The organism is Enterococcus alcedinis, from assembly GCF_014635985.1.
In the GTDB taxonomy this organism is placed as follows: domain Bacteria; phylum Bacillota; class Bacilli; order Lactobacillales; family Enterococcaceae; genus Enterococcus_I; species Enterococcus_I alcedinis.
Genome location: NZ_BMDT01000001.1, coordinates 173014 through 230684, shown reverse-complemented (window position 1 = coordinate 230684; position 57671 = coordinate 173014). Strand labels below are relative to the sequence as shown.

At 36.9% G+C, this 57671-nt stretch carries 51 protein-coding genes, 1 tRNA gene and 1 riboswitch (2 of these 53 only partly in view); of the genes, 7 read left to right on the top strand and 45 right to left on the bottom strand.

The window, feature by feature from the left end; genetic code table 11:
- The 7 genes from purE to IEV09_RS01100 all read right to left on the bottom strand — a co-directional run.
- Window positions 1-457: the 5' portion of a 5-(carboxyamino)imidazole ribonucleotide mutase gene (gene purE / locus IEV09_RS01130; protein WP_188366419.1), read on the bottom strand. Its footprint begins 32 nt before the window's first position; 457 of the gene's 489 nt are visible here — the first part of the coding sequence; the start codon lies at window positions 455-457; its stop codon lies beyond the left edge, outside the window.
- 196 nt (window positions 458-653) lie between these two features.
- Window positions 654-1235 carry a xanthine phosphoribosyltransferase gene (locus tag IEV09_RS01125; RefSeq protein ID WP_188366418.1) on the bottom strand — a complete coding sequence of 194 codons (582 nt, stop codon included), beginning with the start codon at window positions 1233-1235 and terminating at the stop codon, window positions 654-656.
- A gap of 82 nt (window positions 1236-1317) precedes the next feature.
- Window positions 1318-1414, bottom strand: a riboswitch (purine riboswitch).
- 88 nt (window positions 1415-1502) lie between these two features.
- Complete coding sequence (locus tag IEV09_RS01120) at window positions 1503-2189, bottom strand: beta/alpha barrel domain-containing protein (RefSeq protein ID WP_188366417.1); 687 nt, start codon at window positions 2187-2189, stop codon at window positions 1503-1505.
- Between the two features lie 14 nt (window positions 2190-2203).
- The gene (locus IEV09_RS01115; protein ID WP_188366416.1) at window positions 2204-2815 is read right to left on the bottom strand and encodes a glycoside hydrolase family 73 protein; all 612 of its coding nucleotides are present in this window, start codon (window positions 2813-2815) and stop codon (window positions 2204-2206) included.
- A gap of 6 nt (window positions 2816-2821) precedes the next feature.
- Window positions 2822-3616, bottom strand: a complete 795-nt coding sequence (locus IEV09_RS01110) for a M15 family metallopeptidase (protein WP_229731637.1) — start codon at window positions 3614-3616, stop codon at window positions 2822-2824.
- Between the two features lie 31 nt (window positions 3617-3647).
- On the bottom strand, window positions 3648-4157 hold the full coding sequence (locus IEV09_RS01105) for a hypothetical protein (protein WP_188366415.1): 510 nt from the start codon (window positions 4155-4157) through the stop codon (window positions 3648-3650).
- 262 nt (window positions 4158-4419) lie between these two features.
- Window positions 4420-5367: an aromatic acid exporter family protein gene (locus IEV09_RS01100; RefSeq protein WP_188366414.1), complete on the bottom strand. Its 948-nt coding sequence runs from the start codon at window positions 5365-5367 to the stop codon at window positions 4420-4422.
- Window positions 5368-5464: 97 nt separating this feature from the next.
- Here IEV09_RS01100 and IEV09_RS01095 point away from each other — a divergent pair, with 97 nt between their 5' ends.
- Window positions 5465-5956, top strand: coding sequence for an FUSC family protein (locus tag IEV09_RS01095; protein ID WP_188366413.1), 492 nt, complete (start codon window positions 5465-5467; stop codon window positions 5954-5956).
- 44 nt (window positions 5957-6000) lie between these two features.
- Here IEV09_RS01095 and IEV09_RS01090 read toward each other — a convergent pair whose 3' ends face one another.
- The 4 genes from IEV09_RS01090 to IEV09_RS01075 all read right to left on the bottom strand — a co-directional run bounded on the left by IEV09_RS01090 (window position 6001) and on the right by IEV09_RS01075 (window position 12299).
- Entirely contained in the window at window positions 6001-9420 is a 3420-nt protein-coding gene (locus tag IEV09_RS01090; protein ID WP_188366412.1) for an FtsX-like permease family protein, read from the bottom strand.
- Between the two features lie 7 nt (window positions 9421-9427).
- Window positions 9428-10129, bottom strand: a complete 702-nt coding sequence (locus tag IEV09_RS01085) for an ABC transporter ATP-binding protein (protein WP_188366411.1) — start codon at window positions 10127-10129, stop codon at window positions 9428-9430.
- Between the two features lie 118 nt (window positions 10130-10247).
- Window positions 10248-11393, bottom strand: coding sequence for an N-acetylglucosamine-6-phosphate deacetylase (gene nagA / locus IEV09_RS01080; protein ID WP_188366410.1), 1146 nt, complete (start codon window positions 11391-11393; stop codon window positions 10248-10250).
- A 72-nt stretch (window positions 11394-11465) separates the two neighbouring features.
- Window positions 11466-12299: a helix-turn-helix domain-containing protein gene (locus IEV09_RS01075; protein WP_188366409.1), complete on the bottom strand. Its 834-nt coding sequence runs from the start codon at window positions 12297-12299 to the stop codon at window positions 11466-11468.
- Window positions 12300-12428: 129 nt separating this feature from the next.
- Between IEV09_RS01075 and IEV09_RS01070 the strand changes: the two genes are divergently transcribed.
- Complete coding sequence (locus tag IEV09_RS01070) at window positions 12429-12608, top strand: DUF2187 domain-containing protein (RefSeq protein WP_188366408.1); 180 nt, start codon at window positions 12429-12431, stop codon at window positions 12606-12608.
- 64 nt (window positions 12609-12672) lie between these two features.
- Here IEV09_RS01070 and IEV09_RS01065 read toward each other — a convergent pair.
- Window positions 12673-12753 (bottom strand) — tRNA-Leu (locus IEV09_RS01065).
- Window positions 12754-12949: 196 nt separating this feature from the next.
- Here IEV09_RS01065 and IEV09_RS01060 point away from each other — a divergent pair.
- Complete coding sequence (locus IEV09_RS01060; RefSeq protein ID WP_188366407.1) at window positions 12950-14167, top strand: pyridoxal phosphate-dependent aminotransferase; 1218 nt, start codon at window positions 12950-12952, stop codon at window positions 14165-14167.
- Window positions 14168-14222: 55 nt separating this feature from the next.
- Here IEV09_RS01060 and IEV09_RS01055 read toward each other — a convergent pair whose 3' ends face one another.
- The 13 genes from IEV09_RS01055 to parE all read right to left on the bottom strand — a co-directional run bounded on the left by IEV09_RS01055 (window position 14223) and on the right by parE (window position 34979).
- On the bottom strand, window positions 14223-14954 hold the full coding sequence (locus tag IEV09_RS01055) for a hypothetical protein (RefSeq protein ID WP_188366406.1): 732 nt from the start codon (window positions 14952-14954) through the stop codon (window positions 14223-14225).
- An 84-nt stretch (window positions 14955-15038) separates the two neighbouring features.
- A complete protein-coding gene (locus IEV09_RS01050) occupies window positions 15039-16841 on the bottom strand; it encodes a glycoside hydrolase family 13 protein (protein WP_188366405.1) in 1803 nt (600 codons plus the stop codon).
- 12 nt (window positions 16842-16853) lie between these two features.
- Entirely contained in the window at window positions 16854-19259 is a 2406-nt protein-coding gene (locus IEV09_RS01045; protein WP_373281467.1) for a glycogen/starch/alpha-glucan phosphorylase, read from the bottom strand.
- Window positions 19260-19342: 83 nt separating this feature from the next.
- Window positions 19343-20779, bottom strand: a complete 1437-nt coding sequence (glgA, locus tag IEV09_RS01040) for a glycogen synthase GlgA (RefSeq protein WP_188366403.1) — start codon at window positions 20777-20779, stop codon at window positions 19343-19345.
- Between the two features lie 4 nt (window positions 20780-20783).
- Entirely contained in the window at window positions 20784-21923 is a 1140-nt protein-coding gene (gene glgD, locus IEV09_RS01035; protein WP_188366402.1) for a glucose-1-phosphate adenylyltransferase subunit GlgD, read from the bottom strand.
- Complete coding sequence (locus tag IEV09_RS01030; RefSeq protein WP_188366401.1) at window positions 21910-23055, bottom strand: glucose-1-phosphate adenylyltransferase; 1146 nt, start codon at window positions 23053-23055, stop codon at window positions 21910-21912. The genes glgD and IEV09_RS01030 overlap by 14 nt, the downstream gene beginning before the upstream one ends.
- A 45-nt stretch (window positions 23056-23100) precedes the next feature.
- Complete coding sequence (gene glgB / locus IEV09_RS01025) at window positions 23101-25014, bottom strand: 1,4-alpha-glucan branching protein GlgB (protein WP_229731636.1); 1914 nt, start codon at window positions 25012-25014, stop codon at window positions 23101-23103.
- Window positions 25015-25147: 133 nt separating this feature from the next.
- A complete protein-coding gene (locus IEV09_RS01020; RefSeq protein ID WP_188366400.1) occupies window positions 25148-25990 on the bottom strand; it encodes a DUF1803 domain-containing protein in 843 nt (280 codons plus the stop codon).
- A gap of 85 nt (window positions 25991-26075) precedes the next feature.
- A complete protein-coding gene (locus IEV09_RS01015) occupies window positions 26076-27002 on the bottom strand; it encodes a manganese-dependent inorganic pyrophosphatase (RefSeq protein WP_188366399.1) in 927 nt (308 codons plus the stop codon).
- Window positions 27003-27116: 114 nt separating this feature from the next.
- Window positions 27117-27884, bottom strand: coding sequence for a pyruvate formate-lyase-activating protein (gene pflA, locus IEV09_RS01010; protein WP_188366398.1), 768 nt, complete (start codon window positions 27882-27884; stop codon window positions 27117-27119).
- A gap of 70 nt (window positions 27885-27954) precedes the next feature.
- On the bottom strand, window positions 27955-30234 hold the full coding sequence (gene pflB, locus IEV09_RS01005; protein WP_188366397.1) for a formate C-acetyltransferase: 2280 nt from the start codon (window positions 30232-30234) through the stop codon (window positions 27955-27957).
- Window positions 30235-30512: 278 nt separating this feature from the next.
- Window positions 30513-32969 (bottom strand): DNA topoisomerase IV subunit A, encoded by a 2457-nt coding sequence (gene parC, locus IEV09_RS01000; RefSeq protein ID WP_188366396.1) that lies wholly within the window; start codon window positions 32967-32969, stop codon window positions 30513-30515.
- A gap of 12 nt (window positions 32970-32981) precedes the next feature.
- Entirely contained in the window at window positions 32982-34979 is a 1998-nt protein-coding gene (parE, locus tag IEV09_RS00995; RefSeq protein WP_306450156.1) for a DNA topoisomerase IV subunit B, read from the bottom strand.
- 180 nt (window positions 34980-35159) lie between these two features.
- Between parE and plsY the strand changes: the two genes are divergently transcribed.
- Entirely contained in the window at window positions 35160-35792 is a 633-nt protein-coding gene (plsY, locus tag IEV09_RS00990; protein WP_188366394.1) for a glycerol-3-phosphate 1-O-acyltransferase PlsY, read from the top strand.
- A 49-nt stretch (window positions 35793-35841) separates the two neighbouring features.
- On the opposite strand, the gene IEV09_RS00985 is transcribed toward plsY, so the two are convergent.
- From IEV09_RS00985 to fakB, 19 genes are all read right to left on the bottom strand, one after another.
- Window positions 35842-36717: an aldose 1-epimerase family protein gene (locus IEV09_RS00985; protein WP_188366393.1), complete on the bottom strand. Its 876-nt coding sequence runs from the start codon at window positions 36715-36717 to the stop codon at window positions 35842-35844.
- Between the two features lie 22 nt (window positions 36718-36739).
- Window positions 36740-37525 carry a GTP-sensing pleiotropic transcriptional regulator CodY gene (gene codY, locus IEV09_RS00980; protein ID WP_188366392.1) on the bottom strand — a complete coding sequence of 262 codons (786 nt, stop codon included), beginning with the start codon at window positions 37523-37525 and terminating at the stop codon, window positions 36740-36742.
- A gap of 16 nt (window positions 37526-37541) precedes the next feature.
- Window positions 37542-38936 carry an ATP-dependent protease ATPase subunit HslU gene (gene hslU / locus IEV09_RS00975; protein WP_188366748.1) on the bottom strand — a complete coding sequence of 465 codons (1395 nt, stop codon included), beginning with the start codon at window positions 38934-38936 and terminating at the stop codon, window positions 37542-37544.
- 5 nt (window positions 38937-38941) lie between these two features.
- Window positions 38942-39487: an ATP-dependent protease subunit HslV gene (gene hslV, locus IEV09_RS00970; protein WP_188366391.1), complete on the bottom strand. Its 546-nt coding sequence runs from the start codon at window positions 39485-39487 to the stop codon at window positions 38942-38944.
- A 39-nt stretch (window positions 39488-39526) separates the two neighbouring features.
- Window positions 39527-40429, bottom strand: coding sequence for a tyrosine recombinase XerC (gene xerC, locus IEV09_RS00965; RefSeq protein ID WP_188366390.1), 903 nt, complete (start codon window positions 40427-40429; stop codon window positions 39527-39529).
- Window positions 40430-40691: 262 nt separating this feature from the next.
- Complete coding sequence (locus IEV09_RS00960) at window positions 40692-42092, bottom strand: flotillin family protein (RefSeq protein WP_188366389.1); 1401 nt, start codon at window positions 42090-42092, stop codon at window positions 40692-40694.
- 15 nt (window positions 42093-42107) lie between these two features.
- Window positions 42108-42524, bottom strand: a complete 417-nt coding sequence (locus tag IEV09_RS00955; RefSeq protein ID WP_188366388.1) for a hypothetical protein — start codon at window positions 42522-42524, stop codon at window positions 42108-42110.
- A gap of 121 nt (window positions 42525-42645) precedes the next feature.
- Window positions 42646-44031, bottom strand: coding sequence for an FADH(2)-oxidizing methylenetetrahydrofolate--tRNA-(uracil(54)-C(5))-methyltransferase TrmFO (gene trmFO / locus IEV09_RS00950; protein ID WP_188366747.1), 1386 nt, complete (start codon window positions 44029-44031; stop codon window positions 42646-42648).
- Complete coding sequence (topA, locus tag IEV09_RS00945; RefSeq protein WP_188366387.1) at window positions 44000-46078, bottom strand: type I DNA topoisomerase; 2079 nt, start codon at window positions 46076-46078, stop codon at window positions 44000-44002. Before topA ends, trmFO begins: the two co-directional genes overlap by 32 nt.
- A 137-nt stretch (window positions 46079-46215) precedes the next feature.
- Window positions 46216-47070 (bottom strand): DNA-processing protein DprA, encoded by an 855-nt coding sequence (gene dprA / locus IEV09_RS00940; protein WP_188366746.1) that lies wholly within the window; start codon window positions 47068-47070, stop codon window positions 46216-46218.
- 85 nt (window positions 47071-47155) lie between these two features.
- Window positions 47156-47926 (bottom strand): ribonuclease HII, encoded by a 771-nt coding sequence (gene rnhB, locus IEV09_RS00935; RefSeq protein ID WP_188366386.1) that lies wholly within the window; start codon window positions 47924-47926, stop codon window positions 47156-47158.
- Entirely contained in the window at window positions 47913-48776 is an 864-nt protein-coding gene (ylqF, locus tag IEV09_RS00930) for a ribosome biogenesis GTPase YlqF (protein WP_188366385.1), read from the bottom strand. The genes rnhB and ylqF overlap by 14 nt, the downstream gene beginning before the upstream one ends.
- A 149-nt stretch (window positions 48777-48925) precedes the next feature.
- On the bottom strand, window positions 48926-49471 hold the full coding sequence (gene lepB, locus IEV09_RS00925; protein WP_373281465.1) for a signal peptidase I: 546 nt from the start codon (window positions 49469-49471) through the stop codon (window positions 48926-48928).
- Between the two features lie 18 nt (window positions 49472-49489).
- Window positions 49490-50917 (bottom strand): S41 family peptidase, encoded by a 1428-nt coding sequence (locus tag IEV09_RS00920; RefSeq protein WP_188366383.1) that lies wholly within the window; start codon window positions 50915-50917, stop codon window positions 49490-49492.
- Between the two features lie 26 nt (window positions 50918-50943).
- Window positions 50944-51165 carry a YozE family protein gene (locus tag IEV09_RS00915; protein WP_188366382.1) on the bottom strand — a complete coding sequence of 74 codons (222 nt, stop codon included), beginning with the start codon at window positions 51163-51165 and terminating at the stop codon, window positions 50944-50946.
- 3 nt (window positions 51166-51168) lie between these two features.
- Window positions 51169-51675, bottom strand: a complete 507-nt coding sequence (gene msrA, locus IEV09_RS00910) for a peptide-methionine (S)-S-oxide reductase MsrA (protein WP_188366381.1) — start codon at window positions 51673-51675, stop codon at window positions 51169-51171.
- Window positions 51676-51681: 6 nt separating this feature from the next.
- The gene (locus IEV09_RS00905; RefSeq protein ID WP_188366380.1) at window positions 51682-52350 is read right to left on the bottom strand and encodes a YpmS family protein; all 669 of its coding nucleotides are present in this window, start codon (window positions 52348-52350) and stop codon (window positions 51682-51684) included.
- On the bottom strand, window positions 52343-53224 hold the full coding sequence (locus IEV09_RS00900; protein WP_188366379.1) for an SGNH/GDSL hydrolase family protein: 882 nt from the start codon (window positions 53222-53224) through the stop codon (window positions 52343-52345). Before IEV09_RS00900 ends, IEV09_RS00905 begins: the two co-directional genes overlap by 8 nt.
- Before the next feature lie 151 nt (window positions 53225-53375).
- Window positions 53376-54218, bottom strand: a complete 843-nt coding sequence (fakB, locus tag IEV09_RS00895; RefSeq protein WP_188366378.1) for a DegV family protein — start codon at window positions 54216-54218, stop codon at window positions 53376-53378.
- A gap of 124 nt (window positions 54219-54342) precedes the next feature.
- Between fakB and trhA the strand changes: the two genes are divergently transcribed.
- The gene (gene trhA / locus IEV09_RS00890) at window positions 54343-54996 is read left to right on the top strand and encodes a PAQR family membrane homeostasis protein TrhA (RefSeq protein WP_188366377.1); all 654 of its coding nucleotides are present in this window, start codon (window positions 54343-54345) and stop codon (window positions 54994-54996) included.
- A gap of 319 nt (window positions 54997-55315) precedes the next feature.
- On the opposite strand, the gene IEV09_RS00885 is transcribed toward trhA, so the two are convergent.
- Entirely contained in the window at window positions 55316-55867 is a 552-nt protein-coding gene (locus IEV09_RS00885) for a GtrA family protein (RefSeq protein WP_188366376.1), read from the bottom strand.
- Between the two features lie 122 nt (window positions 55868-55989).
- Between IEV09_RS00885 and IEV09_RS00880 the strand changes: the two genes are divergently transcribed.
- Both IEV09_RS00880 and IEV09_RS00875 read left to right on the top strand, forming a co-directional pair.
- Window positions 55990-57408 carry a hypothetical protein gene (locus IEV09_RS00880; protein WP_188366375.1) on the top strand — a complete coding sequence of 473 codons (1419 nt, stop codon included), beginning with the start codon at window positions 55990-55992 and terminating at the stop codon, window positions 57406-57408.
- A gap of 18 nt (window positions 57409-57426) precedes the next feature.
- Window positions 57427-57671, top strand: partial view of a glycosyltransferase family 2 protein gene (locus IEV09_RS00875; RefSeq protein WP_188366374.1) — the start only. It continues 706 nt past the right edge of the window; only the first 245 of its 951 coding nucleotides appear in the window; its start codon is at window positions 57427-57429; its stop codon lies off the right edge, out of view.

Below are 57671 nucleotides of genomic sequence, written 5' to 3'. Positions count from 1 at the left end.
TTTCTTCCATTTCATTCCGTCGATCTGAAAGTTTTTTTGCTATAGCTAAATCATACATCGAAAGCATTTGAACTGCAAGAATCCCTGCATTACTTGCGCCAGCTTTTCCGATGGCTGTCGTTGCAACTGGAACACCTGCCGGCATTTGAACAATCGATAGCAACGAATCCCAACCACTCAAAGCGCGTGATTGAACAGGAACGCCTATGACTGGTAATGTTGTTTTGGCTGCTACCATACCTGGTAGGTGCGCTGCGCCTCCAGCCCCTGCAATAATCACTTTAATTCCTCTTTCACGCGCTTCTTCTGCATATTTAAACATCAAATCCGGTGTACGATGAGCCGATACAACTTTTTTTTCATATTCAATTCCATAAAAATCTAATTGTAAACAAGCTTCTTGCATCGTTTCCCAATCTGAAATACTTCCCATAATTACCGCAACTTGTGGTTTCATTTATTTGACCCCTTTAATTTATTCGATAATCGTATTTTAACAAGTCAAAAGCATGAAGTCAAAATTATTCGTACAATTTTCAATCACAATATATTATCGTTCGGTTTAAAGTCATTTAAATTTCAATAAACTTTAATAAAAACAAAAAAACAACTTAAAAGGCAAACCTCTCAAGTTGCTTGAATCAGTTATTTTATTAGGCGTCCGCCTCGATAAATGTCACTTCACCATCTTTTAATGATTGGATACGAGCTAATGATACGACATCTAAACCCATTCCTTCTAATAGTTGGCGACCGTCTTGGAAGGATTTCTCAATTAGAATACCAATTCCTTCAACTGAAGCTCCGGCTTGCTGGCAAAGTTCAATTAATCCCTTGGCCGCTTGCCCATTTGCTAAGAAGTCATCAATAATTAATACATTATCAGACTCATTTAAAAACTTACGTGAAATTGAAATCGTGCTTGTTACTTGTTTCGTAAATGAATAGACAGAAGCCGTTAACAGTTCTTCGTTCATTGTTAAGCTTTTTGATTTACGAGCAAAAATCATCGGGACTCCTAACTCTAGTGCACAAAAAACGGCTGGTGCGATACCAGATGATTCAATCGTGACAACTTTCGTTACTTTTCTTTCAGCAAAAACTTTCGCAAAAAGTTCTCCCATATTCTTCATCAACTGAGGATCGACTTGATGGTTGATTAGACTGTCAACTTTTAATACACCATCTCCTAAAACATCGCCATCTTGTTGAATACGTTTAATTAACTCTTCCATCGCAAACTAACTCCTTTTTTTATCTCAATCTAAATTAAAAAGACACCTTTTTTGCACACAGCAAAAAAGGTGTCTTATTTAATAAAACACTTTTTTCACTTATAGTCCGGTATTTACGGTACCAGGTAGAAACTGCCGACCGATTACGGCAATATATAAGGAAGACTAATTATGAAAAACACAAGCTTAATTATGCCTTGAACCACATAAAAAAACAAGAGAAAAAACCAAAATCATTTGGCTTCTCTCCATTTTTTCATCAAATTTTTATTCTTCAAATGAAACACGCTCAATTTCACGATAATTCTCCATTTTCTTACTGAAAAGTTGACCATTTGAAGGAGGTGTGTACGTGATGGCATTTGCCCCCGCTTCAATCGTCCCACGTATGCTTTCCTCAGTTGGACCACCTGTGGCAATAATTGGTAAGTCGGGATATTGCTCTCTAAAATGACGTACGACCTCTTCTGTTTTCCGACCAGCACTAATATTAATAATTTTAACCCCAGCTTCTAGCTTATCCCCAATAGGTGTATAACGACTAGTTACCGTGCTAACGACTGGAATATCAACAACAGCACAAACATCGACGACCGTTTCAAGTGGCGTTGGACTATTTAAAACAACACCTATCGAACCTTGTGCTTCCGCAAAGAGGCTCATATAACTCGCACGTGATCCTTGCGTTAATCCACCCCCAACACCAGAAAACACTGGAATGTCCGCCGCTTCAATAATACTTTTCGTAATCGCTGGATGTGGAGTAAAAGGATAAACAGCAATTACCGCATGGGCATTTGTGTTGCGGATGATAGCTATATCCGTTGTAAAAATAATCGATTTAATTAACTTACCAAAAATCATAATCCCACTACATTCGTTAATAATTTCTGGTACACGAACGATGTCTTTTCTTAGTGCCGTTGTAATATTCGGAATAAATTTATCAGTCATCATCTCACTCCTTATTAATCATATTGTGCTAAATCATACGCTTCAATAACTTGTATCACTTTTTCTGCATAAGTCGGGTCCGTAGCATAACCTGCTTCTTGTAATGCTATAGCCGCTTCTTTATAACTAGGTGCGGTTAAAACGGCTTCGTATTTTTGCGGACTCCAATCAACGCCGTTCACAAAAAGCATCGTGTGATCATCCATCGATTCTTCCCATGTTTGATAGACACGGAAATCTCCCTGAATCGTAATCCATTGACCATTCACGTATTCCTGCGTATCTAACGTCACAAAATCAGAGTGTCCGAAAGACTTAATACCGAATAAATTATTATATTTACTCGATAACTCACTTTTCCCCCAATTTGATTCTAAAATCGCTTGACCAATGATAATACTTGGTAAAATACCATAGCCTCTTTGTAATGTTTGCGCATGTGGCACTAATCGTTCGATAAATGCTTCATTGGACAGTTGTTGATTTTCTTGTTGCTGTTCAAATCGTGGTGCTTCATCAACTAACCCTTTCAATGAAAATACAAACGATAAAACAATTAAAAAGAGGCCTGCTAAAATCATTGGGAACCGTAAAGGAGAATTTTTTCGTCTTTTATTTTTTTTCATGCGCCGTTATTTCTCCTTTAATAAATCCAAATACTCTTCTAGTGTCAATTGATGTTCTTCGATATACTTTGCATGTTCGACACCAACGTATCGATAATGCCAAGGTTCAAAAGTAATCTCTGTAATCGCTTGTTTATCTTTAGGGTAGCGCAAAATAAATCCATATTCACGTGCGTGAGTCGCTAGCCACTTCCCACCATCTGTTTCTGCATACTCTACACTTAAAATGTTATCAATATAATGATTCGACCAATTTTGGTCCACAATATCTAGTGCCAATCCTGTATGGTGTTCACTATACCCTGGTTGCGTCGATGTTTCTTTCACAGTTTTTTCCGCAGCTTCCTGTGTCTCGCCTTGCCAAACCAAATTATTTACGTTCTCATTAAAAATTTGCTCTTGGTAAGAAATCGAGCGATAAGCGGAAACAAGCATCAAATCAAGCCCAACTTCCTGAGCCGCTATTGTCATCTGACTGTAAGGATCCAACACGCGGTGATCCAGCATCATACCATTATCAAGAGTCGTCAATGTCTCAACCTGTTCTGTTTTTAATTGATGGCTCGGTCCAACTAAAATTAAATTCCAATCGGAAAGTTTCCCAGTCGGTAATACCGGTTGATCGGTTGTTTTTTTCTCTGATTTTTCTTCTACTTCATTTAGCGTATTTATTTTAGCAGCAATCGCTTCTTTTGTGCCTTTCGGAATGTATTCTCTCGTGACAAAACGATTAATACCATAAATGAGTCCGATACTACACACACTCATTACCATTAAGGCCATGATTTTTTTCAATTTCAATGTTATTCCTCAATCCGTTTTTTATTAATTTTTAGACATAAGCGTCTTCTAGTTCCTGATTAACCCAATCAAGAAGCGCTACTTCACGTCGAACAATTTGGTTTTGAATCGCGGCTGGTAGGCGAAAATTCAAGACATCATCAAATCCCCACTCCCCGTATTGTAGACTAACTCTTAAATCAATCAACGATTCTTTCTTTTCTCCCTCTTTTACTTGCTGGAATTCAACGACGCCACTATTTGTATTTAACCATTGTTGTGCAATTTTAATTTTTAATTTTTTATATTCTGCAACGGCAATATGACGTTTTTCTGGGTAAATAATTGTTTGACGCAAGATTTTTTGCAACAACATCCATTCATAGTCACTAAAAATATTTTTTATTTTTTGATTTTCTTCTGGTGAAAGGCTCATCTTTCCTTGCTTCCACTTCTCCCAACGCTCTAACGAAATTCCTAATTGATTTTGATAAAACTCTTCTTCAGAATAATAATTTTCATAGATACCACTTAAAATAAGGTTAATATAAATCTCATGCATATTATTTCCTCCTATTCATTATTCTACTGATTTCACTTTATGAATGATAGCGCTGCTTCACAATATTGAGTAAAATTTATCATTTTCACCTAAAGCCATTTCATTCTTCATTATAACCTATCGTGCGTACTTTTGGTGAAATATCTAATCTAGCAAATAAGGGTGCGCCATCGATCCACAACTCCTTGTACTACACGAATATTTATCGTAAAAAAGATCTTTCCTTCGTTTGTGAGAAAGAATCTTTGTCCTTTCATCTCACTTATTGTTGCATCGTAAATTCTGCTTTCAATTCAATAAAATTCTTAAATATTTGTAGACATTGAAACAAACGTGCACGATTTTCAAACTCTTCACGATTTTTCGGTAACGGTTTTAAACGATAACTCTCCATTACTAAATCAATATTTCGTAACATTTGTACGCCATCATTTCCTTCAGATAAGGTTTCTCCTGCTGTTGTTAATAAAATCCGCAAATCAGCAACCCATGCCTCTTCAATTTGAATTTGTTTTAAAATCAAGATCATTTCACGCAACGAACGGACTTGTGCTCGACGCATAATAAAATACTTTTCGTAATACCAATTTTCCTCAAACCATTGATTTTCTTGATGCATTCGAGCTTGACGTTGTCCATAATCAATTGATTCCAGTAGAATATCACACGAATCGACTAAATCTTCTTTATCTGTTCGTGTTAGATCGTCTGCCATATCAAGTAATAATTGCCGGACGTGGACTTCGATGGTTTCTTGCTCCTGTTTAATTTTTTTCTCCAAATTAGGCATGTAAAGGTTTGATAACAAAGCCACCCCTACACCTATTGCCATCAGTAAAATTTCATTTAAGATGAGTTCCCAACCAAAATTTTGTTCCAACAAGTAGTGCGTGACTAAAACAGAGGTCACTACAATACTATCGGTCAGTGAGAATCGAACAGTTAACGGAATGAAAACAACTAAATACAAAGTGAATCCGAGCGGCGTGTAACCGACTAAATTGAATATCACTGCTGCTAGAGCAGTCGCAATTGCCAACGATACAAAACGAGAAATACCGGTATTTAAAGAGCTTTTTTTCGTATTCCCCACGCTTAAAATCGCAATAATTCCTGCCGCGGTATAATAGAGTAACTCCAGTTGTTGCGCAATAATTAATGCAAAAAAACAGGCAACAACGGTTTTGATGGTTCGTAATCCAATTTTCATACCATTCCCCCTCTTCCTTATTTTATATGAAAGTATAAGAAATATCACTAGCCTTTTAAATCGTTTTTCGCTAAACTATTTAAAAGAGGTGATTCGAATGAAACTTGGACGATTCCGAATTGGTATGCGAACAATAAAATCTTCATTAGCTGTCATGATTTGTATATTACTTTTCCATTTCTTTAATCGGGGAGAAGCAATGATTGCTGCTTTGGCAGCCGTTTTTAGCTTAAGACAAGATATGCCAACAACCCTTAGCTTCGCACGTTCTCGTGTTCTAGGTAATATTATTGGTGGGGTTGCCGCCTTACTTTATTTATTTATCCAAAATCTTATGCCTCAATCTTTTCTTGTCGAGCTGTTGTTCGTCCCTCTGACTGTAGCTCTCGTCATTGTTTTATCCGATGGCATTAACAATCATGCCGGTATTATTTCTGCTATTGCCACTTTATTATTAATTTCGCTCAACCCTTTAGGCGACAGATCATTCGCCTTTGCTTTCCAACGTATTTTAGACACCTTTATCGGAACGCTCGTCGCTGTTAGCCTGAACTATTTCATTCCTTTAACGACTAATAAAAATGAGTAAGACGCTATGTTGATTATTATAGCCTCTTACTCATTTTTATTTTTTTATTCATTCGATTTTAACGCTTCAATCATATCCACTTTTTTTAATTTTTGATACATCACAAAGCCAACAACCACGGTAAAGAAAACGGTTATCAAACTTGCAAAAACGTAACTAAGGTTATGGATTTTCGGCGAAAACATCAGCATGTCTAATTCAACAGTTGTTAAAACATAGCCATGTAAAATTTTACCAAAGATCAGACCGATACCGACCCCAAAAATCGTTAAGAAGATATTTTCTCGATAGATATACATCGTTACTTCCTTATCATAAAAACCTAAAACTTTAATCGTCGAAAGTTCACGAATCCGCTCGGATATATTAATATTATTTAAGTTATATAAAACGATAAACGCTAATAATCCTGCTGAAATAATCAAAATCCAGACAACCAGATTTAAAATCTCCGTCGTATCATCGAGGGCAGTTGAAGAATCCGAAAGGAACGACACATTGATTACACGATCTAACGACATGAGTTGACTAGCAATACTCTTTTCTTCCTCTTTCGTTAACGATTCATTAAACAGTAATAATTCGCTATTAAATGCCGGTTTTTTTTCAAAAACTTTCTCATAATATTTTGGTGACAAGTAAGCAAAATGACCGACATAATTTTCAACAATCCCTGAGATTTTGATTTCAAACGTTTGATTATCCGCATTTTTCAACTCTAAAGTATCACCGACCTCAAGAGCAAATAACTTCGCTAATTTCTCATTGATAATTGCACCTTGATCATCAAGAGTTGATACCTCTTTTGTCTGACGATTTTGAAATGAAACAAATGCGGGAACATCTTGTACTCTTGCTGGCACATAGACCGTTAAATCTTGCCGGTTCTCTCCTGTCTTTTCAGTGGTTAAGTTTTCAGCTGCCATCGCAAGCGATGTTTTTAAATTGGTTAGTTGGCTACGTTCTTTTTCATAAGCTTTTTTCTCTGCGCTATTTGAATCTTGCTTAAAACTAACAATCCCTTGATAGTGCCAGATTTGATTAAATTGAATCGGAACAATATCACCAATTGAGTTTTTCAATCCAAAGCCCGTCACAATCATCGCTGTACAGCCGGCAATCCCGAAAATCGTCATTAATGCACGCGATTTGTAGCGGAATAAATTACGCATAGTGACTTTTTGGTTAAAATTCAATCGTTTCCATAACGGTTGTATTCGTTCAATTAAAATTTTCTTACCAGGCTTTGGCGCTTTCGGTCGGAGCAATGTTGCTGCTGTACTTAGTAAATCGACTCGTAAGACAATTAATGAAATACCGACTGTACAAAACAGACCGACTGCCAATCCAATCAATGAATACGAAGCATACCATGGGGTTGAAAATTCCTTAATACTATAGAGCTGACCGTAAGCTTGAATAATAATCGTTGGGAATAAATAAAAGCCTACGATTAAACCGAGTAGCGTTCCTGTTAAACCCGCAGCTAAAGAATAAATCAGGAATTTTTGTGCGACTTCACTATTTTTATACCCTAATGCCTTATATGTTCCAATTTCCATTCTTTTTTCTTCAATCATACGCCCCATTGTCGTTAAACTAACCAGCGCAGCAATTAAAAAGAAAATCGTTGGAAAAACAGTCGCGATGGAAGAAATACGATTGGCATTTTGTTCATATTCCAAATAGCCCGGATTGCTTTCTCGTAAGATCAACGTAAAGGACGCTTCTTCTAAGTCATCCAATTTCGCTTTTTCTTTCGTTAATGTTGTTTGCGCTTTTTCCAGTTCTGGAATTTTCTCTTTTTTTAACTTTTCAAACGCTTTAAACTCTTTATCAAACGTTGCCCGCGCGGCTTTTAATTCTTTTTCTGTGGCGTCTAGTTTTTGCTGTCCGCGTTCTCTTTCAATTAAGAATGCTTCTCGCCCACTAGTTAATTGCTTGCGACCTTCACGTAATTGTTGCTGCGCTGCACCTAAATCCTGTCTACCTTCATCTAATTGACGTTGTCCCGCTTCAATCGCCTGTAGGCCAGCTTCTAATTCCGCTCGTTGCTGTTCAAGACCTTGTAATTGCTGTTCAATTTCTTGTCTTTGACTCGAAAGAAGTGTTTGCAATGTCTTCATTTCATCATTAATCGTAGCGATATTCTCTAACGTTAATCCCTCAATCATGACATCAATTAACCCTTGTAATTCAGACGCATTCGGCAATTGCTTCGCTAATAATTGTAGCAAGCTTTTCAAATCTTCTAATGCCTCGAGTTGCTCTGATTCCTCTAAGTACTCAAGCTGATTCAATAGTCCTTCAAATTCTTTAAAAATACCGTCCGCTTCATCTAACTGAGCCAGTGCCAATTCAATTTCATCCATTTGATTGAACACCTGCGTCAATTGTTCTTGATAAGCCGTTAATTTCCCTTTATTTTGGTCCAATTCCCGTTGTTGACGATTTAAAAAATCCGTTTGTTGATCTACTTCGACTTGAGCCGCTTCTAATTGTTGTTCCTGGCTTTCAATTTCCGTGCGTGCTTTTGTGATTTCGGTTTGAAATGTTTCTTTTCCTTCACGAAAAGCTCGCTCTCCAGCTTCAAGTTCTTTCTTTCCACTCTGTAACTCTTTTTCGCCTGTTTCTAATTGTTTTTTAGCATTCGTTAATTCTTCTTGGTTTTGATTGATTTCTTTTAAAGCCGTTGCTCGAATCTCTTCCAGACGTTCTTTTTTTCTTGGCTCGAGTAATTTTGTTAAGTGCGCCTTATTTTCTTTCATCTTCTGTTCATAATTTTCAGAATAGGCCGTTTCATTTATCACATTTTTAAAAGAGACAAGCATTCTACCATAAGCTTCCATCTCAAACACTTCTGGTAAAACAAAGGCGAAGGCATCAATTGCACCATTCCCAACATTTGTGTTTCCTCGCTTGGCATTATCAATGATTTCTGGACTTTTCACAAAACCGACAATTTCAAATGAATGTTCTTTTAATTGATTGTTTGGATCATCCTCTTTAGCAATTGTAAATGTCTCACCAATTTTATAATTGGCATTTCCTTGTAAAATATGATCCAAAACAATTTCATTTGCTTTTTTTGGATAACGCCCTTTGACTACTTCTAATTGATTAATCGAATCTTCTTGATCTGCACTCAAGAAACGAAAGACTTGATTGCTTTTACTGGAATGAATATCAAGTAAGTATTGCATTGACACTTTGTTGATTAATTGGTCTTTTTCAACGGTTGCTTGATCTTCCTTGGAAAAACCAAGCGAAGAGTAGACGCTCACATCTGCTAATTGATACTTTTTGAAGTAATCATCTCCGGAACGAATCATATCTGGTCCCGTCGCACCGATACCGACAAAAAAAGCGACACCTAAAAAGATAATCCCCAAAATCGATAAAAACCGAGCTGGTGAATTCGTAATTTCTCTTAAACTGGTTTTTAATAAAGCTGTTTTTTTCATCAATCTTCTACCACTCAATCTCTGAAATTGGTGTTGGTTGTTCATTCACTTCAATGCTGCGAACTTTGGCATCGTTAATTCGAATAACGCGATTCGCCATTGGAGCAATTTGTGAATTATGCGTGATGATAATCACGGTTGTTCCTGTTTTGCGTGCAGCATCTTCTAATATTTGTAAAATTTGTTTTCCCGTTTCATAATCAAGTGCTCCTGTCGGTTCATCACATAATAATAATTTAGGTCGTTTCGCTAAGGCACGAGCAATCGTTACACGTTGTTGTTCACCACCCGACAATTGTGCGGGAAAATTGTTCATTCGATGCCCTAAACCAACTTGTTGTAAAACTTCCGCCGGATCAAGTGCATCTCGCACAATTTGAGAAGCCAACTCGACATTTTCCATCGCTGTTAAATTCGGGACTAAATTGTAAAACTGGAAAACAAAACCAACGTCACTACGACGATAATTCGTCAATTCTTTGTCTGAAAAATGAGCAATATCAATGCCATCGATAATAACCTCACCACTATCACAACTATCCATGCCACCTAAAATATTTAATACCGTTGATTTACCCGCGCCACTTGGCCCTAAAATCACTGCGACTTCACCTTTTTCGACGTTAAAAGTTACCCCGTCGTTTGCAAAAATCTCAGTATCGCCCATTTGATATTTTTTGACTTCATTAATTACTTCAATATAACTCATCTACACGTCTCCTCGATTCTTTTCAAGGTCTATTGTATCATAATCATTGTTTTCTTCCATTGATTTAAAAGGAGAACAAAAAAAAGAGAGGATTCATCCCCTCTTTTTAAATATTTTATTAAGCGTTGTATCGTTTTACACCATCTAAATAAGTTGCAGCTAATGTCATGTCAGGATTTAAAACAATAAAATCAGCATCACGGCCAGCTTTAATCATGCCACAAGTATCGGCAATGTTACAGCTAAGTGCCGGTACGTAACTTCCCATTAATACCGCTTCTTCAGGTTTCGCTAATTCCCAATCAACGACGTTTTTAATCGCTTCTTTCAGTTTTAAAATACTACCCGCAAGATTACCTTCCGGCATACGAACAGTCCCATCTTTAACAACCACCGGGAATTCACCTAAAATATAGTCCCCATCTGGCATCCCACCAGCCATCATACAGTCGGTAATCAAAGCAATATGTTCATGTCCCACTTTATCAATTAAGACTTCAGCGGCCTGTGGATGAACATGATGCCCATCACAAATCAACTCGGAGAAAACTTTTTCTAATGTCATTAAGGCGCCGACCATCCCTGGTTCGCGATGATTCAATCCGCGCATACCATTAAAAGCATGGACAAAAACGCTAGCACCAGCATCTACAATCTCAGTCGCTTCTTCTAATGTTGCATTACTATGGCCTAAAGCAACAACAACGCCTTCTTTTGTTACCGTCTCTACGAAGTCTCTTGTTCCTTTACGCTCAGGTGCTAATGCAATTTTTTTAATGATGCCGCCCGATGCTTCTTGCCATTCATTAAAAATTTCTAAATCTGGATCTCCAAAATACGAAGGGTTTTGCGCCCCTTTGTACTCTTCGGTAAAGAATGGACCTTCAAAGTAAATCCCTTGAATCTTAGCTCCTGTCACTTCACTTTTAACTTCACCAAGCGTTCTAGCAACTTTCGTCAGTAATTCACGGCTAGAAGTTAAGGTTGTCGGTAAGAAAGAAGTCACTCCACAAGCTAATAACGCCTCTGACATCACTTTGATTCCTTCTGCATCGTTATCCATCACATCATGATTCATATAACCATGAATATGAGTGTCAACTAAGCCTGGCGCAATCCATTGACCGCTATGATCAATGATGTTTGCTTCCTCAGGTAATTCTTTGAAATGTTGGCCAAATTTCCCATCAATAATCTCTAAATAACCTTTTGTTTTTGTTGTTGAATGATAAAAAAACTTGTCTGCTTTGATAAACGTTCTCATTAAGCTCGCCCCTTATTTGATTACTATAGTTAAAGTACTCCTATTTTTTTTTAATGTCAAGCTCAGCACGCATTAGTCTTGGACAATTCGCTGAACCATTTTTGCTAAAAAGAAATATTCTGTTGCTTCTGCGATTTGCTGCGTTTCTTGTAGCAGCTGTCCATTTAGCATGAATAACTCTTCTAAATAATAATAGCTACAAAATTGCTGCGCTAAGGCCATTCCTTCTTGGACAATTTCGAAAGATTCTTCATAATGCTCTAACTCAAATAACACATCACCATAATAATAATAGACTTTATTTAGTTCAAATGTCCTTCTTTCCTCTGGCAAACCATCTACCAACTGATAGACTTTTCTTAATTCAACTAATGCTAATTCCAGTTGACCTTTTTGATGGTACATTCGCCCTAGATCACTCATCATTTGAATTTCAATCGTTGAAAGATTCAGACTCTCTCGGTTATGTGTCGATGAGATAGCTTTTTTTAAAAGCTCTAAGGCTTTAATTGGTTTCTTATCAACATGAAAGGCGCAAATACTCAAATAGTAATCGTATCTTTGAAAATCGGCTTCTAAATAAAGAGTACTTAGCAGACTCTCATCCTTTAATAATTGTGCAAGTTTCAAATAATTTTTCTGAATAAAATGATGATGAATTTTATTGAATCGGTCATTTCTTCCATGGATTTCTTCTGATTCAAATTGCATTAATTGATCCAATGTGACATCTAGTCGCTGACAAATTTGTTGTAAAATGACAACATTTGGTAATTCTTCATTATTTTCTACTCGACTAATTAAACTTTGCGCACAAATACCTTCTGCTAACATTTTTTGTGTCATTCGATGCGCTTTCCGCAAATTTTTTAACGTTTCACCAAGTGATTCTTGTTTATTTGACATCCCTTCACCCCTCATCTTCAAAATATGCGAATTTGCATTTTAAATTTACCATATTTTGTAACATAATACAAAAATAGAAACTATTTTAAAAATGTGCATCATACTAGACAATCGATTGGAGTGTTGGTCATGGAAACGCAAACAAACGTAACATTCAAGTGGGAAAATGCCACTTTATTAGGTCTTATTGAGAAGGAGTACGAAAATTCATTTTTAATTGAAGTTAAAGAACCTTCTGAAGAAATCATTGAAAAATACAATGGCAGAATGGTTGTTAGTAAAAAGATTTGTCAAAAATTAACTGACTAAAATAAAGAAATAAAAAAACCTATGTATTCACAACTTTTCGTGAATACATAGGTTTATTTAATTATGCGGTCGATGGGATTTGAACCCACACGAGTTTCCTCACACGGCCCTCAACCGTGACTGTCTGCCGTTCCAGCACGACCGCAATCTTCATCATTTAATAATGACAATAACAAAATAGTACCGATAAATAACAGGATTGTCAATATGAATTGAATGTTTTTCTGTTTTTTTCTAAAAACTCTTAAAATAACCGATTGATTTAACAAAAAAAATGGTATGTTTGACAATATCTTTGTTATAATAGAAATCATTTAATGGGATTGAAAAGAGGGAAATCAATGAGAAAATTTGAAAAGTCAACAAAGCTTAATGGGGTAAGTTATGATGTTCGAGGACCGGTTTTAGAAGAAGCCGATCGTATGCAAGATGAAGGGATCAGTATTTTAAAATTAAATACAGGAAATCCCGCGACTTTCGGATTTGAAGCGCCTAATGAAATTGTGCGTGATTTGATTTTAAATGTTAGAGAATCTGAAGGCTATTCAGATTCTAAAGGGATTTTTTCTGCCCGCAAAGCGGTCGAGCAATACTACCAAGTCAAAAAATTCCCCAATTTAACGATTCACGACATTTATACTGGTAACGGTGTGAGTGAACTCATTACCATGTCGATGCAAGGTTTGTGTAATAATGGGGATGAAATTCTCGTACCTATGCCTGACTATCCACTTTGGACAGCCTCTATTTCATTAGCTGGAGGCAAAGCCGTTCATTATATTTGCGATGAGCAAAGTGAATGGAATCCAGATGTCGCTGATATCCGCTCAAAAATAACATCGAAGACCAAAGCGATTGTTTTAATTAATCCAAATAATCCAACAGGCGCCGTGTATCCAAAGGAAATTTTAGAAGAAATTGTTAAAATTGCTCGCGAATTTGATTTGATTATTTTTTCAGATGAAATTTATGACCGCTTATTAATGGACGGACATGAACACATTCATATTGCAGCTTTAGCACCTGATAGACCTGTCATAACTTTTAGCGGCTTATCAAAATCGCATCGAGTGGCTGGTTTCCGCGTTGGATGGATGGCAATTAGTGGCGATAAATCGAATATAAAAGGATATATCGAGGGCCTCAATATGTTGTCTTCTATGCGTCTTTGCTCAAATGTTCTTTCTCAACAAATCGTTCAAACTGCTCTAGGTGGGCACCAAAGTGCAGATGAACTTATGCTGCCTGGCGGGCGAATTTATGAACAAAGAGAATTTATTTATAATGCTATTAACGACATCCCTGGACTTTCAGCAGTCAAACCTAAAGCCGCTTTTTATCTTTTTCCAAAAATTGATACGAAACGCTTTAATATTTATGATGATGAAAAATTTGTTTTAGATTTTCTACATGAACATAAAGTTCTTCTCGTTCATGGCGGTGGTTTTAACTGGCATACACCTGATCATTTTCGGATTGTATACCTCCCAAATATGGACCAACTGGAATCAATGACAAAACGTATGCGCCAATTCTTAGAAACATATAAACAAAAATAAAAATAGACAAAAGAGCATGCCTTTTTTCAATAAAAGGTTCTCTTTTGTCTATTTTTTACTTAAAATATTTTCCTTCTGTTAAATCATCACGCTCTTGCTCAATCATACCTTCTAGCGAGCGTTCTAGTCGCATTCTCTTTTTCTGTGTTTTTTCAGTTGCTTCTCGTATTTCTTTTTCAGTACCAAATTTACGCACGCTAGGATCGCCATCTTTACGTTCTTGATAAGGTGTCAAATCGGTATCGAATAATAAATAGCTCTCAGTCGCTTTTTCCATCGAATCCAGTAATTGATTCTCAGTGATTGTCGTATCTTGTTCTTCTGGAATAATTGATGCTGGGATATATTTAGGTACAAAGTAAGAACGACCCGAATATTGACGTTTGACTGATGGGACACTCTCTGCTGCTTTTTCTTTAACTAAATAAGAAGCCTGCTTCGGTGCGTCACCAAAAAATTGTCGTTTCCCTGTCTTCGTCACTTCCATCTCAACTCTTTTTGAGTAATCCGGTAAATTCGAACGATGGCGTTTCAACTCTTCTTTTTGACGAATTGAGTGACCGGCTTTACTAGCAACACTTCGGTTTGAGCGACGTAAATCTTTCAATCCTCCTTTATTATTCTCTTTTTTAGAGTAAAAAGGTGTTTCGCTTTCCTCGGTTAAAATCCAGTTCTCATCACTTGAAAAAGGCGTTCGTTTTTCTTCTCTTTTAATTTTGACTCCTGTTTCATCTGAATAAGCTGGGAAACAAGTGTGTTTTCGTTTAATTTCTTGCTCTTCTCTCATCGTTTCTCATCCTTTAAAAAAGATTTCCTTTATCTTACCATACTTTCTTGTTAAGGAAACAGTATTTTAAGAAAGATTCTTGACTTACTTCACCAAACGGAGACAATCAAATGCCGCAATCGTCGCCCCTTGTAACTTTTCTTGAATATGAATCCCAACAATAGCTGGCTCTGTCATAAACACCAGGGCTTCCGAGATACTCTGGGCTTGACTCGTTGGATTCACAATCAAAGCTTCATAATCGTTTCCTTTCACTCGTAAAACACCAAATAAATTAGATGTATAAAAAAGATCAATCGTTCCTTCAATTAAAATAGGATTCTCTTTTCGAACAGCAATCCATTTTTTACAAATAGCTAAAGTAACTAGATTACTTTGCTTCCATGGGAAGAATTGACGATTTTCGGGATCTTTATGCCCCGTTAGTCCAGCCTCATCACCATAATAAACACAAGGGACTCCGATAAAATAAAACAAGATAGCAAAAGCTAGATTCAATTTCTTTAAATCTTGATCTAACATCGTCAAAATCCGTTCCGTATCATGAGTTCCTAAGCTATTCAAATTATTATACAGTACTGCATTCGGATAGTTTTCAATAAGAGTTGTCAACATTCGTGCAATTTGTTCTGTAGTGTTCGTTTGATTCAACAAAGCCAAAATCGCACTCCGTAATGGATAGTTCATAACACCTTGTAAATGTTCACCTAGCAAATACTGGCGTCGTTGTTGATAAGAAATCTTATTCGAAGCATCTTCCCAAACTTCGCCGATCAACACTTTTTCCGAATATTGATTGAGTCTTTCACGAATTCCCTGGATGAATAAATCAGGAAGCTCATCTGCAACATCGAGACGCCAAGCGTCGACACCACGTTTTGTCCAGTAATCAATTACACTATGGTCGCTACCGTAAATCATTTGTTGGAAATCTGTATTCCATTTATCAATCGTCGGTAAATCCTCAATCCCCCACCATGATTGATACTGATCAGGATATTTTATAAATTGAAACCATGAGAAATAGGGACTTTTCGGATTATGATAGGCGCCAACCCCCAGACCATAAGACCCATCACGATTAAAATAACGACTATTTTGTCCGACATGGCTAAAGACACCATCTAACATCACTCGGATACCATTCACTTGCAACGCTTCAATTAACGCTTCAAAATCCTCTAACGTACCTAAAATAGGATCAATCATAAAGTAATCTGATGTATCGTAACGATGATTACTATTTGCTTCAAAAATGGGGTTTAGATATATAGCCGTAATTCCTAACTCCTTCAAATATGGAATTTTTGCTTGAATCCCTTTTAAATTTCCCCCAAAAAAATCCCATCTTAGAATTTCACCGGCCGGATTTTTAATATACATTGGTTGGTCTTCCGGCGTCGCATAAAGAAACGTATTCGCTTTCGGTTGATTGATTATTTGATTCGGATTCCCATTAAAAAATCGATCTGGAAAAATTTGATAGAAAACCGCCTCTCGATACCAAGTAGCGGAGATCTCTTGTGTCTGATAACAGGTTATTTGAAATTCCCAAAGATTTTTTCGATTACTTTCGATCCGTCCCTCTCCTCCTTGATAGGCACCATAGAACAAGGGCATCGCTTGATCCTTTACTTGAATTTCAAAATGATAAAAATAAAGTCCTTTCCCTTGATTTAAGCAATATTCGCCAGAATAAAAACTATCTTGCCCTGCTGTTAACAACAGATGCATTGTCTCACCAAAATCTTTATGAATCACTAAATAAACGTTTGTCACCTGCGGTTCGGTAACACGAATTTGAAATTGAATAACTTGGTCACAAATAGACGCACCAAAAGGTTTTTTATATAACGTCTTCCAAGGATTAAAATAGATTGTGCTCATAAAAGCTCCTTCCTACTTCGATTGATGAGCAAAGAGCGGTTCAATATGCCATATATCATCGGCATACTGCTGAACAGTATGATCAGCAGAAAAGGTACCTGCATTAGCAATATTAATCAAACACTGTCGTTGCCATTGTTCTTTCTCTTGATACATTCGCTCGATTTTATTTTGAGCCGCACAATAAGAATCGAAATCTCTTAATAAGAAATATTCATCATTATAGACTAACAATGAATCATAAATTTCACGACCTTCTTGTTCAATGTTGGGAATTTCACCATCAATCAAAGCATTTAAAACCCGTTGAATCGTCGGATTATTTTCATAAATTTCTCTAGCTGAGTAGGATTGGTTCTCGTAATAGGCATAGACTTGTGCTTCTGATAGTCCAAAAATAACAATATTGTCATCCCCGACTGCATCGCGAATCTCTATATTTGCACCATCCAGTGTCGCCAAAGTAATCGCCCCATTTAACATGAGTTTCATATTACTTGTTCCCGAAGCTTCTTTTGAGGCAAGTGAAATTTGTTCACTCACATCTGCCGCCGGAATAATTTTTTCAGCTAAAGACACATTATAGTTCGGCAAGAAGACAATTTTAATTTGATCATTGATTGTTGCATCATTATTAATTAATTCCGCTACTGCATTAATCGTTTTAATAATTGATTTGGCATAATGATAACTTGGTGCAGCCTTTGCTCCAAAAATATAAACTCTCGGATGAATTTTTTTATTTGGTTGATCTTTTAACTCAAAATATTGTTTTAAAATATGCAATAAGTTCAGCAACTGACGTTTATAAGCATGTAGCCGTTTTATTTGAACATCAAAAATCGCATCTGAATTGATTAAAATCCCTGTTGTTTCTTCAATGTAAGTCGCAAGTTGGATCTTTTTACTGGCTTTTGCCTGACCAATTTTTTCTAAAACAGTCGTATCATTTTGATAATTCAATAACAACCTTAAATCATTTGGATTTTTACGCCATGTCTGACCAATCGTTTCATCAAGCACTTGACTTAACGGCTCATTGGCTAGTTGCAGCCAACGTCGTTGAGCAATCCCATTGGTTTTATTATTGAAGCGATCAGGGTAAATCAAGTAAAAATCATGTAACACAACCGATTTCAAAAGATCAGAATGTAGTTTTGCTACACCGTTCGTACTGTGACTACCAATAATCGCAAGGTGCGCCATATGAATCGTTTGACCTTGGATAATCCGCGTCCGTTGAACGAGTGCTTCTGGATGAATCGTCGCCATTGAAAGCACGTAACGGCGATCAATCTCCTCAATAATTTGATACATACGAGGCACCACTTGTTTCATTAGTTTGACCGGCCATTTCTCCAAAGCTTCAGCTAAAATCGTATGATTCGTATAACTCATGACTTTCCCAGTTAAATCCCACGCTTGCTCCCAACTAAGCTCCCATTCATCCAACAAAATCCGCATGAATTCGGGAATACATAAAGCTGGATGAGTATCATTGATATGAATCGCTATCTTCTCGCTCAGAACACTTGCCGGTAAATCCAAACGTTGGTAGTAACGTAAAATGCTTTGAATTCCCGCTGAAACAAAGAAATACTCTTGCGCTAAACGAATAAAGCGCCCACGTTCATTCGAGTCATCTGGATATAGTACAGCTGTTAAATCTTCGAATACACGGCGTTCTTCAATGCTGCGGTACTTCCCTTCTTCCGCATAAGGAATCTCAATACCCCATAAACGCATCGTATTTACAATCCCATTTTGATAACCAACCATGCCGGTATCATAAGGCACCGCTCTTAAAATACGTTGATTTTCAGCGACAACAGCTAAATGCCCATTGGTTTTCTTCGTAAAAGAAATATCGCCTCCATAATGAACGTTTACAGCTTTACTGTCACGACGAATCTCCCAAACATTCCCTTTTTTCAACCAATCATCAGGCAATTCGACTTGATAGCCATCAACAAATTGTTGTTTGAACAAACCATAATCGTAACGAATACCATTTCCATTTCCCGGTAATCCTTTTGACGCGATCGCATCCATAAAGCAAGATGCCAGTCGTCCTAACCCTCCATTGCCGAGCGCCATATCTTTTTCTTGCTCGACAATCTCTTCTAAATCAATCGCTAAATCAGCCAATGTTTCTTTAACCAAATCATATAAGCCTAAGTTCAATAAATTACTCTTTAATAATTTTCCTGGTAAAAATTCAATAGAAAAATAATAGACTTGCTTTTGTTGTTCCTTCAAATAATTTTTCCACGTTTTTTGCCACTGTTCATTTGAGATCCCTTTGATTGTACTTCCCAAACTAAAAAAGATTTCTTCAGATGTTGCATCTTCTAATTCAATGGCGTAATCTTCTTGTAAGTTTTTTCTTAATTCACGGACTAGTGCTTTCTTCGTCAACATCAAATCCCCCCCTCATACTTTCGATAAAAAAAGACAGCCAAAACGAAGACTTAGAGTCGTTCTAGCTGTCTGTAGTTCTTTTATTTAGATAACAGCCGATTATATAAATCAATATAACTTTGGCAACTTGTATCCCAACTAAAATCTGTTGTCATTGCTTGTCGTTGAATTTTTTTCCAAACATTTGGCGATTTTTGATAAAGTTCTAGCGCCTGTTTTACGCTTTGCGTTAGATAAAACCCTGTGAATTCTTCAAAACCAAAACCCGTCCCAGCCCCTGTCACTGGATTAAATGGGTGCACAGAATCTTTTAGCCCCCCAATCTCATGGACAACGGGCAATGTACCATAACGCATCGCAATCATTTGCGATAATCCACATGGCTCAAAAGACGAAGGCATTAAGAATAGATCCGCACCTGCATAGATTTTTTGCGCAAGGGTCACATCAAACGTGATTTTCGCGACACTTTTTTCCGGATATCGAGCCGTAATTTGACGGAATGCGGCTTCAAATCGTGGATCACCTGTTCCTAATAACACAAATTGTAAATCAAATTGTAAAAGATGCTCTAACTCTTCAAGCAATAGGTGGAAGCCTTTTTGATAAGTTAAGCGACTAACGACGGCAACGATTGGAACATCCGATTTTTCTGGCAATCCCATGATTCGTTGCAACTCGGCTTTATTCAACCCCTTGCCCGTTAAATCATCGACTTCAAAATGAGCGACAAGTGATGGATCGGTTGTTGGATCATTCGTTTCGTAATCAATTCCATTTAAGATACCGGATAACTTCTGATGTTCCATCTGTAAGATAATTTCTAATCCAGCACCAAACTCGGATGTTTTAATTTCTTCAGCGTATGACGGACTGACTGTGTTCACGTGATTGGCATACGCAATACCGGCCTTCATGAAGTTCAATTGGTTGTGCCAACGTATCACGCCTTCATTATAACGTCGTTGACCGACACCAAATAAATCACCTAATATTTCAGACGAATATTGCCCTTGAAACTCAATATTATGAATCGTCAAAACGGTACGAATCGCTTGATATTCTTCAACCCAATGATATTTTTCTTTTAATAAAAAAGGAATCATCGCCGTATGATAATCATTGACGTGCAGCACATCAGGAATATAATCAATCCGATTCATTAATTCAATAACAGCTAATTGAAAAAAAGCAAAGCGTTCAACATCATCATCGTAACCGTAAATTTCAGCGCGATCAAAATAATACAAATTATCGATAAAATAATAACGAATACCTTGGAAATCTAGCTGTTTAATGCCACAATACTGTTGACGCCAGCCAACCTCTAAAGTAAAATTCGCCACATCTTGACATTCGTCCTTAAAGCGATCTGGTATAAAAGAGAAGTAAGGTAAGACAACAATTGTCTCGATACCTTTTTTATGCAATGCTTTTGGCAAAGCACCCGCAACATCTCCTAGTCCACCGGTTTTGAAAAACGGCGCACATTCAAATGCTGTATATAATACTTTCATCCCTTCACCCTCCAATAATATCCGTCGTGACATGTTGTCCTTTTGGTACAACGACTGGTTTATTTGCGGTCCCAATTATTCGAACATGTGGATCCACTATCACATTTTTGTCTAAGATTGCATACGAAACTTGAGCATTTGAATGGATCGTGTTACCTGAAAAGATAATGGAATGCTCTACATGTGCGTCTTCAAAGACATGCGTGCCTCGACTAATGAGGGAATGCTCAACTTCTCCTTCAATTGTACAACCGGTAGCTAAGAGGCTGTCACTCGTATCTGATGTTCGACTATAATAAGTCGGTACTTCATCCTTCATTTTCGTATAAACCTTTTGACTTGAATACAATAACGAATTGAATTTTTTGACATCTAACATGTCCATGTTGGATTGGTAATAGGAAGAAATGTCATAAATATTCGTCAAATAACCTGTGTATTCATAAGCAGATGTATTTTGACCAATCGACTCTCGCAATAAATTTTCTAGGCTTCCAACGACTCCCGCCGCTTGACGTTTTCTAAGCAATTCAATTAATCGTTCTGTCTTTATAATATAAATATCTGTACATAGATTGACTAATTCCGCAGGTTCCACTGCACTAGCTGAAGCTTTTTCCACGACAATATTTTCCGCATCCATTTTGAGTAAAATATCCGAGGGATGTACTCGTTCTTTTTCTACTCGTTTATAAACAACCGTCAGGTCAGATTTTTTTTGTCTATGAATGGCTTGAATCGCCCGTAAATCGATATTACATAAGAATTTACTACCCATATACACCGCATATTCTGCTTTTGATTTTAGTAAATAGTCAATAATTAATTCATAGTAACTACGGTTATTGTCTGCTTTTCTCGTATAGTCTTGATAGATGTGAATGAAGAAACGGTTTTTGACACCATCTAAACTCCATTCTCGCCCACCACCAATATGATCGAAAACGGAACGGGTCTCACCTTCATTAAATACCATAAACACTGATGGTATATTCGCATTCGCAACATTCGATAAATTGAAATCCAATAAACGATATTTACTAGCAAAAGGCAAGGTTGCAATCGGACGGTTTTCAATCAATGGTAATAGTTCATCGTAACGATGAATGTTTCCAATTAACGCACACATTTTATTCGCCTTCATTTTTCGTCACTCCAATCACTTCAGAATAGCCCACGACAGCGATTTCCTCACTACCATCAATCGTTGCATTGTTGCCAATAATCGCATCTTCACCGACAATCACACGATTCAAAGTAACATTTTTACCAATCGTTGCACCGGACATGATTACGCAATCAGTGATGACCGATCCTTCTTTGATTTGCACATCTTCTGATAAAATACTATGGTTAATTTCCCCAGAAATGTAACAACCATCTGAAATTAAGGCATCTTTAACCGAACCGGTGCTTGTTACAAAGTGAGGTGGTGAGATACGGTTTTTAGAATAGACACGCCAATTTTTATCACGGATATTGAGTGACATATCTAAATCCAAAAACTCCATATTCGCTTCCCATAACGAATCAATTGTCCCTACGTCTTTCCAGTAACCATCAAAGCGATACGCAAATACATTTGCCCCACTGGCTAAATAAGCCGGGATTACATCTTTTCCAAAGTCTTCCATTTTGTTATCCATGGCGTAATTACTCAGTAACATTTCGCGTAATCGACCCCAGTTAAAAATATAAATACCCATCGACGCTAAATTACTTTTCGGTTGTTTCGGTTTTTCGTCGAATTCAATAATCCGATCGTATTCATCAGTGTTCATGATTCCAAAACGCGATGCTTCTTTCATCGGTACTCCAATAACTGCAACTGACAGCGATGCATTGTTGGCTTTGTGATTGTCTAACATCTCTTCATAGTCCATTTTATAAATATGATCACCCGATAGAATCAAAACGTATTGTGGATTTAATTCATCAATATAATCAATGTTTTGATAAATCGCATGTGCGGTCCCTTCAAACCATTTACTTCCTTCTGCACTAGAATAAGGTTGTAAAATTGTCACTCCTGAGTTGATACCATTTAGTCCCCAGTTTACACCATTTCCAATATGAGAATTTAATGCCAAAGGCTGATATTGTGTAACGACGCCCACATGATTAATGCCTGAATTTGCACAATTACTCAGAGTAAAATCAATAATTCGATAACGCCCACCAAATGGAACAGCTGGTTTTGCAATATGTTTCGTTAATTTACCTAATCGTGTTCCCTGACCTCCTGCTAAGATCATTCCAATCATTTCATTTTTCATGGTCATAAGCTGTAATTAAAATCGTTCGAACTTCCTCCCGTTAAATTACAGCTCTTTCCCCCCTTTCACTTCGGTTTTTCGTATTTGAATTTTTTTTGGTCGCAAATACAGCACGCCTAACGCTGGAATGGTCGGTGTAATTTGATAGGAAAAAGCATTCATTGTTTGCTCAGTTGTCTCACAAACAGGGTTTCCTTCTTCCCATGTGCCTCCAAACGTGGCGCGTTCGGTATTTAAAATTTCTTCATACTCCCCTTCATAAGGGACTGCAATTGGATAATTTACGCGTTCAACAGGAACTAAATTCACAATGATAATTAGAAAATCTTTTTTTCGATGCCCTTGCCGAATAAATGCTAAAATGGAATCTTCTGGACTGTCATCAATCCAACGAATCGTAGTCGACGAGTCCTCCATTTCCCACAACGCACGTTGTTCTTTGTACAAGTGATTCAAATGCTTCGTATAGATTTGCATCTGGTAATTAAAGGAATCCTGTAGATCTACCCACTCTAACCCCTGATCATGTTTCCATTCGAGAAACTGCCCCCATTCCCCTCCCATAAATAATAATTTTTTCCCGGGATGGGCATACATAAAGGCATATAAGTTACGTAACTGTGAAAATTGTTTGTAGCGATCGCCCCACATTTTATGCATTAAACTTTTCTTCCCGTGGACAACTTCATCATGTGACAATGCTAATAAATAATTTTCATTGAACGCATACATAAATGAAAAGGTTACTAAATGAAAATGGTGTTTACGCTCAATCGGATCCATCTGATAAAAACGCAAAATATCATTCATCCAACCCATATTCCATTTATAATCAAATCCCAATGCACCTGTTGTAATCGGTCCGGTAATTTGGGTCTGTGACGTACTCTCCTCTGCAATCAGCAAGATGTTCGGATGTTTTTGTTTCAACACAGAAGATAGTTTTTGCAAAAAGTAATAGCCTTCAAAATTACGATTTCCACCTTCATGATTGGGCGTCCATGGCCCTTCGTCATAGTCTAAGTACAACATATTCGAAACAGCATCCACGCGAATACCATCAAGATGAAAGGTATCAATCCAATACAAGGCACTTGAAATCAAAAAACTCTGCACTTGTGGTTTTCCCAAATCAAAATTATGAACACCCCAACGGCGATTTTTCGCACGATTGGAATCCGCATATTCAAAAGTTGGTGTGCCATCATAATAAGGCAACGTGTCTTCATTGGCACAAAAATGACCTGGAACCCAATCCACAATTACGCCAATGTTGGCTAAATGACATGCCTCAACAAACTCCTGAAAATCTTCTGGTGTACCATAGTAAGAAGCTAGTGCAAAAAAACCCGTTAGTTGATATCCCCATGAAGCACCCAAAGGATGTTCCATCAACGGCATAAATTCAACATGGGTATACTGCATTTTTTTAACGTAAGGAATCAAATGATCTTTTAATTCATGAAAAGTATAAGGTTCCCCTGTTTCTTTTTGACGCCAAGAACTCGCATGTACTTCATAAATATTTATCGGTCTTTTTAAGTGATTACTGCGCTTTTGACGCCCGCGCCAGAGTCCGTCACGCCATTTTTTATCCCCCATTGATTGGATGACTGCGGCTGTTCCAGGTCGTGTTTCAAATCGAGTAGCGAAAGGATCAAGCTTCATGATTTGTGTCCCATCTGTACGTTGCACATTGAATTTATATAAGTCACCTTGCTTTGGCAACGTCGTTTCAATCAACCAAACCCCAGAGTCTCTATCTTGCTCCATTAAAAGCGTATTTTCCCAATCGTTAAAGTCGCCAACAAGCCAGACTTTTTGTGCATTTGGTGCCCAAACACGAAAAACATACTTGCCATCCTCTTCATGAAGACCTAGAATTTGCTGCACATAGAAATTCTCACCTGTCAAAAAACCATGCAGCTCTTGTTGCTCATCTATCTTTTGCTTTCCCATCACAACCTCCTCCATTTTCCCATTTATACTTTTCATAATACTAATTACATTATAACATAAATCTAATCAAAATCTTATTCATCACTAACCATAATGTTAGTTATTTTTGCAAAAAAAGAAGGAAATGCCTCGACTAGGAAGCATTCCCTTCTTTTTTTATAACAAAAACGGTCTGATTAACTAAGTTCAATGACTCAACAACCATTAGTAACAGACTCTTTTGTTGTATTGGATTCAATTGTTTGTAGGCTGATGGCAATTCGTTTAGATTGACTTCCTCTTTTAACCCGATCACTGGGACCGTCAGTGAAATATTCTCTTTTCGTTGCAAAATCCCACATATTTCTAAGGATTTTAAAAAGATACTTTCTCTCACTTTTTGACCCTCAGTCATCTTCTCAACTAAAACAAAGACTTGATCTAAATAATAACTTGGGTTTACATCCCCAATTAAGGCTGTCATTGCTTCAAATTCAGTTTTTATTGTTGGCATTCGTTGCGCTTGAAAATAGTTCGGTAAATTAAAGGCCCATCGCTCCTTTTCAAAAGAGAGAACTTTTAGCAAGTCTGTTTCAATCGAATTAAGTATCAACATCGGATATTCTTCTGCTATTTCGATTGGTGGGTGTTGACCGATTCTTTGATAGAGCGCCTCGATGTACAATATTTGTTGTTCTTTACTATAATTCCCTAAGTTTTCAATCAATTCTTGAGCAATCGATGCGAGTAAGTCTTCGTCATCATCTTTGATTGTCGGTATGGTCAAAAAATACCGTTTATTAACTCTCGAAATAATCTTTTCTTTGATAAAATAATCAAGTGTTTTCTCCACTTTAGGTTCATCCACGGATGCTTTAATTTGACGTAACGTCGGCGCTTCCGAGCTGGTGCTCAACAATAAATACAATTGTTGAAAAAAGGCCCCTTCCAGCATCTTTATTAATTTTGGATTCCTTTCATCGACTAAAACTCTCATTTTCTTTCCTTCTTTCTAAAACAAAAACACTTATTGCTTCAGCGTATAAAACAACTCGCTTTTAAAACAATAAGTGTTCATTTTTTTAGTTAAAACTTTCAGTTAATTGAGGAACGACTTGTTTTTTACGAGAGACAACGCCTGGTAAAAACGCACGGTTATTCGTTAAAGTTGTTCCAAATGCTTTTTCAACATTCGCAACAGGTTCACCAATCACTAATAATTCAGAATCACTTGCTAAAATATCCGTTGCAATTAATAGGAATAAATCATAGTTATTTGCTTGATTTTCTTTCGCCATTACTGCTTCTAGATCTGCTTGACGATCAAATACTTCATTGAGGTCAACGGTATTTACTTGAGCCACTCGAACGACTTTATCGCCCATTGTAAAGCTTTTTGCATCTAAATCAATCAACGTTTCAACAGATTTATCGCTTAAGTTTGTACCGGCTTTTAGCATTGCTAGACCGTAGACTTCAAGTTCTACTTGTGCAATTGCTGCTAATTCGTTGGCTGCAGTAACGTCTTCTGGCGTGCATGTTGGTGATTTAAATAGTAACGTATCTGAAACAATCGCAGATAACATCATACCCGCAATGGCTTGAGGTACTTCAATGCCAGCTTCTTTATACAATTTAAAGATAATCGTACTTGTACAACCAACTGGTTCACAGCGATAGTATAATGGATTCGCTGTTTCAAAGTTGGCAATTCGGTGATGATCGACTACGGCTAAGATATTTAACTCCGCAATATCAGACACACTTTGTTGGAATTCATTATGATCCACTAACATAACGTCAGTTGTTTCTTCTTTGACTGAAGAGATGACTCTTGGAGCTGCTAATTTAAAATAATCCAATGCGTACTGTGTTTCTTCACTTGGCGTACCTAAAGCAACAGCCTCAGCATCTTTTCCTAAAGCTTTTTGTAAGTTCGCATAAGCGATTGCTGCCCCAATTGCATCCGTATCCGGATTTTGGTGACCAAAGATTAAAATTTTTGACATGATTTTCGCTCCATTCTTTGCAATTCAACACTAATAATAGCAAATTATCTTACATAATTCTAGCTGATTCCATAAAAATACAGCCTTTTCTTTAACGGAAAAGGCTGTATTAATCTAACGTGTTAGATACCCTTGGTAATCCTCAACGTGTAGTAGCTTTTTAGCATTTTCAACACGTGGGTTGGTTGGTGGTTCAATCCCCTCTAAAGGATACTTCAAACCTAGTTCAGCCCATTTATAACGTCCCATTGTGTGATAAGGTAAAACTTCTACTTTATCAACATTATCCAATGTTTTAATAAAACTATCTAAGCGAATTAAAAATTCATCATAATCAGTCTTTGTTGGAACTAATACGTGGCGAATCCAAACTGGTTGCTTAATTTCAGATAGATATTGTGCCATCTCTAAAATATTTTCATTCGTCTGAGTCGTTAGTTCCTTATGTCCTTCATTATCGATGTGTTTAATATCAAATAAGAAAAGGTCCGTATAAGACATTAACTCTGCAAATTTTGAGAAAAATGGTTCTTCTCGAGTAAATGGTTTTCCACAAGTATCAATGGTTGTATGAATTCCTAATGCTTTAGCCTTCTTGAATAAATCGATCAAAAAGTCCATTTGCAGTAAAGGTTCACCACCACTTACTGTTATCCCCCCATTTTTCCCCCAGTATGGACGGTATTTCAATGCTTCTTCTAAAACATCGTCTGCCGATCGTACGGAAGCTTTTGGATCATTAATTTTCCAAGTATCTGGATTATGGCAAAATTGGCAACGCATACGACAACCTTGCGTAAACACAATAAAACGTACGCCAGGTCCATCAACGGTACCGAAACTTTCAGTCGAATGAATACTTCCCATAATTGGAGTTGTCAAAGTAATCTCTTCCCTTCTCTTTCAAAAAAGGGTGAGCAGCTGAGGCTGTCACCCTTCATAAGTATAACAATTATAGTTTGTCGTGTGAAGTTCTTGAAATAACGTCTGCTTGTTGCTCAGGAGTTAAGTCACGGAATTTCACAGCGTAACCTGAAACGCGAATCGTTAAGTTTGGATATTTTTCAGGATGTTTTTGCGCATCCAATAGTAATTCGTTCGTAAACACGTTCACGTTTAAGTGGAAACCACCATTATCAAAGTAACCATCCATCACGTTACGTAAGTTCGCAATACGTGTATCTTCATCTTTACCTAAACCATTTGGATTAATCGTTTGTGTATTTGAAATACCGTCTAATGCGTGTGTATATTCTAGACGTGCTGTTGAGTTTAATGACGCTAATAAGCCATTTTTCTCACCTAAGAATTTACCGTCTTGGTAACTTGGGTTTGCACCTGGTGCTAATGGTTTACCTGCACGACGACCGTCTGGTGTGTTACCAGTTGCTTTACCGTATACAACGTTCGAAGTGATTGTTAATAATGACGTTGTTGGTGTTGAATTACGGTAAGTATGTTGACGTTTAATTTGCGTCATGAAGTAATCTAAAATCCAGTTCGCCATTGCATCGGCTTCTTGGTTGTCATTTCCGTATGTTGGGAATTCGTTTTGTGGTACATAATCAATGGCCATACCATCTTCATCACGAATTACTTTTACGTTACCATGTTTAATCGCCATCACACTATCAGCAGCATGAGAGATTCCCGCAATACCTGTTGCGAAAGTGCGTTTTAAATCACTATCCATTAAGGCTAATTGTGCTGCTTCATATGCATATTTATCATGCATGTAGTGAATCACGTTTAATGTATTGACATATAACTCTGCTAACCAATCCATGATATCTTTGAAACGTTCCATGAATTCGTTGTAATCTAATGTGTCACCTTCCATTGGGCGGAATTTTGGTGAAACTTGCATTTTTGTCTTCTCATCGACACCACCGTTAATTGCGTATAATACCGCTTTGGCAAGGTTCGCACGAGCACCAAAGAATTGCATATCTTTACCCATTACTGTTGCAGATACACAACAAGCAATTGCACAGTCATCTGATCCCCAGTTTGAACGTAATAAATCATCGTTTTCAAATTGAATTGAAGAACTTTCTTTCGCAATTTTAGCTGCAAAAGTTCTGAATCCTTCTGGCAAATGAGATGAATATAAAACAGTTAAGTTTGGTTCTGGAGATGGTCCCATATTTGTTAATGTGTGTAAAATACGGAAATCATTTTTCGTAACCAATGAACGACCGTCTAATCCCATTCCTGCAATTGATAATGTTGCCCAAATTGGATAACCTGAGAATAATTGGTTGTATTCTGGTGTACGTGCAAATTTAACCATACGTAACTTCATAATTAAATGATCGATTAATTCTTGCGCTTCAAATTCAGTAATCACACCGTTATCTAAATCACGTTGGATATAAATATCTAAGAACGCTGAAATACGACCGATTGACATTGCCGCACCATTTTGTGCTTTAATAGCACCTAAGTAACCAAAGTATAACCATTGAACCGCTTCTTGTGCATTTTCAGCTGGACGTGAAATATCAAATCCATACGATGCTGCCATTTTCTTTAAGTCATTTAATGCACGATATTGCTCAGAAATCTCTTCACGTAAGCGAATGACGTCATCAGTCATGACTTTATTCCCTGTGTTATCGTGGTCTTTTTTCTTTTGTTCCATTAAGAAATCAATACCGTATAGTGCCACACGACGGTAATCACCGATAATACGGCCACGTCCATAAGCATCTGGTAACCCAGTAATGATTTTTGTTTTACGCGCTAAACGCATTTCAGGCGTGTAAGCATCAAAAACACCTTGGTTATGTGTTTTACGGTAATCGGTAAAGATTTTTGTCATTTCTTCATCAACTTCATAGCCATTCGAAACTAATGCACCGTTAGCCATGTTGATTCCACCAAATGGTTGGAATGCTTGTTTCAATGGTACTTCTGTTTGTAATCCGACAATTTTTTCTTCTTCTTTAATTAAGTAACCTGGTCCATGAGAAGTTAGTGTCGCTGGATTGTTTGTATCCATGTCATAGACACCATTGCGCTCATGTTGAACATCAAATAATTCTTGTAACTTGGTCCAAAGCTTATCTGTGCTTGGTGCGATTCCTTCTAAAAAGCTATCGTCGCCACGGTATTCAGTGTAGTTCGCTTGAATAAATCCACGTGTATCGACTTCTGACTCCCAACGTCCGCCTTTAAATCCGTTCCATGCTTTGTTTAATTTTTCTACATTTTTCACTTCAGATGACATATTGATGGTCCTCCTTATATTCTGCTCTCTTATGTAACAGCTCTACGTGAATAGTATAACACAACGGACACCTTTTGCAAGTCATTCAATATCTTTTTTTGAACAACTTTACTGTTTTTTCGAAAAATATACATGTAAACATTGATATAAAAGCTTTTCTAATTGTGATTCATTTAGACAAATCATTTTAAAACACAAAGTAATGATTGAACAATGCAAAAAAACAGGTCTATCTGTATTGATACAGATAGACCTGTTTGAGTTTAAAACTAAGACAGTTAATTATTTTCAAGTGATTCAAAAACATCGGCTTGACGTACTTCACTGATTTCTCCGCCTTGTTTTTCATCTAAGATAAAGCTGCCATTTGATGTCCGATCGGCAACTGGGAAGTCTTCTGTCTTAAAGACTTTTTCTTCCCCTTTTTGATTATGAACAATATAACTACGCTTTTCTCCTACTCCCATGAAAACAATGCGGTGTGGATTGCTTTTTAATTCTCTTAGAATCAGCTGACCACGTTTCGCCCGTCCCATTTGCGGTACTTCTTGCGCTAACATGCGTTTCACTGCTCCACGCTGGCTAATAATCACAATTGGAGAATCACCCTCAGAATAGACGACTAATGCATTAACAATGAAATCATTTTCCTTTAGATTCATCGACTTGACGCCTGCCGCCCGAGCGCCGACAGTTGGGATTTCATCAATGGCATAACGTAAACCATAAGATTGATTGCTGGCCAAGAAGATATCGAGAGAATCGGTCGGATTGACTAAAAAGACATCAACAACAGCATCTGTCGCTGTTTTTAAAGTCATAATTACTTGCGAACGACTACGATACGTACGCCACGGCGCAACATCTGAACATTTCGTTTGTTTAATCCAACCTTCACGACTAACAAGTAAGAAATTCGATTCTTCTGGTAAATCTTTAAAATCAAAAACAGCAAGAACTTCTTCATTTGTTAAATACGTCGTAATCGTTTGCGAAAGGTGTTCACCTAACTCTTTCCAGCGTACTTCTGGCAATTCATGAACAGGACGATAAATAATATTTCCTTTAGTCGTGATTAAATAAAGATGATCGAGTGTGTTAAGCTGCTTAGCAAAAAGTAACTCGTCACCTTCTTTCATTCCTAATTCATTCGGTTTCGAAGCCTGATACGAACGTAAACTACTACGTTTTAAATAGCCTTCCTTTGTAATGGTTACAATAACCTCTTCCGGAATAACTAACACTTCTGTTTCGATAATAATTTCTTCAATTTCGTCTTCAATTTCTGTTTTACGCGGATTGCCATATTGTTTTTTTATTTCACGTAATTCTTTTTTCAAAACTTTCAATAATTCCGCATCTTCTGCAACAATTTTTGATAGTTCCTGAATTAACGCTGCTAACTCTTTCGCTTCCACTCGTAATTGCGTAATATCTGTATTCGTCAAACGATAAAGTTGTAACATCACAATCGCTTCTGCTTGTTCTTCAGTAAACTGATGTTGCAAAATCAATTGTTCTTTCGCATCTCTTTTATCTTTACTTTGACGAATCGTCGCAATCACTTCATCTAAAATCGATAAAGCTTTCATTAAACCATCCACAATGTGCTGACGTTTTTTGGCTTTAGCTAAATCATAGTGCGTTCGTTTCAAAACAACTTCTCGGCGGTGCAAAATATAGCTTTCTAAAATCCGCTTTAAGCCTACTTGACGCGGATGCATTTCATCAATTGCTACCATATTAAAGTTATAATTGACTTGCAAATCGGTATTTTTAAATAAGTAATTTAAAATCCCTTCTGCATTTGCATCTTTTTTTAACTCAACAACGATTTGTAATCCAGTACGATCGGTTTCATCACGCACTTCAATAATGCCATCAATTTTTTTATTTAGGCGAATTTCATCCATTTTCTTAACTAAATTCGCTTTGTTTACTTCGTAAGGAATTTCATTAATGACAATTTGTTGACGACCACCCTTAATCGTTTCAAATTTTGTTTTTGAGCGTAAAATAACTTTGCCCTTGCCCGTTTCATACGCTTTTTTGATTTCATCTTTTCCTTGTAAAATGCCACCTGTTGGAAAATCTGGACCTTGTATGAATTGCATTAATTTTTCAACTGATGCATTTGGGTGATCAATTAAATAGATCGTTCCATTTATAATTTCTTCTAAATTATGCGTAGGAATTTCTGTTGCATAACCAGCTGAAATTCCGGTGGAGCCATTCACAAGTAAGTTAGGATATTGTGCGGGCAAAACAATCGGTTCTTTTTCCGTATCATCAAAGTTCCAGACTAAATCAACCGTGTCTTTTTCAATGTCTTTTAACATTTCACCACTTAGCTTTGAAAGACGTGCTTCGGTATAACGCATTGCTGCTGCAGGATCGCCATCCATACTTCCGTTATTTCCATGCATTTCAATTAAAACTTCACGCAATTTCCAATCTTGACTCATACGGACCATTGCCTCATAGATACTACTATCACCATGGGGATGGTAATTCCCCATGATATTTCCGACTGACTTCGCTGATTTACGAAATCCTTTGTCATATGTATTGCCATCTTTATGCATTGCATATAAGATCCGACGTTGAACGGGTTTTAAACCGTCTCGAATGTCAGGTAATGCACGTTCTTGAATAATATATTTCGAATAGCGCCCAAAGCGATCACCCATCACTTCTTCTAACGTTAAATTTTGAATATTTTGTTGTTCAGTCATTAGTGATCTCTCCTACTCTTCCATTAAGTCACTTTCATTGTTTGTCGTAGATTTATTGGCTTCTTTATCCAAGATACCAACAGAATCTTCTAACGTAAATTTCACGTTATTTTCAATCCATTTTCGACGAGGTGGTACTTTATCCCCCATTAAAGTCGTTACTCGACGCTCGGCTTGCGCCGCATCATCGATCCACACACGGATTAACGTTCGTGTACTAGGATCCATTGTCGTGTCCCATAACTGATCCGCGTTCATTTCACCTAAACCTTTATAGCGTTGGATCATATAGCCGCGACCGATTTTTTGAATTTTTTCTTGTAATTCATCTTCCGTCCAAGCGTATTCAATGACTTCTTTTTTACCTACTCCTCTAGAAACTTTATAAAGTGGCGGCAAAGCAATATAAATTTTTCCGGCTTCAATTAATGGTTTCATATAACGATAAAAGAATGTCAATAATAAGACTTGAATATGCGCACCATCAGTATCGGCATCGGTCATGATAATCACTTTATCGTAATTACAGTCTTCAATCGAAAACTCCGGACCAACACCCGCACCAATTGTATAGATCATCGTATTGATTTCTTCATTTTTTAAGATGTCTTGCATTTTTGCTTTTTCCGTGTTGATTACTTTTCCACGTAACGGTAAAATGGCCTGGAACTTACGGTCTCTTCCTTGTTTCGCCGAGCCACCCGCCGAGTCTCCTTCGACTAAATACAATTCGTTTTTCTTAGGGTTACGTGATTGTGCTGGTGTTAATTTCCCTGAAAGTAACGATTCACCTTTTTTACGTTTTTTACCATTACGGCTTTCTTCACGTGCCTTACGAGCCGCTTCACGGGCCTCACGGGCTTTTAAAGCTTTACGAATTAACATTTGACTCGTTTCGCTATTTTCAAGTAAATAGTAGCCGAGTTGTTCATTCACAATTTGCTCCACGATACTTCTAGCAACAGGTGTCCCTAGTTTTTCTTTTGTTTGTCCTTCGAATTGCAGAAGGTTCTCTGGTACACGAATTGACAGAATAGCAGCTAATCCTTCGCGGAAATCACTACCTTCTAAGTTCTTATCTTTTTCCTTTAATAAATTTACTTTCCGCGCATATTCATTAAAAGCTTTCGTTAAAGCAGTCTTCATTCCGACTTCATGTGTCCCGCCATCTCTTGTTCGAACATTATTAACAAATGAAAGAAGATTTTCTGAGAAGCCATCGTTGTACTGAATCGCTACCTCGACTTCAATTCCTTCTTTTTCGCCTGAAAAATACATAATCGGTGTCAGACTATCTTTTTCTTCATTTAAATACGCAACGAAGGCTGAAATCCCTTCGTCGTAATGGAAAGTTTCTTCAACCTCCTCAGTTTCTCTTAAATCAACTAAACGAATTTGGACGCCTTTTAATAAAAAAGCCGACTCGCGTAAACGTTCTGATAGCGTATCATAAGAAAACTTAGTCACTGAAAAAATAGATGTATCTGGTAGAAAATGAACTTTTGTTCCATTTCCACGCTTTGTTTTCCCAACTTTTTTTAATTTGCCATCTGGTTTTCCACCATCTTTAAATTTTTGGCTGTATTCTACTCCATCACGATAAATCGAGACGGTTAACCATTGAGATAGGGCATTTACAACACTTGCACCCACACCGTGTAGACCACCGGATGTTTTATAACCACCTTGCCCAAATTTCCCACCGGCATGTAAGACAGTAAAGATCACTTGAACAGTTGAAACTCCTGATGTATGTAGCCCAACAGGCATACCTCGGCCAAAATCCTCCACACTAATACTGTTATCTTTGTGTAAAACCACTTCAATTTTATCCCCATAACCGGACAAAACTTCATCAACGGCATTATCTACGATTTCATAAACGAGATGATGCAAACCACGACTATCCGTCGACCCAATATACATTCCTGGTCTTTTTCGAACGGCTTCTAATCCTTCTAATACTTGGATTGAAGCATCATTGTATTCTGTTACATTCTTTTTTACCAAAGCAAACGCTCCTTTGTTTATAAAATCACTCGAATCATTATACATCATAACTACCCTAATTCGCAAAAATATTCCATATATATTATTGAATCGTTTTTATGACACACTAAAATAAATCGATTGTTGAAACTCTTTTTTCGTGCTAAGATGAAACTAGATTTTTTTAGAAAGTGAGTTATTATGAAAATTATTTTATTTCTTTTTATCGCTTATCTTCTCGGTTCGATTCCTTCTGGCGTCTGGATTGGCCAATTATTCTTTAAAAAAGATATTCGCCAATTTGGTAGTGGTAACACCGGAACAACGAATACCTTCCGAGTTTTAGGAAAAAAAGCAGGAATTATCGTTTTATTTATGGATATTTTTAAAGGAACTTTAGCTACGATGCTCCCTTTAATCTTTCACTTAGAAAATATTAACCCACTCTGGTTTGGCTGTGCAGCAATTTTAGGTCACACCTTCCCTATTTTCGCCCGTTTTAAAGGCGGAAAAGCAGTTGCAACAAGTGCAGGAATGTTGTTAGCTTACAACCCAGTGTTTTTTATTTTCTCTATTTTACTTTTTATAATCCTGCTATACATCACTAGCATGGTTAGCTTATCGAGCATGATTGCCGCATTCATTATTACGATACTTACCATCTTTGCACCAAAAATAGCCCCCTTTTTACTGACAACACAAGATTGGCTACTGACGGTCATTGCAGTCTGTGTTACGTTTTTTATCGTTTTTCGGCATAAAGATAATATTTCACGTATCAAAAATGGGACAGAGAGCAAAGTTCCATTTGGTTTAAATCAAACAAAAAAATAAATAAACGTTGAGTAGCGGATATCAAAAATCCGATTACTCAACGTTTTTCTTATTTAACCGTAATCGCGTATTTCGAGAAAAATTCAGCTTGACTCGCCAATTTTTGAATCCCGAATTTCTCACTTAATTCTCCACTTGCATCAATCGCATCTGCTACACCTGACCATGGTTCAATACAAACAAACGGTGCTTCTTTTCCATAAGGTGACCAAATACCAACAAATGGTAAGTTATTATACGATAATGTCACACTATGTGGCGATTTATCACTACAAATTGAAAAAGAATTCAAACCAAGTGTTTCATAAATTAAGGCATCTTTTTCAAATAAATCACGTGTAAAAGCAATTGTTGCATTTGTTTGTCCTAATGTGCGGTGCTCCAAGTCAACGAGTGGTCCAACTAATGGGATCTGAATACGAGACTTCATAGGTGACGTTTTTAAGTAATAATCTTCAAAAGTTAAGTCTTCTTCTAATGGCACATTAAAAGCTGGATGTCCACCAATCGAAAAATACATCATCTCATCCGATTCATTCACTACACGATAATACGTTGTGATGCCATCACCACCAAGTTGATAGGAAATAAACAACTGAAAATCAAACGGATAGACCGCTTTAGTTGTTTTATTACTTTTTAAAACAAAAGTTACTTCATCTTTCTTTTGTTCTACGAGTGAAAATTCCATATCACGAGCAAAACCATGCTGTCCCATCGTATACGTTTGCCCTTGATGCGTGTATTGCTGATCTTTCAGGGAACCCACAAAGGGAAATAAGACCGGTGCGTGACGTCCCCAAAACTCCGGATCGCCTTTCCACAAATATTCTATTTTATGTTCTTTACTATATAGGCTTTGCAACTCCGCACCATACGAGTCGATCGTCGCTTGTAAATAATCCGTTTCAATTGTTACTTTCATACCAAATCCCCCTCACAAGTTCTTAAGCTTTATTTAATTCTTCTTTAAAGCGGTGATTTAACACTTTTAAATAGGTACCTTTCATCCCTAATGAACGAGACTCAATAATACCAGCTGACTCTAACTTACGTAGAGCATTAACAATCACGGAACGAGTAATCCCAATCTCATCAGCAATATTTGAAGCTGTTAAACGCCCCTCATCACCATCCAAGGCTTTAAAGATTGCTTGGACAGCAATCAGTTCACTATATGATAACGTGCTAATCGCCATTTGAACAGCAGTGGTACTACGAACGGCTTCCTCGATATTTCTTGATTGTTGATACAAAATTTGCATACCGACTACTGTCGCGCTATATTCAGCCAACACAAGCGCCTCATCATCAAAAAACTGGTCAATTCTTGACAAAATAATAGTTCCTAAGCGAGAACCCGCACCATAGATTGGTACAACGGTTGTCACGCCTTCTGGATAAAGCTCACGTGATTCGATTGGAAAAGCCGTCAAGTCACTACTAATTGGTATATTGGCCTCTGTACTAGCCAACCGGTCCGCCATATAAGTGTAGCTTTTCGGAAACTGTTTTTCAATAAACATATTTTTTACACGATCATTGTTGACGTCATGTTTTTCATTAAAACCAAGCAACGCGCCATCTTGACTAATAATATATGCATTACTATTCAAGATATCCCCTAAAACGATTGCCATTTTATCGTAAGGCAAATCTGTTGCTAAATCAAATGTATTCTTTTGTTGCAGCAACTCGTTGATTTGTCTTGTCTTTTCTAACAGTGTACTCATTTTTACTCCCCCAAGCTTAAAGTATATAGCGACTTAAATCTTCATTCTTCACAATTTCAGCTAATTTTTCATCGACATAGGCTTCGGTAATTGTAATTTCAGCTAATTGAATCTCAGACGCTTCAAACAATAAGTCTTCTAATAGTTTTTCTAAAATCGTATGCAAACGTCGCGCACCGATATTATCGGTATCACGGTTGACTTGAAAAGCCAGTTCCGCGATGCGTTCCAACGATTCTAGCGTAAAGGTAATCTTCACACCTTCCGTTCCCAGTAATGCGATATATTGTTTTACCAAAGCGTTATTCGGTTCTTTTAAAATCTTTACAAAGTCTTCCGCTGTTAAATCATCCAACTCAACACGAATTGGAAAACGGCCTTGTAATTCAGGAATCAAGTCACTTGGTTTTGATAAATGGAAAGCACCTGAAGCGATAAATAAAATATGATCGGTGTGAATTACACCATATTTTGTATTAACTTGTGAACCTTCAACAATTGGTAAAATATCACGTTGCACTCCTTCACGAGATACCTCTCCTGATTGTTGTGATTTTGACGTAATTTTATCAATCTCATCAATAAAAATAATCCCGCTTGATTCAGCTAAACGTAAGGCTTCGCTATGGATATCCGAATCATTGACCATTTTTGAAGATTCTTCTTGAATCAGTAATTCACGTGCTTCTTTCACCGTTACCGTGCGTTCAATTTTTTTACGTGGCTTTAATGCGCCCAATGTTTCATTAAGGTCGATCCCCATTTGCTCTAAACCATTATTCATGGAAGGCGCAGTCGTTTTCGGTTCATCAATTTCAATTGTGACTTCGCGAGCATCTAGCAATCCTTGCTCTAACTGCTCATAGATCGATTGACGATTGCTACGAATATCATCGGTTAATTCTTCTTTGACTTCTTCAGGCTGTTGTACTTGATTAAACATCGACATCATTTGTTCATAAGGATTGACCGCTTTCTTTTGCTCCTTACGAATCCCTGGTACCAATACTTTCGCTAAGCGACGGTTCGCTTTTTTTTCTGCACGAATACGAACACGCGAAAATTGTTCTTTCCGAACAATTTGAATCGCATGTTCAACTAAATCACGGACCATCGATTCTACGTCACGACCAACGTAACCAACTTCGGTGAACTTTGTCGCCTCAACTTTTACAAATGGAGCCTGAACAATTTTAGCTAAACGGCGAGCAATTTCAGTCTTACCTACCCCAGTCGGACCAATCATTAAAATATTTTTAGGTGTAACTTCTTGCTGCATCTCTTCTTCTAATTGCAGACGACGATAGCGATTACGTAACGCAACAGCAACTGATTTTTTAGCAGCTTGCTGACCAATAATATAGCGGTCTAATTCCGCAACGATTTCTTTTGGTGATATATTTTGATTCATCATAATTAAAATTCCTCCACAATAATATTATGGTTTGTAAAGACACAAATGTCTGCTGCAACCGTTAGGGCATTTTTGGCAATCTCACTTGCACTTAAATCAGCCCCACCGTACTGTTTCATCGCACGAGCAGCTGCTAAGGCATAGTTTCCACCTGAACCAATTGCAAGAATGCCATCATCTGGTGCAATGACCTCACCCGTTCCAGAAACAAGCAACATTTCTTTATTATTCATGACGATTAACATCGCTTCTAATTTTTGCATTGATTGTTTTGTACGCCACTCTTGAGCCAATTCAACGGCAGCTCTTTGTAAATTACCATTGTATTCGTTTAGTTTTTCTTCAAATTTCTCTTCTAATGTAAAGGCATCTGCGACACTACCGGCAAATCCAACTACCACTTGATCATGGTAGATACGACGGACTTTTTTAGCTGTACCTTTCATTACGATCTGCTCGCCCATGGTCACTTGACCGTCACCAGCCATCGCAAATTTGCCATCTTTTTCAATGGCACAAATCGTTGTTGAGTGAAATTCTGGTTTCATAACTTCGTGCTCCTTTATATGTTTTCATCAACTAAAACGTTAAGCCCTAGGATGAAATTGTCGATAATTTTTTTGTAAACTTTCTTTTGTAACGTGCGTATAGATTTGCGTCGTCGATAAGTTTTCATGACCTAGCAACTCTTGCACGGTTCGCATATCCGCTCCATTATTTAGTAAATGAGTCGCGAATGTGTGGCGCAATTTATGGGGATTAATCTGTAAATCTAGACTTCCCTTTTTGATGATTTGATTTAAAACATAGGAAATCCCTTTTGCAGTCAACTGTTCACCTAAATGATTCACAAAGACAAAATCATGCGTTGTTTGATGCTGACTCATCAACTCATTACGACCTGCTTGAATATAAGTCAGTAACGCTTCTTTTGCTGTTTGATTAAATGGGACATAACGTTCTTTATTCCCTTTACCAACTACTCGCAAAACAGAATGTTCCCAATCAATCGTCGCTAATGTCAGATGACTACACTCGCTCACACGCAACCCTGATCCATAAAGAATTTCGAGTAACGCACGATTGCGTTGCTCTAACGGTTCTTGTCCTTGGACGCTTTGGATTAGTGATGCCATTTCTTTTTCATAGAAGAAATGAGGCAACCGTTGATTTTGTTTTTTTAAATGGATATAACTAAATGGATTTTCTGAAATCACTTCTTGACGTAGAAGATATTGATAGAATGAACGCAAGCTAGCCATTTTCCGATTAATCGTATTGCGACTATATTTTTTCTCATTCGTTAAATAACCTAAATAGATTCGAACATCACGGTAATCAACTGACAAATAAGAATTATTGCCGGTCTCTGATAAAAACAATTGATAGTCCTCGATATCTTTTTCATAAGCTATCCGTGTCTTATCGGAGTATCCCCGCTCAACAATCAAGTAGCGAATAAATTCTTGTACCCAATCTCTAACAGTCATTTGCTCCCTCCATCCTAATCATTTTAAAGATTAGCATAGCAAATAAAAAAATACAATTGAATTGTTGCCAATTGTCAGAATTTAAGGAATTATTTCAAAATCAGACACATTTCATTCATAATTTCCTCATAATTGCTTCGAATGATTGATTTAAAGCAATTTTCATGAAAATTTTTTCGTCCTTTTAACAAAAAATAGTTATCAATTTTCCTACTAAAAGGATCATCGACAACTATTTTCAGTTGAATTCTCTAATTATTAATTAAGATTGACTAGACTGCTCCACAGCTGCTACGAGTTCTTTATTTCCTTGCTTGACAGCCATTGATTCATTGATTAGTTGAACCAAATCAAGCCCAGTTGTTTCTTTAATCGTATCAAAAGTCCTAGCTAAACCCGCTTCTCCCATTTCATGGATGCCGCCTGAACCACCGAAGCTGACCACTTTGTCAATATTACTAATTGGTGCGTTGACCTCTTTAGCAATTGCCGGTAAGACTTTAATGAATTCGATTAAAATACCTGCTTCATTTAATTTTTGTAAAGCAATAGCCATCTTCTCTTGGCTTTCAGCTTCCGCTTGACCAATTTTCGCAATTCGTTCAGCATCAGCTTGACCTAATTTTTCAATTCTTTCAGCTTCCGCTTCTGTTGCTAAACGAACTTTAGCAGCTTCAGCTTCCGCTTTTGCAATTTCACGTGCTTTATCTGCCAAGGCATTTTGTTCCACTACGTATTTATCCGCTTCTGCTCGTTTTCTTAACGTTGCCGTTAATTCTTTTTCGGCTAATTCCGCTTGTTTTGCTTGAATTTCAATATTTTTTTCTTGTTCAATTAATTGTACTTTCATTTGTTCGCCTGTTGCAACTTGTTCTGCGATTGCATTGGCCACTTCTTGTTCTTGTTTATAGTGAGCCTGTTTTAGAGCCATCTCTTTATTTGCTTCCGCAATTTCCGTACGACGTTGAATCTCTTCTTGTTGTGCTAATTGTTCGTTGGCCGCTTGTCGAATTCTCGTTTCACGTAAGGCATTCGATTCTGCAACTTCAGCATTTTTCTTCACTTCAGCGATTTGTGGACGCCCTAATGCATCTAAGTAGCCATTTGGATCCGTCACATCTTTGATTGTAAATGACACAATTTCTAATCCCATTTTACTCAAATCAGTCGAAGCGACTTTTTGTACTTGTTCCGCAAAGTCATCTCGGTTACGATAGATAGCCTCAACAGTCATCGTCCCTAAAATAGCCCGTAAGTGACCTTCTAAGACTTCTCTTGCCTCATCTTCAAGCTCTAGTGTCGTTTTACCCAAATATTGTTCTGCTGCCGTTTTAATTGACTCATCGCTGTTCCCAACTTTAACTAAAACCGTTGCACTCGCTAGAATAGGTACCCCTTGCTCTGTATAAACTTCAGGTGTTCCAATTTCTAATTTATGTGTCAAAAGACTTAGTTTATGTGCTTTTTGAACAATGGGAATAACGAACGTTCCACTATTCTTCAAAATTTTAATCCCTTCTTTGCCTAGAAAAGATCCGGTGACAATCAACGCTTCATCGGGCTTTCCAATCCGATAACGCGCCATTAAGAATGCTAATAACCCAATTATGATTAAAATCAACCAAAAAAATATATTTTCTAATAATCCAAACACTTGAAACATTTAAATCGCCCCTTTTTATGCGTTTTTATTTTCAATGACCCACGCGACTCCTTGATCATCAAATTCAATAATTATTACTTTTGTTCCTTTTTCTAATAGCACATTTTCTTTACGATCTTTTTCACGATACAATCGCGCCGGATAGGTCGAGCGTGCTGTTTGACTACCAACTTCCATGACTTCTCCGACAGAATCTCCATGAATTTTGAGTGTCAGTTGCCCGAGTAACAATTCTTCTCGTGACAAGGAATTGCTTTTATTTTTATCCGTCAATCGATTGAATAGATACATACCAGGGAAAAACAACAAACTAACGAGGAGGTAAAAACCAACAATGAGTAATAAAATAATCACCAACCAACTAATCGTTTGCACAAGTAATGATTGCGTCGCTAAATAATTCGTTACATCATGTAATACTTCTCGAAACACCGGACTCACACTCCTTTGATAAAATCATAGCGCATACATTTCAACTATACAAGATATATTTCAGTAAAACAAAAAGATACACCTTTAGTCGCAAAATAAGCTACGACTAAAGGTGTTCTATTTAGCTATTAATTGTTGTTGTTTCAATTAATTCCGATTGAATCGCTGCTAGATGATCGAGTGCACGATTCGCTAACGCTTCATAACGCGTTTTTTTATCTTTAATTCGTTCTGGTAATTCAGGGAATAACCCAAAGTTCGTATTCATTGGTTGGAAATGTTTCCCTGAGGCATGAGTAATATAGTAAGCCAAGCTTCCCATCGCCATTTCTCGCGGTAAAACAATCGGCTCTTGCCCTTTAACAAGGCGGGCCGCATTAATTCCGGCTAATAAACCGCTTGCCGCACTTTCAACGTATCCTTCAACCCCAGTCATTTGACCGGCAAAGAATAGGTCATCACGTTTTTTTGATTGATACGTTTGTTGTAATAACTCTGGTGAATTCATGAAACTATTACGGTGCATTACTCCATAACGGACGATTTCAGCATTTTCTAAACCAGGAATCATGCGGAAAACACGTTTTTGTTCGCCCCACTTAAGGTGTGTTTGGAAACCAACAATATTATAAAGAGAGGCAACGGCATTATCTTGACGTAACTGAATCACCGCGTATGGGCGTTTGTCTGTTTTAGGATCTTCCAGACCAACGGGTTTCATCGGGCCAAATAGCATTGTTTTCGGTCCGCGACTTGCCATCACTTCAATCGGCATGCAACCTTCAAAGAAAATTTCTTTTTCGAATTCTTTTAATGGTGCAACTTCAGCCGTAATTAGCGCTTCACGAAACGCTTCAAACTCCTCTTTATTCATTGGACAGTTTAAATACGCCGCTTCACCTTTATCATAACGTGATTTCAAGTAAACTTTATCCATATCAATCGTCGATTTATCAATAATTGGAGCAGCAGCATCGTAGAAATAAAAACCTTCTGAACCATTGAACGCTTGGATCGCCTTTGATAGCGGTTCTGAAGTCAATGGACCTGTCGCAATAATCGTTACACCTTCAGGAATTTCTGTTACTTCTTCTTCAAAAACAGTGACCAAGGGGTGTTCTTTCACTTTTTTCGTAATCGCTGCAGAAAACTCATGACGATCGACCGCTAAAGCCCCTCCTGCTGGCACAGCTGTTTCATCAGCTGAATGAACCACGACTGAATTTAAACGGCGCATCTCTTCTTTTAAAACCCCTACAGCATTGGCTAAACTATTCCCTCGTAAAGAATTGGAACAAACCAATTCAGCAAAATTTTCAGTATGATGCGCATCCGTCATTTTTTTAGGGCGCATTTCGTATAGATGAACCGCAACACCAGCTTGGGCAATTTGCCAAGCCGCTTCACTTCCTGCTAATCCGGCTCCAATTACATTTACGTGTTTCATAAGATTCTCCTTATCGTCGCGTTTTGTTTTATTTTTGAACAGTTTCTTCGTAATCACCATTTGGACAGATGATTTGTTTACCGCCTTTAACTTTCTTTTCAACTAAGTAATGCTCACATTTCGGACAGTTTCGTCCAATTGGTTTATCCCATGAAACAAACTCACACTCTGGATATCGATTGCAACCATAAAATAAGCGGTTTTTCTTGGATTTACGTTCAATAATTTGACCTTCGTGGCATTTCGGACAAGCAACACCAATTTCCTTAACAATCGCTTTTGTGTTACGACAGTCAGGGAAGTTACTACAAGCATAAAACTTGCCGTAGCGTCCTAATTTAATCACCATTGGATGCCCACATAATTCACAATCAAAACCAGCTGGTTCATCTTTAATTTGAATTTTTTCGATGTTTTCCTCTGCTTTAACGAGTTCAATCTCAAATGGTCGATAGAATTGATCGACGACTTTTCGCCATTCTTCATTACCAACAGAAATCGCATCTAAATTGTTTTCCATTTCTGCTGTGAAGTGAATATCAATAATTTGTGGGAAGAAATCTTCAATAATTGAATTCACGATTTCACCCAACTCGGTCGGTTCAAAACGTTTTTGCGCTAACTTCACGTAATAACGTCTTTGAATAGTTTCGAGTGTTGGTGCATAAGTTGACGGTCGACCAACACCATTTTCTTCTAATGTTTTGATCAGTGTCGCTTCGGTAAAGCGAGCTGGTGGTTGTGTAAAGTGTTGCTTTGGCTCAATATCAACCGAAGTCACCATCTCACCGACTTCTAAGTCTGGTAAGATATTATCTTTTTCTTCTTTCCCATCATCACGACTTTCAACATAAACTTGCATAAAGCCTTTAAATTTAATTTTTGAGCCATTCGCAATAAAAGTCACACCATTTTGTTCCAATGTTACTTTCATCGTATCAAAAACTGCTGGAGTCATTTGACTCGCCACAAGTCTTGACCAAATTAAACGATACAGTTTCATTTGATCTTTATCTAAATATTTTTCCAATTCTTCTGGTGTACGCAAAGTACTCGTTGGACGAATCGCCTCATGGGCATCTTGCGCCCCTTTTGTATTTTTTGAGGCTTTCGTTTGATGCGCAACGAATTCTTTACCATAACGCTCTTCAATAAATGCTGCCGTTTCTTCTTTGGCAGTGTCAGAAATACGCTTTGAATCAGTACGCATATAAGTAATTAAACCAACCGTCCCTTGACGACCTAAAGCAATCCCCTCGTATAGCTGTTGAGCGACCATCATCGTTTTACGTGTCCGGAAATTCAACTTACGAGCAGCTTCTTGTTGTAAACTACTTGTCGTGAATGGGGCTGCTGCTTGACGCTTACGTTCTTTTTTCTCAACTTTTTTCACTTCATATTCTTTTGATTGAATGCGATCGGTGACTTCTTTAACACTTGCAGCGTTTGGTAATTTTTTCTTCTTACCATCAACACCCCAAAAACTTGCTTTGAATTTCTTACGACCTTTTTGGAAATTACCATCTAAACTCCAGTACTCTTCTGGTTCAAAGACACGAATTGCTTTTTCACGATCGACAATCATTTTGAGAGCAATCGATTGTACACGTCCCGCACTTAAGCCTTTCTTAACTTTACGCCATAAAATGGGGCTAATTGAATAACCAACTAAACGGTCTAAAATTCGACGAGCTTGTTGTGCATCAACCAAATCCACGTCAATCGAACGCGGCTCTTTGAAAGCTGCCTTGACTGCATCTTTTGTAATTTCATTGAAAACAACGCGGTTTTTATCCTTTAAATCCAAACCGAGTAAAAATGATAAATGCCACGCAATGGCTTCCCCTTCTCTATCCGGGTCACTTGCGAGAAAAACTTTTTCAGCTTTTTTTGCAGCTGAGCGTAATCCTTTAATAACATCGCCTTTTCCACGAATTGAGATGTAATGCGGTTCGTAGTTGTTTTCGACATCAATTCCCATTTTACTCTTTGGTAAATCCCGGACGTGTCCGACACTTGCAACCACTTTATAATTTTTTCCAAGGTACTTTTCAATTGTTTTTGCTTTTGCAGGTGATTCTACAATTACTAAATATTTATAAGCCATACTATTTTTGACTCCTTTCAAAAACAAATTCCTACTATATAATAGTCTATTTGTTTGATTACAACAAATCGTAGCTTATCATATCGGTAAGAGAATATTTTGTCAAGAAAGGATATTCATCTTTTTTATCGTTTCTATCAATATTTCGGTAAATCCTCTAAAATATCTTCCATTCGATAGACGCATTTTGCACCATCTTGGATCAAATGATGACATCCATTGGATTGCCCACTTAAAATTTCACCAGGAATCGCAAAAACTTCTTTGCCTGCTTCCAAAGCTAGTTGTGCAGTGATCAATGAACCGCTTCGTTCTTTGGCTTCAATCACGCACGTCCCATCTGAAATACCTGCAATAATCCGATTGCGCATCGGAAAATGGTGACGTTTGATTGGAGTATTTAAAGGGTATTCACTTAGAACTAAATGATTTTGCTTCATTTCCAAAAATAAATCACTGACCTCTCGCGGATAACAAATATCTAATCCGCAACCGATCACACCAATTGTTTTCCCTCCTGAACGAAGAGCTAATTCGTGGCTAAAGCGATCCACTCCTTTGGCTAACCCACTAACAATCACTTGATTTTTTTCAACTAAGCGCGGAACAATACGTTGCAACACTTGATTGGCATATCGCGTGGCATCTCTTGCACCTACGATTGCAAGCGAGGGATAATTTAACCAATTGATATTTCCTTCATAAAATAAAAAAAGTGGTGGATAATGACTATTTTTTAAAGACTCAGGATAGTCTGACGAGTAAAAAGATAGCGCTTTTTGATTCGATAATTTCTCCTTAAGTTCCTCTAACTGTAACCCTTGCCAGCTCGTTTGTAAGATTCCTTTTTTTCCTTGATAATTCGTTATTTTAACAAGCTCTTCCACTGAAAATTTCGTATATTCTAGCTTTAACGCCACCTTTAAAACTTTCCATTTCCCTACAATACTTAAGCCTTCACAGTATACTAATTTCAATAATAAGTCTTCCATATCGCTATTTTTATCCAAAAAAACGACCCTCTTTCTGCGTCTATTTGACTATAAATTCGCAAAAAGTGAGTCGCTATTTTAAAGTTTATACATAATTTGCTACCGGTGAAAAACTGCGACGATGAATCGGCGTAATCCCTTGTTTTTCTAATGCATTTAAGTGTTCTTTTGTACCATAACCTGCATTATTTGTGAAACCATAACCAGGATATTTTTGATCATACTCAGCCATCAAATCATCGCGATAAACTTTAGCAATGATACTAGCTGCTGCAATTGAAACCGAACGAGCATCCCCTTTAATAATCTTTTCTTGAGGGATAGCTAATGTTAAATTCATCGCATCAATTAGTAAATAATCGGGTGTTACACTTAATTTTTCAACTGCTACGATCATCGCTTGTTTGCTTGCTTGATAAATATTTATTCGATCAATTTCCGCAGGTTCAATGACCCCTATTCCAATTGCCAAAGCTTTTTCTTCAATTTCTTTGACTAAATTTTCACGATTTTGAGCACTCAATTGCTTTGAGTCATTCAAACCTAAAATAACCGTGTCAGGAGCTAAAATAACTGCAGCAGCTACAACTGGCCCTGCTAGCGGACCGCGACCGACCTCATCAATCCCCGCAATTAAGCGATAGCCATTATTTAATGCCACTTCTTCAAAAGAGTGCATTTCTTGGTATTTATTCACTAGCTGCTGCGCTTTCGCTATTTTTTTGTCAAACTGTTGCAATAATTTTTGCACACCTTGACGTGTATCTTGGCGCAAAGATTTGACATAAGGATGTTTCTCATCCAGTATTTCTGCCAAGCGAACTTTGATTTGAGCAATTGATTCAGGCTTGTCCATCTTCAACACTCATTTCATCTGCGCGATCTAACGTATAAGTACCTAATCGCCCTTGGCGAATATCATAAATGACACGCTCGCTCCCACGGTCAAATTCTTCACCATAACCTAATTTTTTGGTAATTAGAATCAATAATTCTGGACCCGGTAAGGTCAGATCTTCTTTTGTCAAACCATAGCGTCTCATTACTTCTGTCGGATAATAACGAGCGAAGAAAGCTAATCCATAGATTGCGATATCATCTAGATGTAGCAATTGATCTTTAATTGCACCAGTTAAAGCCAACTTTCGACCAATTTCTTGATTTTCAAAACGAGGCCATAAAATCCCTGGAGTGTCTAATAATTCTAAATCTTTACCTGATTTTAACCATTGTTGTCCTTTAGTTACACCTGGTTTGTTGCCTGTTTGTGCAATTTTCTTTCCTACTAATCGATTCATCAATGTTGATTTTCCGACGTTAGGAATTCCAATAACAATCGCACGAATCGCTCGCGGTTTCAAGCCACGATTTTTATCGCGTTCAATTTTAGCTTTTAGCGCCTCTTTAGCTTTACTAATAATCTCTTTGACACATTTATTTTCATGGGCATTAATTGCTAACGTGAAAGCTCCTTGCTTTACAAAATATTGTTCCCATAACTTTGTCTGTTTGGCATCTGCTAAATCTGATTTGTTAATGAGCACCAGACGTGGTTTTTGTTGTAACAATTTATCTAACATTGGGTTACGTGATGAAATCGGTAAGCGTGCATCAACTACCTCAAATATAATATCAACAAATTTCAACTTCTCACTTATTTCTCGGCGAGCTTTCGCCATATGCCCTGGAAACCATTGGATGGTCATTAAATGTTCCTACTTTCATAATATATTTCTCATTTAGTCATTTTACATCGCCTCATATTGTAACATAATTTTCAAAGGACTGCTTCTTTGGTGTGTCCTTTTTCTAAAAAAACAAAAGGTAACTTCAAAAGAGAAGCTACCTTTTACTTTTAGACTAGATGTATCCGTTTGAATGGATAATAAACAATACGAGCTTTACCTAATATGTTTTCTTCTGAAATTGCCCCAAACGAACGACTATCCTTGGACATTCGGCGATTATCACCCAAAACAAAGTAGCTGCCTTTTCCTAATTTTTTCACACCCATTAACTCTTCAAATTCAAAGTCGTTTGTGTACGGAATCCGCTCTTCATCGTGTGCCAGATTTTCAGCTAAAAAAGGTTCCTCAATTAGTTGATCATTAATAAATAATTGATCCCCTCGATAACTAACCGTATCTCCTGGCATTCCAATCACTCGTTTGATATAGGTCGTTCCATCTGCCATCTGAAAAACAATTACGTCAAAACGCTCAATATCGGTAAACTTTTCCATTAATACAAAATCGCCTTGCGTCAAAGTATTTTGCATCGAATTCCCTTCTACCGGCACTGGAATAAACAAAAAACCTCGAATAACGAGTGCAATACTCAGCCCTACTAATGTATATTTTACAATTAGCCAAAACCATTCAATTGCGTTTTTTAATTTCATTGAATTCATCCTTCTCGTTTATTCGTTTTGCATTAATAATTCGACTGCCTTCTCATACATTTCATCCGTCTCTTTTTCTTGCTCAATCAAACGAAATTCAATTGCAAAGGCTGTCTCAGTATCTAATTCCCCACTCACAGGTAATTCATTTTCCTCTTGAAAGTCCATTAACGCTTGTTTGGTATCTTCCGTAAACACCTTATTACTTGGCACGCTCAAATAGCCTAGGAGCGTTAGAAACTCATTCAAATGGCCTACTGCTTCGGATTCATCGGTTATTTTTAAACCAACCGAAGTACTTAACGATGGATAATCAAAATAAGCTGGATAAGGGATCTCATACGTTGGCTTTAACCCTTTTTTATCAATCCATTGACCATTTGGTGTCAGCCATTTTTGTACGGTCATTTTCAATTCACTTTGATCTGAAAAATGATTCATTCCTTGAACGGTTCCTTTACCGAAAGTTGTCTGTCCAACAGTCGTAATACCTGCCGACTCATTTAAGGCAGCCGCTAAGATTTCAGAAGCGGAAGCACTTTGCCCATCGACTAATACGATGACTGGTTCAGTGACTTTAAAGCCATCATCTAGTAGTTTTGACGCTTTTGTTTCACCGATTATTTCATCTTTCAAACCAAATTTGACAATCGTTTGGCCATCTTCTAAAAACATACTTGCCATGATTTCAACTTGATCTAAATAACCGCCTGGATTTTGACGAACATCCAATACGAAAGATTTTGCACCTTGATCACGTAAGCCCGTAATCGCACCTTTCAATTCACTAGCGGTGGTACTATTAAAGCTAAAAATTTGGATTTTACCAATCGTTGGATTCTCTTGATCAATTTGAAAAGCCAATGATTCGACAGCAATCGTATCACGTACGACTTCAACGTCAAATATTTGCTCCTCTCGTTGAATCGTTAATAAAACCGTTGAGCCTTTTTCACCACGAATTTGATCGACAACAAGCGTTAGATCTTGATCTTTTGTTTCCTTGCCATCCACTTTAATAATACGATCCCCTTGCTTCAACCCACTTTTGGCAGCTGGACTGTTTTCTTTAGGCTCTTCAACAATTTCAGGTTCCCCTTCTTTTACCGATAGTGTCGCACCAATTCCCTCAAATTGACCGGAAAGCATCTCATTTAATTCCGTCGATTCCTCTTCCTTTAGATACGTTGTATAAGGATCATCTAAAGCCGCCGTCATTCCTTGCAAAGCCCCTTCAATTAAAGCATTTGGATCGACCTCTTCATAATAATCTTGCTGGATGGTTTGATATAACTCATGAATTTTCACCAACTCATCGGCTTGGTTTGATGCCGAGTCAGATAAAACCGATCGGGTCATCCACGAATGAACAACGCCCGCACTAATAATAGCCACACAAACTAAGGAAATGAGGTAACGATGAAACGGAACCGAGTGTTTATTCATTAAAAAAATCCCCCCTTTTTTAATTATTAGTTGTTTTCTTCGAGATAAACTTCCCAAAGTTGGTCAAATAATGTTAAGTTTTCTAAATAATCTGTATTTAACTCTAAATAATCTGAAATTTCGTGATAATCTTCGCTTTGTTTGGGAAATTGCAAGTCACGACTCGCTGCTTCAGCCAGTTGACTTGTTTCCGTTGGAATTTTTGTATCTTTTAAAGTCATTAAATATTGATAAAAAGTTTTTCTCATTACTCACCATTTCCCCGCTAAAAATGCTGCTCGTAGTGCATGGTTTCTAGCATAATTCTCTGGGTTTTTTTTATAATAATCCTGATGATACATTTCAGCTGGATAAAATGGATGTGCTGCTTCAATCGTTGTAACGATTGGTTGATCAAAACGTCCACTTTCAGCAAGTGCTTGCTTACTGATTTCCGCCTGTTCCTTTTGTTCTTCCGATAAATAATAGATGACTGGGCGGTAACTATCCCCTCGATCTTGGAATTGACCGAAAGCGTCTGTTGGATCGGTTTGTTGCCAATAAATCGCTAATAATTCTGGATAAGAGATCACATTCTCATCGAAAATAATTTCAATCGCTTCAGTATGTCCCGTTTCTTTCGTACATACTTCCTCATACGTAGGATTAACTGTATGTCCACCAGTATAACCTGATGTCACACTATAAATGCCAGGTTGGGTATCAAACGGTTGAACCATACACCAAAAACACCCACCTGCAAAAATTGCTCGTTCCATTTTCTTCTACTCCTTACTTTTTTCAGCTGAAGTTGATTTTTCTGCCAAGTAAATGCTAAATTCAATTTCATCTTCAACTAAATTAATTTTTTTAGCTCGTAAATAAAGACCATTCGATAATTGAAATTGATCTAATCGTAAAACGATGACTTCCGACTTCGGATCAACTTCTACCCACTTTGGTATTTGAGGTGCTTTAGCAATCATCCTTAAGACCTGAGCGATTGGTAGATTTAATGCACCTACCGATAGACTTTTAGCCTTCAATTGAACATTCCCATCATCCATCACAAATGGATTCAAGTATAAATAAAATCGCAAGGGAAAGCCTAATAAATCGAATTCCCCTGAAATCAATGCTTCATTTTTCAAAATAAATTGATAATTTTGATCTTGCCCTTTTTTACTATCCTTTTGTAAATCTTCTAGGTAAACCGACACAATTTTATTAATTTGTGCTTTTTGACTTCGAATATCCAATAAAGGTTCCCCTGCTAATGCAAGTTCATTTTTAGCAAGAGTTGAAAGATCTTCTCGTTCTTGAGTCATACGATTCACGATAACTAAACTACTCCCCATTAGAAGGCTGAATAAGACAATAAAGGCGATTTTCCAACCATTTATTTTGCGCCAGTTAATCTTTTTAACTTTTTTTTCTTGCGACTCATTACTCATCTCTTTCTACCTCCGTCAACCAGTCATCCGATGTTTCTGTTATTTTTTCTAAAAATGCCATAGAAATTAATTGATACCCGTTAAAATTGGGATGAAATTTATCTTCTTCATAAAGCGCGTTATTACGTAAATCATTTAGCGTTGAAGCATCTACCTCTTCTTCAACAGTCGCATCGTTCGTATCAAAAATCCCTTGATAAATCAAATCATTAATCGGTACGAAATACGTCTGATCTTCTTGATCAACAACCGATTCTGTCAAACGATTCCAATTATTGACAATCTCTTGCATTTCAGTGATTTCTGGAAAATAAATATAAAATGGATTATAAATTCCTAAAACATAAATGGGGGCTTTCGAATTGTACGTTCGAATCTCATCCAATAATTCTTGCAAGTTTTTTTGATATTTTTCACCAGGTTTTTTAAATGTATCCACAGACAAACCTAGAATATTATTTTGAATGACGCGCATTAAGTCATTTCCACCCACCGTTAACGTAATAATATCAGCTGTTTCTAAATTTTTCTGCAATTTTTCATCCGATTTAACACGTTTTAAAATCTGTGGACTACGATTACCCGAAACACCAAAATTTTCGATTTCAACAGGATTGACTGGAAATTTTGTTTCCAAGCTATTGGCGAGTAAAGGGACAAATCCACCTTTATTCGTTTCATCGCCTACTCCTTGCGTGAGTGAATCACCAACCGCAACAAGTTGAATCCTTTGTTTTTGTGGGCTTATTATTTCTTTTGGCTTCATATCCAAACGTGAAGTAGCTGTCGGGATAAGCACATTAAAAAATGAAAAACTAAGCAAGATTAACAATCCTGTTAGGAAGACTGTTTTCAATAACCGATTAAAATTCATTTTCCTCCCGCCTTTCTGTTGTTTTTATTGTTATTTTAACAGATTATGAAGGATTATCCGCTTAAATAAGACTTATCAGTCATAATTTTAGCTTTTTATTAAAAAGTTTGAAAAAAAGAGCTGCGACAATCAATTGGTCACAGCTAGTTTATTATTCAGAATAGTACATCATTGCAAATGCTCCACTGCCTGTATGAGTCGCAATCACTGGTGTTGTATGAAAGATTGTTACATTCACTTGTGGGAAAGCTTCTCGAAGTACATCTGCATATTTTTGCCATGGTTCAGCATCTCCAGCATAAGATATTGCGACTTGTTTAAGATTTGGAGTCTGATTTAATTCTTCTTTAAACCCTTCAAACCACTTAGAAAAAGTTTTGTTTCCCCGCCCTTTGATTAACGGAACCAACTCAGCATTCTTTAGTTCCATTACAACACGCATATTTAAGAAACTTGACAACATGCCTTGTGCACGACTAATTCGGCCACCTTTAACTAAATTTTCGAGCGAAGATAGACCAATATATAACTTCGTGTGAGCCAAGATATTTTCAACAACCGGTAAGACCTCTTCTAAGCTTTGACCGGCTTGTGCTAATTCGGCTGCCTTAATGACTGCAAAAGATAAGGCTTGATCCGTCGTATCAGAATCAATCACAACGACATGTGTCTTTGATAATTGACTTGCTTGTCTCGCAGCTTCTACTGTACCACTTAACGCTTTTGTCATATGAATTGATAACACGTCGCTACCATCTTCACCCAGTTCATCATAAAGTTCTGCAAATTTGCCAATCGGTGGCTGACTAGTTTTTGGCAAATCTTTCGCTGAAGCCATTAGGGTCATAAATTTCTCTGCCCCTAGTGTTTCATCATCTGTATAAATAGTATCATTAATCATCACCGATAGGGGTACAACATTAATCTCCAGCTGATTAATTAATTTAGGATCCATTGTACAAGATGAATCCGTCACGATTTTAAGTTTTCTCATTCTTTATTCACTCTTTCTTTTAAAACAGTTTAGATTCGTGTTAAAATAGATTTGGATATTCTATTCATTAGTATAACAAAAAATATTCAATTTTTCATCAATTAATCTAAGTTGAGGTGGTTTTATGGAATTTATGAAAACAAATCGAAGCTACTTAATTATTAATGAGGTCTTAAATGCCGTTACACACGGTATCGCTTTTGGTTTGAGTATTGCAGGACTAGTTATTTTACTTGTTAAAGGCGCACGCTTAGGTGATCCGATGCATATTGTTTCCTATGCAATTTACGGTTCAACGATGATCTTACTTTTTTTATTCTCGACACTTTTTCATAGCCTGATGTTTACTAAAGCTAAAAAAGTATTCCAAGTTTTTGATCATAGTTCGATTTTCTTACTCATTGCAGGTAGCTATACACCTTTTTGTTTTATTAGTCTGCGAGGCTGGGTTGGTTGGACACTTTTCGGCTTGATTTGGACGCTAGCAGTCGGTGGGGTTATCTATAAATCATTAACTTTACACCGGAAAAAAGAAGGCGACAAAATCTCAACTCGCATCTATATTGTTATGGGTTGGCTTTGCCTACTGACATTTTACCCGTTAACGCAAGCCCTTGGGTTTTGGGGGACTTTCCTACTCGCAAGCGGAGGGGTTGCATACACTGTCGGTGCGTTATTTTATGGGCTAAAAAAAGTACCATATATGCACGTCGTTTGGCATCTTTTCGTGATGCTTGGTGCCGGCTTAATTTATTTTTCTATCTTGTTTTATACATAGTAAAAAAGCACCTGGACAGAGACTTATTATTCCCGATAAGCTCACTATTTTTAGAAGAGATTTCATAGATTATTTTTTGGATATATAAATCAAATCTTATTTGAATTTCAATCAACTTGTGTCACGTGAAGTTAATCAGTTCATAAAAAAACTACTATCGTAATTACAGTATTAATCAATCAACAATTGGTATTGTAGAAAGAAATCAATACAAAAAATCGGTAGTCTACCTTTCGAAAGAAATTGTAGACTACCGACTTTTTATTATCAACAAGACTATTTCCAATATGATTTTTATGTATTACCCCTGCATAATGTACTACTTTTTTTTAAAAACAAAGTATTTACTTAGTATATAATTAATAATTATCGCCAACACTTGAGTTATCAGTGCAAAAATAAAAGCATTTAAATTTACAGCATTACCGATATAATTAGATAATACTGACCAAGAAAACAGACCTTTCCCAAAATTGATTTCATTTAACCTCAGTATAGTTATAAAAAAGTCACTGTATAATTCTACTGTTACTAACGTAATCCCAATATCTAACATAAAAACGAATCCTCGAGCCAAGCAAAAAGTCACAAATTGAACAAAAAATTCTCGTATAGATTGAGCCTTATTTTTAAAAACAATCACCTTATTGGTAACAAATGCAAAGAGAATCGCTGCAATTTGCGCTACAATAACGGAAATAATCCCTGCTTCAGTCAAAGAAAAAACTGAAAATCTTACAATAAAATAAACAACAGTCGTTAGAACCCCAATTAACAAATAACTCACGATTTCATAGTATTTAGAGTTTTTTAAAGCAAACATAACTTCACTACTTTCTATTTTTCCTAAAACTAATACTAGTTTAAACATTTTTTCACTTCTTTACAAGTCCCCTTTTATTGTATTGATCTCATTGTTTTAATAGTTTAATGACACCTATAGAGAAAAATGTTACAATAAAGTCAAAAACTTTAACTGAATGGAGCTGTACAATGATCAAAAATAATAATAAATCACTTAATTTAGTAATTGAATTACTCTTAATTTTTTCCGTATATCTCATCATCGGACGTCTTCTTATCCACTCAGGAGATGATTGGGCCTGGGGAGGAGAGATAGGTATTCAGCGGTTACAAACAGGTTTCGACAATTACAATGGTAGATATATAGGCAATATAATAGAAATGATAATAACAAGAAATATGTTCCTTCGTTTATTCTTCTATGCAGGGATTAACACTGGAATAATTTTTTTGAGTTATAAATTACTTGATAAAAAATTCTTACCTAGATATTACTTCCTGGCACTTCTCTTAATACCCATTGATATTTATAAACAAACATTTGGTTGGCTTGCAGGGTTTGCAAACTATAATGTATCAACGTTTTTCATTTTATTAGTTTTTTATTTAGTAATAAAATGTGAATCCAATCTTACTTCTACTATACTAATTTCTATTTCAGCTTTTGTTAGCCAGTTTTTTGTTGAAAATGTCTCTATTGCTAACGTCCTACTTGCAGCCATTGGTTTAATCATTGCTCTTAGAAATAAAGAAAAGATTATTAGCTGTCTTGCATGGTTAGTTGGATCTGGATTAGGTCTTATACTCATGTTTATGAATACAGCTTACCATGCACAAGACAATATGAGAGGAATCTCAAATGTTAATATCAATAATTTTACAAGCACTTTATTAACATCCTGGTCTGAGTTATTTGTTAAAGAAAATGCTTTACTACTTGTCGCATTTTCGATAGTAATTTACTTCTTGAATAATAAAAAAGGATTTCTCGCTTTCTTACCTATTCCTATTGCAACTTATTTCGCAATAAGATATCTCTTTAATATTTCTTATCCTACTCAGAGTATCTTAACCTTAGCTGTAGAACTTATTTTTATCCTCGTATTTTTGTTTACACTTATTTTCACTGTTTTTAAATCTTCCGAAATAACCAGCAAGAGTAAGTCTATTTTCTATTTTTATTTATTTTCAGCAGTTATTTTACTTGGTCCTTTTTTAGTTTTAACTCCATTTGGACCCAGAAATATTTTGACCTCTTATGTATTACTCGTTCTCTGTCTCTTTGAATTATTAAGTAGTGCCCGTATCCCTATGCCTTCAAGTAAAATTATTAGTCTATTAACAATCACTTTATCTATTGTTTTTATCAGTCTGCACTTAACAAATAAAATAGCAGAAAATAAAAGAATCACTGCATTAAAAAACGATGTCTCTAACGGTATGACTGAAGTTGTTTTCGAAAGATTGCCGTATGAATTTTTAGGACATGATCTGACCCCTCTTGACGGTAGCGTACAAAGTAATAGACAAAAAATGTACCATAACATCCCAAAAGAAGTTAAATTTAACATTACTGAATATAAAGCAAGTTCTCGATTAAAAAGATAAATAATTAGGAGTTTTTTTATGAAAAAAATTACAATACTTACACCCATGTATAATGAACAAGAAAATATCCCTCATTTTTACGATCAGGTGAATGATGTAATTAAATCACTAGATAGTAAATATACATTTGAATTTCTCTTCATAAATGATGGTAGTACAGATTACTCCCTTGAGGAGGTTATTAAACTACAACTTCTTGATACTCGAGTAAAATATGTAGATTTGTCCAGAAACTATGGAAAAGAAATCGCGATGCTAGCTGG

What these genes read in the sequence shown, in the direction of transcription:
- IEV09_RS01125 (WP_188366418.1), bottom strand. Translation starts at nt 1,235, where the DNA reads ATGGAAGAGTTAATTAAACGTATTCAACAAGATGGCGATGTTTTAGGA.
- IEV09_RS01120 (WP_188366417.1), bottom strand. Translation starts at nt 2,189, where the DNA reads ATGACTGATAAATTTATTCCGAATATTACAACGGCACTAAGAAAAGAC.
- IEV09_RS01115 (WP_188366416.1), bottom strand. Translation starts at nt 2,815, where the DNA reads ATGAAAAAAAATAAAAGACGAAAAAATTCTCCTTTACGGTTCCCAATG.
- IEV09_RS01105 (WP_188366415.1), bottom strand. Translation starts at nt 4,157, where the DNA reads ATGCATGAGATTTATATTAACCTTATTTTAAGTGGTATCTATGAAAAT.
- IEV09_RS01100 (WP_188366414.1), bottom strand. Translation starts at nt 5,367, where the DNA reads ATGAAAATTGGATTACGAACCATCAAAACCGTTGTTGCCTGTTTTTTT.
- IEV09_RS01095 (WP_188366413.1), top strand. Translation starts at nt 5,465, where the DNA reads ATGAAACTTGGACGATTCCGAATTGGTATGCGAACAATAAAATCTTCA.
- IEV09_RS01090 (WP_188366412.1), bottom strand. Translation starts at nt 9,420, where the DNA reads ATGAAAAAAACAGCTTTATTAAAAACCAGTTTAAGAGAAATTACGAAT.
- IEV09_RS01085 (WP_188366411.1), bottom strand. Translation starts at nt 10,129, where the DNA reads ATGAGTTATATTGAAGTAATTAATGAAGTCAAAAAATATCAAATGGGC.
- nagA (WP_188366410.1), bottom strand. Translation starts at nt 11,393, where the DNA reads ATGAGAACGTTTATCAAAGCAGACAAGTTTTTTTATCATTCAACAACA.
- IEV09_RS01075 (WP_188366409.1), bottom strand. Translation starts at nt 12,299, where the DNA reads ATGTCAAATAAACAAGAATCACTTGGTGAAACGTTAAAAAATTTGCGG.
- IEV09_RS01070 (WP_188366408.1), top strand. Translation starts at nt 12,429, where the DNA reads ATGGAAACGCAAACAAACGTAACATTCAAGTGGGAAAATGCCACTTTA.
- IEV09_RS01060 (WP_188366407.1), top strand. Translation starts at nt 12,950, where the DNA reads ATGAGAAAATTTGAAAAGTCAACAAAGCTTAATGGGGTAAGTTATGAT.
- IEV09_RS01055 (WP_188366406.1), bottom strand. Translation starts at nt 14,954, where the DNA reads ATGAGAGAAGAGCAAGAAATTAAACGAAAACACACTTGTTTCCCAGCT.
- IEV09_RS01050 (WP_188366405.1), bottom strand. Translation starts at nt 16,841, where the DNA reads ATGAGCACAATCTATTTTAATCCTTGGAAGACGTTATATAAAAAACCT.
- glgA (WP_188366403.1), bottom strand. Translation starts at nt 20,779, where the DNA reads ATGAAAGTATTATATACAGCATTTGAATGTGCGCCGTTTTTCAAAACC.
- glgD (WP_188366402.1), bottom strand. Translation starts at nt 21,923, where the DNA reads ATGAAGGCGAATAAAATGTGTGCGTTAATTGGAAACATTCATCGTTAC.
- IEV09_RS01030 (WP_188366401.1), bottom strand. Translation starts at nt 23,055, where the DNA reads ATGAAAAATGAAATGATTGGAATGATCTTAGCAGGAGGTCAGGGAACA.
- glgB (WP_229731636.1), bottom strand. Translation starts at nt 25,014, where the DNA reads ATGGGAAAGCAAAAGATAGATGAGCAACAAGAGCTGCATGGTTTTTTG.
- IEV09_RS01020 (WP_188366400.1), bottom strand. Translation starts at nt 25,990, where the DNA reads ATGAGAGTTTTAGTCGATGAAAGGAATCCAAAATTAATAAAGATGCTG.
- IEV09_RS01015 (WP_188366399.1), bottom strand. Translation starts at nt 27,002, where the DNA reads ATGTCAAAAATTTTAATCTTTGGTCACCAAAATCCGGATACGGATGCA.
- pflB (WP_188366397.1), bottom strand. Translation starts at nt 30,234, where the DNA reads ATGTCATCTGAAGTGAAAAATGTAGAAAAATTAAACAAAGCATGGAAC.
- parC (WP_188366396.1), bottom strand. Translation starts at nt 32,969, where the DNA reads ATGACTGAACAACAAAATATTCAAAATTTAACGTTAGAAGAAGTGATG.
- plsY (WP_188366394.1), top strand. Translation starts at nt 35,160, where the DNA reads ATGAAAATTATTTTATTTCTTTTTATCGCTTATCTTCTCGGTTCGATT.
- IEV09_RS00985 (WP_188366393.1), bottom strand. Translation starts at nt 36,717, where the DNA reads ATGAAAGTAACAATTGAAACGGATTATTTACAAGCGACGATCGACTCG.
- codY (WP_188366392.1), bottom strand. Translation starts at nt 37,525, where the DNA reads ATGAGTACACTGTTAGAAAAGACAAGACAAATCAACGAGTTGCTGCAA.
- hslU (WP_188366748.1), bottom strand. Translation starts at nt 38,936, where the DNA reads ATGAATCAAAATATATCACCAAAAGAAATCGTTGCGGAATTAGACCGC.
- hslV (WP_188366391.1), bottom strand. Translation starts at nt 39,487, where the DNA reads ATGAAACCAGAATTTCACTCAACAACGATTTGTGCCATTGAAAAAGAT.
- xerC (WP_188366390.1), bottom strand. Translation starts at nt 40,429, where the DNA reads ATGACTGTTAGAGATTGGGTACAAGAATTTATTCGCTACTTGATTGTT.
- IEV09_RS00960 (WP_188366389.1), bottom strand. Translation starts at nt 42,092, where the DNA reads ATGTTTCAAGTGTTTGGATTATTAGAAAATATATTTTTTTGGTTGATT.
- trmFO (WP_188366747.1), bottom strand. Translation starts at nt 44,031, where the DNA reads ATGGTGATTACGAAGAAACTGTTCAAAAATAAAACAAAACGCGACGAT.
- topA (WP_188366387.1), bottom strand. Translation starts at nt 46,078, where the DNA reads ATGGCTTATAAATATTTAGTAATTGTAGAATCACCTGCAAAAGCAAAA.
- dprA (WP_188366746.1), bottom strand. Translation starts at nt 47,070, where the DNA reads ATGGAAGACTTATTATTGAAATTAGTATACTGTGAAGGCTTAAGTATT.
- rnhB (WP_188366386.1), bottom strand. Translation starts at nt 47,926, where the DNA reads ATGGACAAGCCTGAATCAATTGCTCAAATCAAAGTTCGCTTGGCAGAA.
- ylqF (WP_188366385.1), bottom strand. Translation starts at nt 48,776, where the DNA reads ATGACCATCCAATGGTTTCCAGGGCATATGGCGAAAGCTCGCCGAGAA.
- lepB (WP_373281465.1), bottom strand. Translation starts at nt 49,471, where the DNA reads ATGAAATTAAAAAACGCAATTGAATGGTTTTGGCTAATTGTAAAATAT.
- IEV09_RS00920 (WP_188366383.1), bottom strand. Translation starts at nt 50,917, where the DNA reads ATGAATAAACACTCGGTTCCGTTTCATCGTTACCTCATTTCCTTAGTT.
- IEV09_RS00915 (WP_188366382.1), bottom strand. Translation starts at nt 51,165, where the DNA reads ATGAGAAAAACTTTTTATCAATATTTAATGACTTTAAAAGATACAAAA.
- msrA (WP_188366381.1), bottom strand. Translation starts at nt 51,675, where the DNA reads ATGGAACGAGCAATTTTTGCAGGTGGGTGTTTTTGGTGTATGGTTCAA.
- IEV09_RS00905 (WP_188366380.1), bottom strand. Translation starts at nt 52,350, where the DNA reads ATGAGTAATGAGTCGCAAGAAAAAAAAGTTAAAAAGATTAACTGGCGC.
- IEV09_RS00900 (WP_188366379.1), bottom strand. Translation starts at nt 53,224, where the DNA reads ATGAATTTTAATCGGTTATTGAAAACAGTCTTCCTAACAGGATTGTTA.
- fakB (WP_188366378.1), bottom strand. Translation starts at nt 54,218, where the DNA reads ATGAGAAAACTTAAAATCGTGACGGATTCATCTTGTACAATGGATCCT.
- trhA (WP_188366377.1), top strand. Translation starts at nt 54,343, where the DNA reads ATGGAATTTATGAAAACAAATCGAAGCTACTTAATTATTAATGAGGTC.
- IEV09_RS00885 (WP_188366376.1), bottom strand. Translation starts at nt 55,867, where the DNA reads ATGTTTAAACTAGTATTAGTTTTAGGAAAAATAGAAAGTAGTGAAGTT.
- IEV09_RS00880 (WP_188366375.1), top strand. Translation starts at nt 55,990, where the DNA reads ATGATCAAAAATAATAATAAATCACTTAATTTAGTAATTGAATTACTC.